The sequence below is a fragment of the Vibrio sp. Vf1514 genome (assembly GCF_052076135.1).
GTDB lineage: Bacteria > Pseudomonadota > Gammaproteobacteria > Enterobacterales > Vibrionaceae > Vibrio > Vibrio furnissii.
In genome coordinates, this window is record NZ_CP197267.1 from 920,949 (window position 1) to 978,619 (window position 57,671).

The window sequence follows — 57,671 nt, forward strand, 5'->3', positions numbered from 1 at the left end:
GACCAAAGAAAAGCTGATGTCTCAGACCGGGTTTGGCCGCAAAGTGATCTTTGATCAGGCGAGCAAGAAAACGGAACAAAAGACGCGCGGAAATTACCCAGCGGCAAAAGCGATTTTGGAAGTGATTCAACATGGCCTTGAGAAGGGCATGAAGGCCGGGCTAGAGCTGGAAGCCAAACGTTTTGGCGAACTGGTGATGACACCGGAATCGAAAGCGCTGCGGTCGATTTTCTTTGCCACCACCGAGATGAAGAAAGAGAACGGCACCGATGCGACCCCGCTGACTGTCAATCGTATTGGCGTGCTGGGCGGCGGATTGATGGGCGCGGGGATTAGCCATGTCAGCGTAGCAAAAGCCAAAGTGCCGGTACGTATTAAAGATGTGTCCAACGACGGCATTCTCAATGCACTGAATTACAACTACAAACTGTTTGATAAGCAGCGCAAGCGTCGCATTCTTAGCAAAGCGCAATTGCAGGCACAAATGAGCCAGCTGTCTGGCGGTATCGATTTCACCAGCTTCAATCACACCGATGTGGTCATCGAAGCGGTATTTGAAGATCTGGCTCTGAAACAGAACATGGTGGCGGACATTGAAGCCAACGCGAAAGCGAGCACCATTTTTGCGACGAACACGTCGTCGCTGCCGATTCATCACATTGCCGCGAAGGCCGCGCGCCCTGAGAATATCGTCGGCCTACATTACTTCAGCCCGGTGGAGAAAATGCCGCTGGTGGAAGTGATTCCGCACGATACCACGTCAGATGAAACCATCTCGACCGTGGTGGCTTTGGCGCGCAAACAAGGGAAAACGCCCATCGTGGTCAAAGACTGCGCGGGTTTTTACGTCAACCGCATTCTGGCGCCCTACATGAATGAATCGGCGCAGATCCTGATGGCGGGTGAACCGATTGAAAACCTAGACCGTGCGCTGCTTGACTTCGGCTTCCCGGTCGGGCCGATTACGCTACTCGATGAAGTGGGCGTTGATATTGGCGCGAAGATCATGCCGATTTTGGTCAACGAACTGGGGCCACGTTTCCAAGGGCCAGATGTGTTTGATACGTTGCTCAACGATGGCCGCAAAGGGCGCAAATCAGGCAAAGGCTTCTACAGTTACAAAGGCAGTAAGAAGAAGGAAGTCGATAAGTCCGTGTATAAATTGCTGAAATTGACGCCGGAATCGAAGTTCAGCGACCAAGACATTGCGCTGCGCTGCATTTTGCCGATGCTCAATGAAGCGGTGCGCTGCTTGGACGAAGGCATTATTCGCAGCCCGCGTGATGGCGATATTGGGGCGATTTTCGGCATCGGTTTCCCGCCGTTTCTCGGTGGCCCGTTCCGTTACATGGACCACATTGGCATGAAAAAGCTGGTCGAGCTGATGAACCAACATGCCGAGAAATATGGCGATCGTTTTGCGCCGTGCGATGGCTTGTTGACCCGTGCAGGCTTGGATGAGCGTTTCTATCCAGCCTAAACCACGCAGTGAGCGCATCGACAAATAACGGGGCATTGGCCCCGTTTTTTTATCGCCGTCTTGCACATTGGTCTTGCGTGTCTTGCCGTGGAGTGTGCTAGCATAATTTGCAATATCAAGAAGTAAGAAGGATTCAACATGGATGCGCTTGAACTGCTGTTACACCGTCGCTCAGTTGCCAAACTTGAGGTGCCTGCGCCGGAAGGAAAGGCTTTGGAAAACATCATTCGTGCGGGGCTGCGTGCGCCTGACCACGCCAACTTAATGCCTTGGCGATTTGTGATCGCTCAAGGAAGCGGTTTGCAGAAGCTGTCGAATATTTTGGTCAATGCGGCCTTAAGCGATCACAGCGATGATGCGGTGGTGACCAAAGTGAAGAATGCGCCGTTTCGCGCGCCCATGGTCATTACTGTGATTGCGAAAGTCACGCCGCATGAGAAGGTGCCCGCGTTTGAGCAGCATTTATCGGCTGGTTGTGCGGTGCAGGCGATGCAGATGGCTGCGATTGCGCAAGGGTATCAAGGCATCTGGCGCTCTGGAAACTGGATGTTCCACCCACAAGTGCATCAGGCATTTGGGCTGGAAGGTGACGATCAAATCGTCGGTTTTCTCTATTTAGGTACGCCAGCGACGACGCCGATGAAAGTACCAGAGCGCGAACTGAGCCAGTTTGTGGAGTTTCTCTAATCGCACTACTGCAATACTACGCGCGTTCTAACAGACGGTCTCACTGACTGCGGTTGAGATCTTAAACAGAGAGGGCCTTGTGGCCCTCTTTTCTATCGGTTTGTTTTCTTCGTGACTCTCTGCTGAGTCACGATGACTTAGTGAATGTGGTAGGCAATCACGAAGTCGATAAACAGGCGCACTTTCTCAGGTAGATGGTCTTTGTGGTTGTAGAGCATGTAAATGTCGCGCGGGTTGGCGCTCCAATCACTCAGGACTCTGACCAAACTGCCATCTGCAATGAATTCACGCAGCATCACATCCGGCATTAGCGTAATGCCCAAACCTTCTGAACAAGCACTTCGAACCACGTTCAGCGCATTGGCTTGAAAACGGCCTTTGTCACCGTTGATAACTGTTTCCCCTTTGGAATTGCTCAATTGCCATTTCAGCAATGGATAGCCCTTTAACAGGGAATGTCTACTCAGTTCTTCAGCGTGCGTTGGGGCAGGGTGTTTGGTGAGGTAGTCAGGGCTTGCGACCAGGATGTCTTTGACTTCACTGATTTTTCTCGCAATCAGGCTGGAATCGCGTTGTGGGCCGACGCGAAAAATGACATCCCATTCGGTTGGGTCCAGTTGATCCGCGTGGTTGCTGGTGGTGAGTTCAATGTTGATTTCTGGGTATTGCTTCATAAACTCATTGAACATCGGCATCATCATGCGCTTCGTCAAATTGTACGGTGACGAGATTTTGATTTTGCCAGATGCACCGCGACATTCGTCGGTAATTTCTTCGGCCATTGAAGCCAGACGTTGCAATAACGGTGAACAGTCACTAAAAAAACGTTCTCCGGCTTCAGTCAGTGATAGCTTGCGAGCGTGGCGATTCAAAAGTCGTAGATTCAGTGAATCTTCAAGCGCTTGAATGCGTCGGGTGATGGTCGCTACAGGAATCATCGTCTTGCGGGAAGTGGCGGTGTAGCTTCCATTTTCGACAACCAGTCGAAAGAGGTTTAGGTCATCTAATTTCATTGTTCCTGACACATTATTTTACGAATTTGAGTAATTTATACGGATATCAGCTGTCAAAGATTGAGTCACGTCAACTTGTTGGCCGATTCGTGATATTCCATACATATAGTATGCAACTGCGGTGCAAAGTGGAATATTTGTATAAATCTTATTTCATGACTACTTTTTAAGTAACGTATGAAACCATCTTATAACAATAAAATAGATTGTGAACAGGAAGAGCATAGTGAGGTAGAAGCTATGTATAAAACTCACATCAGGGCTAAAGAATTCTCGGCTCCAGAATCCCTGCCTGAAAAGCTGATTATGTTGGTGGATGATGATCCGATCTTCAGGCGGATCACCAGCGGCTACTTGTCAGCGCAAGGCTACAAGGTGATGGAGGCGGAAGACGGTCTGGATGGGCTGAGAAAGTTGAGACACGCAGCGCCCGATTTGGTGTTGTGCGATCTGTCGATGCCGGTACTCGATGGCATTGAATTCGTAGAAGAAGTGAGTTTGGAGTACCCCTCCTTACCCATGATTGTGGTGTCTGGCACTGACGAAATGTCGGATGTCGCCAAGGCGCTGCGCTACGGCATCAAAGATTTTCTCGCCAAACCGATTGGAAATCACGAACACTTAGGTTGCGCAATTGAAAGCACGTTGGAGGATGCTTCGCATCACATCACGGATCAGCGTGACTTCTCAAGCCAATGGTTCCGAGTCGACGGGGGGGGAGACATACCCGAAGAGCAGGAGCTGCATTGGCACTTAGAATATCTGCGGGACAATCCCAGCGCGGCGCGAGATTTACTGCACGCATTGTTGCCGGAGAAAGACACGACGCAGGGCGCGTGGAAATGCAGTTACCGTTTGCTGCAATCGACCGATGTCATGCCCTTGGTGTTTGATTATGCGTGGCTCATGAATGGGCAGTTTGCATTCTACATCGTTGATTCTGCCAGTGACGACGACAAAGGTGTCGCGAGCACTCTGTTGGTGCGTGCACTGTTTCACGATTACCTGCGCAACTTGCGTAGCTTCAACGCTGATTTAAAAGATCTGGCGGAGATCGTTGAACGGGCGATTGAGTGTTCCGATTGCGCGGAGCCGGTGGCTGCGGTGTTTGGCCTCGCTAATTTGAGTGACGGGACGTTGTCGATTTTGCCGGCAGGGCTCGATAGCCAATGGTCGAATGGTTACATGACGCAGCACATCGCCGCAGGCGTAAAACTGGGTGAGAACTGCATGAAAAATTTCATCACCAAAGACTTGCTGATTCACAATGCTTGCCAGTTGTCGGTTAGCTGTTTGGGGGCAAGTAGCTTTATCCTCGATATCTATCAAGGTGCTTCCACGTAGCGCCGTATCGCTCACACTTGCCTACAGAGTGTGAGCGGTTTAACTCCCCTCGAATAACCTCAGTCTTTGTCCGTATTTGTGGCAAATTGTTTAAGGTATCATCAGCGCCTCAAAACAATAATGAATCCGCGTCTCTGTATTCAGAGCCGGACTGAAAGTAAGCCTCACCTACACGAGAGAAGCGAATCATGGCAGACAAAGAGTTTAAAGAACCTTACAATGCGCTGTACTTTTTAGGTTTTATTGCAGCCCTGTTGATCCCAACCCTTCCAGCGACCCTGACGTGGATTCGCGTTGTGAACGGTTACGCAGGTTTTTAATCAAGTCACAAACCCAAGTGTCGACACGTGTGCGACGTTGGGTTTGGCTTAAGTGAGGTTCACCATCAATATTCGTCACCTGTTGTTAAATATTGTTGGTGGTCTCAGTGTTGGCTTAGGCATTCTAGGCATCGTCCTTCCTCTTCTTCCCACCACCCCATTTCTGTTATTGGCCAGTGCGTGCTTTATGCGCAGCAGCCCTAAATTTCATCGTTGGCTGCATCAACATCGCGTGTTTGGGCCCATATTAACCAACTGGCAGCAACACAAAGCCGTCTCCAAACGGGTGAAGCAACGTGGTTGCATCGTGATTTTGCTCAGTTTCGCATTTTCCATTAGTGTGGTTCCTCATTTGTGGTTGAAAGCTCTGCTGTTTGTCGGCCTTGTGGTGTTGATCACCTGCTTTCTGCGACTTCCAACTCACGAGCTGGTTGCTAACCAACAAGAAAATCACTAGCATTATGTGGAAGTGTGCCCGCTCTTCGAGTGGGCGTTTGTTTTTTCTGCAGGGTAAAAATTGACCGGCGGAACCCTTAATACCGGATTCGGTCGTAGACCGCATCGGGCCAATCGAAGTTAAATTAGTATGACAACCGAAACTCTTTCACTGATCAAATCAAGCATCAAAAGCATTCAAGACTATCCAAAACCAGGCATCCTGTTCCGTGACGTGACCAGTCTGCTTGAAGATGCCAAAGCCTATCAGGCGACGATTCAACTCTTTTTGGATCGTTACAAAGAGATGGGTTTCACGAAAGTTGTGGGGACTGAAGCTCGTGGTTTCCTATTTGGTGCACCACTGGCGCTGGAAATGGGTGTGGGTTTTGTCCCTGTGCGTAAGCCAGGCAAACTGCCACGTAAAACCATTGCGCAAACCTACGACCTAGAATACGGCACGGATACGCTAGAAATTCACGTTGATGCTATTCAACCGGGCGACAAAGTTCTCGTGGTTGATGATTTGCTGGCAACGGGTGGCACAATTGAAGCCACAACCAAACTGATCCGTCAGTTGGGTGGTGAAGTGGAGCACGCGGCATTTGTGATTAACCTGCCAGAAATTGGTGGTGACAAGCGTCTTGAAGGGTTAGGCTTGAACGTTTACAGCATCTGTGAATTTGAAGGTCACTAAGCACCCATATCGGAAGGTTTCATGAGTTATCTTGCCTTAGCGCGAAAATGGCGACCCACCAAATTTAATGAAGTGGTGGGTCAGGCACATGTATTAACGGCTTTAGAAAATGCTCTGGCGCAAAACCGATTGCACCATGCGTACCTGTTTAGCGGGACGCGCGGTGTCGGTAAAACGACCATTGGTCGCTTGTTTGCCAAAGGGCTGAACTGTGAGACCGGCATCACCGCCACACCGTGTGGTGAATGTGCGACGTGTAAAGAGATCGATCAGGGACGCTTTGTCGACCTGCTGGAGATCGATGCGGCCTCACGAACCAAAGTTGAAGATACGCGTGAACTGCTGGATAACGTTCAGTACAAACCGGCACGCGGCCGCTTCAAGGTTTATCTGATAGATGAAGTGCACATGCTGTCTCGTCACAGCTTCAATGCGCTGCTCAAAACCTTGGAAGAGCCACCGGAGTACGTGAAATTCCTGCTGGCAACGACGGATCCACAGAAACTGCCTGTGACGATTTTGTCGCGCTGTCTGCAATTCCATCTCAAACCGATTAGTGTTGAAAACATTCAGCATCAATTGGCACACATTCTGGCTGCCGAACAGGTCAATAGCGATCACAAAGCACTGGCGATGATTGCGCATGCGGCCGACGGCAGTATGCGAGATGCGCTGAGCTTAACCGACCAAGCGATTGCGCTGGGGAATGGTCAAGTGCAGCCGGATGTGGTGTCTCACATGTTGGGGACACTCGACACCGATCAGGCGCTGCACCTACTGAAAGCGATGAGCAATAAGCAACCGCAAGCGGTGATGGATTGCATCGAAGCTTTGGCGCAAAACGGAGTGGAATGGGATGGATTGCTACAGCAATTGGCCACTCAGTTGCACCGCATTGCTATGTATCAAGCATTGCCCTCGAGCATTGATAAAGCGCAGCCTGATGCCGAAACCATTGAATGGCTGGCCAAGGCGTTGACGCCGCAAGATGTTCAGCTTTACTACCAAATCGCATTGAAAGGGCGTGACGATTTGTCGTTGTCGCCAACGCCGCGCATCGGGATCGAAATGATTACCTTGCGAATGATGGCGTTTCGACCGTCTCAAGCATCGATCACGCATGTGATTTCGACTCAGTCGGCAGCAATGGCACCAAGCCAGCCTCAAGTGAGTCAGCCCGTGGCGACGCCTGCTGCGCAAGCATCGCAACCCATGCCAAGCAAACCACAGCCTTCGGCGCCGGTTCATCCTGCCGCGAGTGCGCCAGAGCCGATGCAGCAGCCCGCGTCAATGCAACAGCTAGGGCCGCAGTCGCAACCAACCAGAGCGTCACACGCTGATACTCCCGTGCAACCGACGCCGCAAGCAACGTCACAACCAACGCCGCAACAAACGGCGGAGCGTGATAATAAGCCATCACCGGTGGTGGGATTGCGTCATCAACTGCGCTCTCAACGTCAAGGCTTGGCTCAGAAAGGTACGGATCCAAAAAAGCCTGAAGCGGCATCTGCTAAACCGGTCTCGGTTCTTGAGCGTGTAGCCCAGCGTGGTCAACATGCCGCGCAGATGTCGCCTTATTCTGCGCCGTCTGTTGACGACACACCGGATGATGAAGCGTATCAGTGGCGACCAACGCAAAACTTGCCGACTCCCACGCAGGAAAAAAGCGAGTTAACCCCAACGCAGATCAAACGCGCGTTAGAACACGAAAAAACGCCGGAAATGACCGCGAAACTGATTCATGAAGCGATTGAATTGGATGAGTGGGCGAACATTGTCCAGCGTTTGCATACGGCGAAGCTGGTGGAACAGCTCGCATTGAACTCAACGTATAAGAAGAGTGGCGCGTCGATTGAGCTGACATTGCGCCCCTCGCACGCGCACCTCAATACGGATAAAGCGCAGAGTGAACTTCTGCAAGCGTTGAATGACCAATTACAAGAGGATTGCCATTTGTCTGTCACGATTGGTGACGACGGTGAAACGCCTCTTGAGCTGCGAGAGCGCCTGTACCAAGGCAAACTCTCACAAGCCATCGACCATTTGGTGGCTGATCCTACGGTACAATTTATTGAGCGACGTTTTAGCGCTGAACTTGATAAAGACAGCGTTAGACCGATTTAACGGCAACTGTGGGCTTGAGATTTACACCAATCAACCCCACAGTATGTAAAACAATCAAGACAAACCAGAGAGACAAAGATGTTTGGTAAAGGCGGTATGGGCAACCTAATGAAGCAAGCCCAACAAATGCAAGAACGCATGCAAAAGCTTCAAGAAGAAATCGCAAACATGGAAATCACCGGTGAATCTGGTGCTGGTCTGGTCAAAGTGACAATCACTGGTAGCCACAGCGTACGCCGTGTTGACATCGACGAGAGTCTGATGGAAGACGACAAAGAGATGCTGGAAGACCTGATTGCTGCTGCGTTTAACGACGCTGCGCGCCGTGTTGAAGAAGCTCAGAAAGAAAAAATGGCGGGCGTGACTGGCGGTATGCAACTACCACCAGGCATGAAAATGCCGTTCTAACGACGAGTTAATTTAATGCGTACCAGTCATATGCTGGAGCATTTGATGGAGGCCTTACGTTGTCTGCCTGGGGTTGGCCCCAAGTCAGCGCAGCGTATGGCCTTTCATTTGTTGCAACGAGACCGCAAAGGTGGCTTGCAACTGGCAGATGCTCTGAGTCAGGCGATGGTGGAAATCGGCCATTGCAGCGAATGTCGCACCTTCACTGAAGAAGAGGTGTGTCACATCTGTCAAAACCCGAAACGTCAGGAAAACGGCCAACTTTGTGTGGTGGAAAGCCCAGCAGATATCGCTGCGGTGGAAGCGACCGGCCAGTACTCCGGACGTTACTTTGTGTTGATGGGGCACCTGTCACCACTGGATGGGATTGGACCGAGTGACATTGGCTTGGATGTGCTGGATTTTCGTCTTCAACGCGGCGGAATTTCCGAAGTGATTTTGGCCACGAACCCAACGGTGGAAGGCGAAGCAACCGCACATTACATTGCAGAGTTGTGCCGCGAACATGACGTGTCAGCCAGCCGAATCGCTCACGGCGTCCCGGTCGGCGGCGAGCTGGAATTGGTGGATGGCACCACGCTGTCCCACTCATTACTCGGCCGACAAAAGTTGTAAAAAAACCGCGCTTTCAAGCGCGGTTTTTTATAAAGCAGAGTGTCATTCAATCACTTAAGCAGAGACTTTTTCTGCCAGCAGTGAACGGTAAATCAACGCGCCCAGCGCACCACCAACAATTGGTGCCAACCAGAATAGCCACAATTGAGAAATCGCCCAGTCACCCACAAACAATGCAACCGCAGTACTACGTGCTGGGTTCACAGATGTGTTGGTTACAGGAATGCTGATGAGGTGGATCAGTGTCAAACACAGGCCGATCGCGATAGGCGCAAAACCTTGTGGTGCGCGGCGGTCAGTGGCGCCCATGATGACCAACAGGAACATAGCTGTCATCACAACTTCACAAACCCAAGCGGCGGTCAAAGAGTAACCGCCAGGTGAGTGTTCACCAAAACCATTCGCAGCAAAACCTGATGCAGCCACATCAAAACCAGCTTGACCTGATGCAATGACATATAGAATCGCTGCCGCAATCACACCACCAATCACTTGGAATACGATGTAAGGGATCACGTCTTTTGTTGAGAAACGGCCGCCAACCCACAGGCCAACAGTCACGGCTGGGTTGAGGTGACAACCTGAGATGTGACCAATGGCGAATGCCATTGTCAAAACGGTTAAACCAAATGCGAGTGCCACACCGAGCAAGCCAATGCCGACATCCGGAAATCCTGCAGCCAATACAGCGCTACCACAACCACCGAGAACCAACCAAAAGGTGCCGAACATTTCGGCAATATACTTATTCATGAGTTTTAACCTTACAAAGTGTATGGGAAGTCCCAAAATTCGGTAGGAAAATACTGCGAATTGAATAAGCCAAAGTCAGGATATTGCAAATACTAAGGTCGTTTAGCAAAAACAAAGATTGTGAAACTGGTTGTTTATGTCAGTTGTTCCAATTCCGTGAGATTAGCCAATGCTTCTTGGTTGGTTTTGCCGCAAACCACTGGGCAGGGTTTGAAATGGTGGCACACAGCGGGGCGCTCTGGTTTGCCGAATAACTGACACAGATTATTCTCGTTGAGCTGAATACAACGTGTTCCGGCCGGTTTGCCATTGGGCATGCCCGGGATCGGGGAAGAGATGCTTGGAGCAATGCAGCAGGCGCCGCAACCTAATCGACAATCCATCATGACCTCGTATTTGTGTATCCGCTCAATAAGGCCGCCGATCCTAACAGAAATATCGGATCATCACAGCGAAATCGCAGAATATTTATCCTTGAACTTTGTGGGGGAGGAAGGTATAAATCGTCCCCCTGAAACAAGACAGGAAAACAGAAGTGATGAGTGCTCCATTTTGGCAAAGTAAAACGCTGGATCAGATGACAGAAGCAGAGTGGGAATCTCTGTGTGACGGCTGTGGCAAATGCTGCCTGCACAAGCTAATGGATGAAGACTCCGATGAGGTGTATTACACCAACGTCGCCTGTAGCTGGCTGAACAGCGAAACCTGCGCTTGTAAAGATTACCCAAATCGCTTCACTTCTGGTGAAGAGTGCCTGAAACTGACTCGCGATAAAATTGATGAGTTCAACTGGTTGCCGGATACTTGTGCCTACCGTTTGCTGGCGGCAGGCGATACGTTGCCACCATGGCACCCGTTGATCACCGGTTCAAAAGAAGCGATGCACGCAGCTCAAGAAAGCGTGCGTAATAAAGTGGTGTATGAAATTGATGTTATCGACTGGGAAGACCACATTATCAACCATCCCGGACGAGATAGCCTATAAGCTGCTCGGATCAAAAAAGCCAACCGTCTGATGCGATACGCATGCCCGGTTGGCTTTTTGCTATGTGAGCCACGGAAAGACCATCAACGGTTAAAGCAGTAACAAAATACTGCCGACGGTTGCCGCAGCGGAAAGATATTGCCCCGCCGAATACGACGAATCATCTTCTTTCTTCACATCATCTGGATGGCCCATGCCCAAGGCGCCATAGGTAAAGGCTTCGACCTTATCCCCTAAGCTTTTATCTTGAATATTGGGGGTTTTTCCCTCTTCAATTTCCTTGAGTGCGGCCAGCAATGCTTTGCCTTCTTCAGAGAGGGTGACCTTATTTTGCTCAACCTTGAGGGGCGCCGATTCTGACTTGGCGTCATTGTTTGCCGTCGCCTGAGATCTCACCGTTTGGGGGGAATACAGCTGTGCTGATCCTACGCCTACTGGGTTCATACATCTCTCCTAAATTGTCTCTCAGTCACTATATCGACAGGGGGGTGAAAAACTTGTGCGATTTTTACACATTTTGCGTGCTAATTCGTCAAGCAAACATTGTGCCTGTTTTTAGATTTTCTGAGAGATAACCTCATTCCTGATGTGTGGTGGTGTCGCAGGTGAGATCGGCGTTGCGATGTTTCAATTGGCGAAACGCTGCCATCTGGTGCTCAGGTTGCACGTAGCGAACCGGTGGCGGCAGGACACGCAGCTGGTAATCTTGGCTTTGGGATTGCCACTCTGCCACTGGGGTGACGACCACGACGTTGAGCGCTGGGTTACGGCGCAAAATGGCGGCGGCCGTTCCGAGCCCATTTTGCGTATGGAACAAACCTGCAATGTGCATCACGCGTGCCTCAGGGTGTTTTGTGAGGTAGTTGACGATGCTTTCAGCCATGGTTTCATCCCAAGTCACTTGCGCGGCAAATTGGTTTTCCGTTTGCTCTGGCGTGCCGTGATGCATGGAGGCCATAAACTGTTGTTTGTATGGAGAGTCGTTGGTGTTGATCTGTTGGGCGACGAACGAACGGTTGGCCGTATCCAACTGAGAAAGATAACTGAGCCCTTGTCGGCCAATACAGCGCACAATCGGTTTGGGCGCGTTGGCGGCAATCACATCCAGTTGCTGTTGCTTTGCCAATTCCACCAAGGGGCGGTAGTCACTCTCGTAATTTGACCATGCGTTTGCTTGCTGAATCAGGTACTGTTCGCCAATCGTGCCTTGCAGATAGTCATTGAGCAACGCTTGCTTGTCGCGAGAAAACTGCTCCATAGAGAGTGCAACCGGGCGCTCTTCTTGGCTGAGTGTTTGCAATAAATCGGTTTGAAAGCGATGAATACCAGTGTGAGTGTGCCATTCCCCAACCAGAATGACATCAGCATGGCGAATCGCATGACGAAATTGCGTAAGTGAGCGCACTTCGCCCGTCGGCGTCGCGAGTTGATAGTCGTAATAGGTCGAGACTGGGGGTGTCGCAGCGCAGCCCATAATGGCAGCGGAAAGCAGTAGGGGTAGGGCAAATCGCATAAAGGCCTCCATTGAAAACCGGCTCATGGTAATGGAGTGCCTTTTGAGTTGCAAATAAAATGAGAATTATTATCGTTTATTCGTTGGCACTCAGCTTGCGATAAACACGCAACATAAAGTCAGCTTCACATTCAAACTGTTCGGATGCGCGAATCTGCGCTTTAAATGCGTCGCTGGCTCGCCATGCGAACGGAGTCATTTGTAACAGATCAAAGGCCACTTCACCGGGTAATGTCATCATATAGTTGATTTTTTGCTCGGTTTCCAGCGCAAAGCCCTCAATGTGTTCAGGCTGCTCTTCGTGCAGGCGAACGTCTTGATAAATGCCTTGTTTAAACTGATAGAGGTGGCGCGCTGCGGGTGTAACCGTGATCACCACGCCATGGTCATGAACGCACCGTTGCAGCTCTTCTGCTTTGCATGGTGCGTAGATCCGTAAAATACCATCTAACGCGTGATCAGCAAACGGCAGACGATGACTCGAGGCCACCGTGAATTCGCAATTGGTGTAGCGTTTGGCCGCGTAGCGCACGGCAACCTTTGAGATGTCTAAACCGTACGTTTGGGCCTGGGCATGTTGCGCTTGCAGTGCGTTCGCCACATAAGTGGTGTAGTAGCCTTCGCCGCAGCCAATGTCGAGTAGCTGATGTTCTGTGCCTTCTAGCGCCTTGGCGCACAGGGTGGCCACTTGATCGCGCATGGGGTCATAGTGCCCGCCTTCGAGAAAACGGCGACGCGCCTGCATCATCTCTTTATTGTCACCGGGCTCTTTGGAGCGCTTGTGATGCGCAGGCATCAGGTTGACGTAGCCTTCTTTGGCGACATCAAACTGATGACGGTTTTCGCAGGTGTAAGCCTGACCGGTTAACGTTAAGGGATGCTGACATAAAGGGCACTGATAAGACATGGTGATCTCGCGTAAAAAATTAAGGCGTCAGTTTAGCGGCAAGCTCACAAAATAAAAAGGACAGCCGAAGCTGTCCTGCGCATTATTTCACTGACAAGGTGGTCGCCAGAACATGCTGTTCGCCGGGTTGTAGCGTTTTACCCGCGGCTAGACATGGGGCATGCAGGGTGGATTCCACACACAGCATGGTTTTGTAACCCTCATCAGTCATGTCACTCAAGGATGCCGCACCTTGCGCCCAAGGGTTCCACAATACCGCAGCGTTATGGCCGTTGTTTTCAACGATGAGCGTACGTTGCAGCACGGGATCTTGCACGTGCACTTGTGCTTCGGGTTGTGTGTAAACGCGATCAATGGTGTCGGTCAGTACCAACGTCTCGCCACCGTGGCAGACTTTGGCGTCTTGCAAGCTGTCGATGTATTCGGAGCCCATCCCGGTGGTGGTGACGTGGGTGATGTCGGCCACGTTGAGGTAGGTGTGTAAGGCGCCAGAGAAGACCCAAGCTTTCTCATCGGTATTGGTGATTTCCAACGAAACGGTCAATTGGTCGGAAACCTCAACATGCAAACGCACAGAGAAGTGATAAGGCCAGATCGCCATCGTTGCATCGTTGTACTCTAAACCGAGTGTCACGATGACGCCGTGCTCGTTTTCACGATGTTCAATCAGTTGCCATTCGCTGGTACGGGCAAAGCCATGCCCTGGATTGGCCAAGCGTCCGAACCAAGGCCAGCACACGGGAATACCGCCGCGTAGTGCTGCTTTGCCGTCAAACACTGCGGCGTCGCTCATCCAGATCAGATCGGGTTGGCCTGCAGGTTGAAACGACACCATATGACCGCCGTGCAGCGCGATACCCGCAGTGGCTTTGTCATGTATCACGCGAACAATTTTGACTTGGTCGTGTTCAACGACGGTCACGCAATCTGACAATACAGTCAGTGCAGGAAGAGAGTGTAAATCCATATCTAACGCTCCTGAGTAATGCGCTCCGGACCAGCATACCGAGTGGCTACCGTCTCCAAGACCTTGTCGGGCATGCCTTTCAAGGCTTCGTCCAGTCAGTGGACGAGTGGCTCAACCTATTCGCCGTGGGTAAGCGGGGAACGCTTGGGTCAATCGACGGTATCGAATCCGCCGATCAAAATTCAGATACTAAAAAGGCGACTCGAGAGCCGCCTTTTTCATTCTGCGCATTATCTAAATGATAAGCTTCGCTGAATGCTTACATTATTTAGAGATGTGAGCAATCAGGTCTAGAACTTTGTTTGAGTAACCGATTTCGTTGTCGTACCAAGATACAACTTTAACGAATTTGTCAGTCAGTGCGATACCTGCTGTAGCATCAAAGATTGAAGTGCGAGTGTCGCCGTTGAAGTCAGTAGATACTACTGCATCTTCAGTGTAGCCTAGTACGCCAGCAAGTTCGCCTTCAGAAGCTGCTTTCATTGCTGCTTTGATGTCATCGTAAGATGCTGCTTTTTCTAGGTTAACAGTTAGGTCAACTACAGATACGTTTGCAGTTGGTACGCGGAAAGCCATACCAGTCAGTTTGCCGTTTAGTTCTGGAAGAACAACGCCTACTGCTTTAGCTGCACCAGTTGAAGATGGGATGATGTTTTGAGAAGCACCACGACCACCGCGCCAGTCTTTCGCAGAAGGACCGTCAACAGTTTTTTGAGTTGCAGTTGTTGCGTGAACTGTAGTCATCAGACCAGACTCGATGCCGAAGTTGTCGTTAAGAACTTTAGCGATAGGAGCCAGACAGTTAGTAGTACAAGAAGCGTTAGAAACGATGTCTTGACCTGCGTAAGTAGTGTGGTTAACACCCATTACGAACATTGGAGTTTTGTCTTTTGAAGGACCAGTCAGAACAACTTTTTTCGCGCCAGCTTCGATGTGTTTACGAGCAGTTTCGTCAGTCAGGAATAGACCAGTTGCTTCTGCTACAACGTCAACACCGATTTCGTTCCATTTCAGGTCCGCTGGGTTGCGTTCTGCAGTTACACGTACAGTTTTGCCGTTAACGATCAGGTTACCGCCTTCAACTTCAACAGTACCGTTGAAACGGCCGTGAGTTGAGTCGTATTTCAGCATGTATGCCATGTAATCTACGTCGATCAGGTCGTTGATACCTACAACTTCGATGTCATTGCGCTCTTGCGCTGCACGGAATACGAAACGACCGATACGGCCAAAACCGTTAATACCTACTTTGATAGTCATTATAGTTGCTCCACAACTTAATTTCTGATTAAAGATAACTGGTAGTAAAATTACAGATTCCAGTAAAAGTCTGCAACAGATAATCGGACTTAACTTGTTTAAAGTCAAAAAAAAGCGTCGCTTTTTTTAACATTCAGTTGCAAACGGTTAGTTTTTAAACTCGAGCCTGCTTATTATCTCTACCAATTGACGTAAAATACCCGAGTTATCTTAGGTAAATTAGAAAGCGAAAGTCCACCGCATCATGGTGAGAAAGTATGTGCTACAAAGCGCAAAACGCGCAAGTTTTTATACAAAAAAAGCGCATCAATACGCTGTAAAAAAGGAAATGAAGTACCGTGGTTCAGAAAGTAGATAAAGTAACGAAGCCTGATGAATACTGGCGTGAGCGACTCAGTGATGAAGCATTTCGTGTGTGTCGCGAGCAAGGTACAGAGGCACCATTCAGTGGCAAACTGTTGCACAACAAAGCGGACGGGATTTACTACTGCACTTGCTGTGAAGCGCCCCTTTTCCGTTCAGAAAACAAGTATGATTCGGGCTGTGGTTGGCCAAGTTTTGATGCCCCTGTGAGCCCAGAGGCGATTCGCTATTTAGATGATCGCAGTCACGGAATGGTGCGTACGGAGATTCGCTGCGCGGCGTGTGATTGCCACTTAGGGCACGTTTTTCCCGATGGTCCTGTGACAACCGGGGAACGTTATTGTGTCAATTCAGTGTCGTTAATTTTCAACAAAAATAACAATAAGCGCTGAAATTTTCATCGCTTATTGTTTAATCTTTACATCATTCGATAACGGTAGGCACTAAACGGCGGGAATACTGCCCTGATTTGATCGCTTTGGTGACGTCATCGGCCAAGGATTGTAAACGAGCGAACTTTTCTTGGCTGAAGCCGTAAAGGCGTTCCAGTTCGGCCGGTGTGGCTAAGGGCACGCCAAACGCTTTGCCGACCATGGCCCATACATAGGCATGTTCTTTGTCGTTGAGGACTTGATACGTACTCGCCAGCGATTTGAAAATCTCGATATTGACCGATTGAGCGTCACTCAGCTCTAACGCACGGTTCAGCAACTGAATGGTTTTTTCACGGTTGCGCGAGGTATAAAAGGTGGCGAGTGCGAATTGCATCTCGGCGGTGTCCAGTTCTGGTGTCCCTTCCATCTGCAAAAATTCACGTCGTGCTTGGTTATCGCCGGTTTGGCTCCACAGGAAATAGAGCGATTGCGGCGTGCGCATCTGATGCAGCTCTTTCACCAATCGTTCTTGTTCTTTGCCTGAGTTGATCAGCGCATCAAAGCGTTTTTGTTTGAGCGCCGTTTGATCAATCGGTTGAATTTGCGAAGCCAATTCAAGGCATTTTCGGTAGGCACTCACCAAGGTGTATTCTTGAATCTTGTTATCGACCGTCGGATTTTTGAGTACCGCATAGCGGTGCCAGATCAGATCGGTGCGTGGAATACGGCATTGGCCGTCGTCCATATTGAGCTGCTCACAGCGCAAATTTGGATTGTCTGCGCACAGCTTCTCCGTATTCTTGCGATTCTCAAAACAGCCACTGAGCAGCAGTGGCAGAGACAAAATTAGTAAAGTTTTTACGCTGTTCATCATGTTAGCTTGTGATCCGATACACTTATTTATTTAGCTGGTCTTGACTCGAAATGCCAGCCAGTTAAGGTGACGCGAACTGTTTTTATAAGCGTTTATTAGGAAACAATCATGGATGCAAATCAATTAATCGATGCTATTACACCGGAAGCGTATGATCGTTTGGTGTTCGCGGTAGAAACGGGTAAGTGGCCTGAGGGTACACTACTTTCTCAGGAGCAGCGAGATTACTGTATGCAAGCTGTGATGTTGTATCAATCCAAGCACAATCTGAACGCTGACCACATGACGGTGGGCGTTGGGGGTGATGTGGTGTTTAAGTCGAAAGCGGAGCTGAAAAAGCGTTTTCAGGCAGGGCAAGACGACATCATGCGAGTGAATCCGAACCAAGAGTAAGTGGTCGGTTTGCCTTGGTCTCACATGGCATAAAAAACCCCGCATCGGCGGGGTTTTGTGTGTCTAAAGAATGCGTTACAGGCTCATTTCGCCACGCAGCACTTGCTGCATGCGCACTTTCACTTCTTCGTAAGACAAATTCTGGCTCAGTAAATAGTGCAATTTTGCTAGCGCCGCTTCCGGCGTCATGTCGTAACCACTGATCACGCCAGCATCCGCCAGCGCGCAGCCTGTGGCGTAGCCACCCATGTTCACTTTACCGGCCAAACATTGCGTCAGGTTCATCACGATCACGCCACGTTCAGAGGCATCATGCAATTGGGCCAACAGTTCTGGGTTTTGCGGTGCATTGCCGACACCGAAGGTCAGCAAAATCATAGCGTTGACGGGCTGCAATAAGGTATTACGAATCACTTCGTGTGAAATGCCCGGGTACATGGTGATCACCCCGATTGGCTGCGGCGTGATGTTTTGAACGCGGAATTCGCCTTCCGGTTGTACACCAAGCTTGACGTTGCCACTCACTTGAATGTTGATGCCCGCTTCCAGCAGAGGAGGTAGGTTGGGGGAGGTGAACGCGTTAAAGCCGTCCGCATGTGATTTGGTACTGCGGTTGCCGCGCATCAACTGATTGTTGAAGAACAAAGTCACTTCGTTGATCGGGTAATTGGCCGCAATGTGCAGGGCGTTTAACAGGTTCGCCTGACCGTCTGAACGCAGTTCAGCCAGTGGAATTTGTGAACCGGTCACAATCACAGGTTTGCCGAGATTTTCCAGCATGAAAGACAACGCCGAGGCGGTGTAGGCCATGGTGTCAGTGCCATGCAGGATCACAAAGCCATCGTATTTGTCGTAATTATCGCGAATGTCATCGGCAATCTTCTGCCAATCTTCAGGCGTCATGTCTGAAGAGTCGATCAGCGGCTCGTATTCGTGAATGGTGAACTGTGGCATTTCTGCACGGTGGAATTCCGGCATACTGGCCAACTGCTTTTCCATAAAGCCTTCGACAGGTACATAACCATGATCGGATTTTTTCATACCGATGGTGCCGCCGGTGTAGGCGATATAGATATGCTTTCTTGTCATGGGATAAATCACTTATTGTAGGGGAACAGAACGCGGATTATAGCGAAAACCACTGCAATAAAAAGAGGCGCTTCTAACAAAGCGCCGCTTAGGAACCTGCTGGTAAGAGCAGTGGGGATAAGGCTTGCCGCTGTTATTCCACCTGACAGGTGAGACAAAACGCGTAATACCCTTTCGGATCGTTGAAGCTGCTCAACAGGTTGGCATCAGAAACCAGCTGTTTTGTCGCCGGTTTAAGCGCGTCTGGCATCAAGCTGGAGACATCAAGCCCAAGTCCCACGCGCACCTGACCAAACAGATCTTGCAAGAATTGCTGCGCCGGGCTCAAGGGTTCCTCTACCCAATACAGGTTGTATGTGTCCAGTTTCGCGAGACTGGCTGCCAGTGCGACGGCATCATCGAAGTCGCCGAGCTTATCGACCAACCCCAATTTTTGCGCATCTTGCGCGGTCCACACGCGGCCTTGCGCCACTTTATCGACCTCTTGTTCTGACATGTGGCGGTGTTCAGCCACCAGAGAAATGAAGCGGTGGTAGCCGTGTTCAATGCCCATTTGCAGCGCATCTTTGATGCCATCGCTCAGGCCGGTGGTGACCCCCACGCCGGAGAACGGTGACGTGCCCACGCCGTCGGTGTAGATCCCCAGTTTATTCAACCCTTTTTCAAACGTGGTAATGACGCTGAAGATGCCAATGGAGCCAGTCAGCGTGGTGGGCTGCGCAACGATTTGATCGCCGCTCATCGAGATCCAGTACCCGCCAGAGGCGGCTAAGCTCGACATAGAAATCACCACCGGTTTACCGGCCGCTTTGATCGCCTCGATTTCATTACGAATCACTTCAGAGGCAAACGCGCTGCCCCCTGGGCTGTCGACACGCAGCACGACGGCTTTCACTTTGTCATCGTTTCGCGCCTGACGCAGCAAGGATGCCAGTGTATCGCCGCCTACGGTACCCCGTGGTTGAACACCGTCCATGATGGCGCCGCTGGCGACCACCACCGCGATGTCGTCTGCGGCCATGTCAAAGGTTGGGGACACGGTCGCGCGGTAATCGTAATAGCTCATGGCGTTGTAGCTGTCGTCGCCGTCACTGCCGAACACGTCGGTCAGCTCGGCACGCACTTGTTGTCGTGTGGCGAGTTCATCGACTAAACCGGCTTTGAGTGACAAATCCGCCAGGTTGCCCGATGACTGTTTCAGCAGTGCCAAAAATTCATCCATACTCGGTGTGAGCGTTTTCGCATCGATCTGACGGTTGGTCGCCACGTCATCCACATACGCTCCCCACAGTTGGGTCAACCAGCGAGACGCGGATTCGCGCGCGGCATCGGACATGTCGTCACGGATGAACGGCTCAATGGCTGATTTGTAAGTGCCGACACGGAACACGTGCGTGTTGACGTCAAGTTTTTCCAACAGCGTTTTGTAATACAGATTGTAAGCACTGTAGCCGCGCAGCATCACCGCACCATCGGGCGAAAGAAAAATTTTGTCGGCGTAGCTGGCAAGGTAATACTGACTTTGATTGTAGAAATCACCCACCGCATAGACCGGTTTCCCGGATGCTTTGAACTCGTTGATCGCTTTGGCGATGTAACGCAGTTTGGTCAAATTGGTTTCAGGCAGATCGCGCAGCGCCAACACCAACCCCGTCACTTGCTGATCATTTTTGGCATAACGCAGCGTATCGACGATATCAAACAAGACGTTTTCTTTAGGTAAATCCTGCCCCAGGACCGAGCCAGCAAACGAGTCCATGGGGTTCACGTAGGTTCGTTGTTCGACAATCGGACCGGATAAATTCAGCACCAATGCCGAGGCTTTATCGACGGTGGGTGTAGGCGACTCAGCATGAATATAGATGAAGTAAATGATGGCGATGCTGAGCAGGAATATCAGGTTGGTGAGGGCAAGACGAATAAAAGTAATGACCTTCCAAATACCTTTAAAAATCAGCCCAATAAATCGGAATAGTTGTTTCATTGTGTCTCCAATGCAACAAGTGAGTGACTTGTTGAGGATAGCTCGGATAAGTTCCCGAGAGATATGAATGAGTTACATCCTACGTTATTCATTATACCCAAACAACTGCAAGATTGATCGGTGTTACAAAAATGTAAACGCTTGTTTGATTTTTCGTTGGGCTGAGAATATTCTGGTCAGACCAATAAGGATAACGATAAAAGTGATGTCGCCATGTACCCACATCTGCTAAAGCCTTTAGACTTAGGATTCACTCAACTGCGCAACCGCGTCTTGATGGGATCGATGCATACCGGTCTTGAAGAACACAAGGAAGGACTCCACAAACTCGCTGCCTTTTACGAAGAGCGCGCCAAAGGTGGCGTTGGGCTTATCGTGACCGGCGGTTTCTCGCCCAACTTACGTGGGCGCCTGCACCCATTCAGTGCCGAATTTAGTAAAACCAAACATGCCAAAGCGCACAAGGTGGTGACGGAAGCGGTTCATCGTCACGGCGGTAAAATTGCGCTGCAATTGCTGCATGCAGGGCGCTACGCCATGCATCCATTTTCTCAAAGTGCGTCGTCCATCAAAGCGCCGATCGCCAAGTTTGCACCGAGTGAAATGAGCCCACGTCAGATTCGCAAAACCATCGACGCGTTTGCCAACAGCGCGGAACTGGCCCAACTGGCGGGCTACGATGGCGTCGAAGTGATGGGCTCGGAAGGGTATTTGCTCAACCAATTTATCTGTAAGCGTACCAACATGCGCTACGACGACTGGGGCGGTAGCTACGAAAACCGCATTCGATTCCCCCTCGAAGTGGTGCGCGCGATTCGCGAAGCCGTTGGCAAAGAATTCATCATTATCTTCCGCTTGTCGATGCTCGATTTGGTCGAAGAAGGCAGCACGTTTGAAGAAGTACTGATGCTGGCGAAAGCGCTGGAAGCGGCTGGTGTTACCATCATCAACACGGGCATTGGCTGGCATGAAGCGCGCATTCCGACCATCGCGACGCAAGTGCCGCGCGCCGCATTCACGTGGGTGACGGAGAAAATCAAACCGCACCTGAACGTGCCCGTCGTGACGTGTAACCGCATCAATACGCCGGAAGAAGCAGAGAAAATTGTCGCCAGCGGGCAGGCGGATCTGGTGTCGATGGCGCGTCCGTTCTTGGCAGACCCAGAATTTGTTGCGAAAGCGGAGCAGGGCAAATCGGCGCTGATCAACACGTGTATTGGCTGTAACCAAGCGTGTCTCGACAACATTTTCCGTGGCAAACGGGCAAGCTGCATGGTCAACCCGCGTGCCTGTTATGAAACTGAAATTGTGGTGCAACCGGCGAGCGTGAAGAAGAAAGTTGCGGTGATTGGCGCCGGTCCTGCCGGTCTTGCCAGTGCAACGACGCTTGCAGAGCGGGGGCATGAGGTTGATTTGTTTGAGCGCAATGACCGCATTGGCGGCCAATTCCGCTTGGCGATGCAGATCCCGGGCAAGGAAGAATTTCGTGAAACCATTCGCTATTTCGCCAACCGTTTGGATGAAACGGGCGTGTGTTTGCACCTCGACACCGAAGTGACGTATGACATGTTGGCGGGGTACGACGAGGTCGTGATGGCGTCTGGCGTGGCGCCGCGCAAAGTGAAGATTGAGGGGGTGGATAACCCAGAGAAAGTGGTCGATTACCAAACGCTGATTCGCGAAAAAACACCGGTCGGCGAAAAAGTCGCTATCGTTGGTGCTGGTGGCATTGGCGTGGATGTGGCGACCATGATCACCGAACCTCAAGGGCACCATCTAGACGATTGGTTGCATGAATGGGGCATTGATACCGACATTGCGCACCCCGGCGGTTTGTATCCTCATCCGGATTCGGTCAGCGACAAAGAAGTGTGGCTGCTGCAACGCCGCAAAGGTCGCGTGGGTCGTGGCCCGGGCAAAACCACCGGTTGGATTCACAAACGGACGTTGGAAAAACGCGGCGTGCATTTAGTTGGTGGCGTGCGTTATGACAAGATTGACCCGCACGGGTTGCACATTGCCATTGATGAGCAGCAACGCTTATTGGAAGTCGATACCGTGGTGATCTGTGCCGGTCAAGAGTCGGTTCGTCCATTTGAAGACCAATGGGCGCAACTGGGCGATAAACTGCATGTGATTGGGGGGGCCGATCATGCCGGTGAGTTGGATGCGGTGCGTGCGATTCGCCAAGGGGTGACGTTAGCCATCAAACTGTAAACGGACGAGCGTAGAGCACGACTGAGCATGACAAAAAGGCGCCTTGAGCGCCTTTTTTATACCTCAACCTTGCAGTTACAGGATGACGGTCTTGTTGCCGTAGACAATCACATGATCGTTGAGCACTTTGCCCAGCGCTTTGCTCAGCACGCTCTTTTCTACATCGCGGCCTGCTTGCGCCATGTCTTGTGCACTGAACGTGTGATCGACGGGAATCACGTCTTGTTTGATGATCGGCCCTTCATCGAGATCGTTGGTCACGAAGTGGGCTGTCGCGCCGATGATCTTCACGCCGCGTTCATACGCTTGTTGGTATGGTTTCGCCCCAATAAATGCCGGCAGAAAGCTGTGGTGAATGTTGATGATTTTGTGGTGGTATTTTTCCACAAAGCCCGGCGTTAACACGCGCATGTACTTCGCCAGCACCACGTAATCCGGTTGGTACTGGTCAATCACTTCCAGCATGTTTTGCTCATGCTCTTGGCGGTTGAGCCCTTCGTGAGACACGCAGTGATACGGAATATCAAACTTCTCCGTCAGTCCTTGCAGGGTGTCGTAGTTCCCCGCGACAGCAGCGATGTCCACATCCAGACTGCCGTCAAAGTTCTTCATCAGAATGTCGCCTAGGCAATGTGCTTCTTTGGTCACCAGAATCACGATGCGTTTGCGGCTGGAGTCGATGAGTTTACGCTTCGCACCTTGCGGCAGCGCTTGGTCTAAATCGGCCAGCAGCGTTGCATCGTTGAAGTAACCTTCCAGCTCGGTGCGCATGAAAAAATGGCCGCTGGTGTTATCCACATACTCGCTGTTGTGAATGATGTTGAGTTGGTGCTTGTAACAAATATTGGTGATTTTAGCGATCAAACCTGGGGCATCTGTACAATGCGTGAGGAGCGTTTTCTTTTCCATTAATACAACTTCCGTGCATTTCTTTTATTCTGAAATCCCTCGTCAACCGGACACGCTACTTCTCGTGGACTTGTGGTTGGTGCGCTGAGCACTGCAACCCCAAGTTGTCGGCGTTTATTTGTCCAGTGCGCTGGGATGCATAACAAGATGGGCGACTCAGAACGGTCGGGCAGCCCAAAATATAGCGTCTATAATTAATCTATTCTCACATCGGTTTCAACAACTATCAGGGGTGCTGCGGGTTGACGGTGGTTTAACCCCCAGCTTTTTGTGTGCTTTCAAGGTGGTGTTTATGGATAAAGAACTGCTTGCGCGTAAGTTGTATGTTGAACGCGTTTCTGAACTGATGGGCGACCAACCCATCAATCAAGCGTTGCTCGATACGTTATGGGACAATAAAGCCTCACCCGCGGAAGCGGCACGCGTGATGTCCCAGATGGGCACCGGCTACGATGCCCCGCCTTGGATGGCGCGTTATCTGAACCGGCGTTAATTTGTCTTTGTGAACCTGTCTTCGTGAACCTAGCTCTTCATGAACTTAGCTTCGTGAATCTGGCTTCATTAACCTGGTGACGTTATCTTGGCTTCGTGCACTAGATTGGTTTTTCTTCGATGTATTCCTGCATATCGGCGCGTGCGTAATCCGATTCGCGCCTTGTGCAGAAACCTGCCATAATCGCGTCATTCTATTCTTCGTCAGCTCTTTCGATGATTGCAAAAACGTTCTCTCAGCAAGGCGCGCTCGGGAAAGCCATACCGGGCTTTCAAGCTCGTCAGGCACAAATTGACATGGCCGAAGCCGTCGCCAACGCCATCAAGCAAAGCTCTCAACTGGTGGTGGAAGCCGGAACCGGAACGGGTAAAACCTTTGCCTATCTGGTGCCTGCGCTGTTGAGCGGTAAAAAAGTGATCATCAGCACCGGTTCCAAGAACCTACAAGAGCAGCTATTTCATCGCGATTTACCCTTGATGGTTGGTGCGCTGGGGTTTCATGGCAATGTGGCCCTACTCAAAGGGCGAGCCAACTACTTGTGCTTGGATCGCCTCAGCCGCCAAATGGTGGAAAGCCATACCAACGAAGCAGACCCGACGCTGTTGACGCAATTGGTCAAAGTGCGCAGTTGGGCGTCGGAAACCAAAACCGGCGATTTGGGTGAATGCGATGACTTGCCCGAAGACAGCTTGGTCATTCCGACCATCACCTCAACCAACGACAACTGCTTGGGCAAAGAGTGTCCGAGTTATCAGGACTGTTTTGTCTCGAAAGCGCGCCGCAAAGCGATGGATGCTGACGTCGTGGTGGTCAACCATCACCTGTTTTTGGCCGATTTAGCCATCAAAGAAACCGGTTTTGGCGAGTTAATTCCCGAAGCGGATGTGTTCATTTTCGATGAAGCGCACCAGTTGCCGGATATCGCCAGCCAATATTTTGGTCAGTCGGTGTCCAGCCGCCAGATTCAAGAACTGGCGAAAGACATCGAGATTGGTTACCGCACCGAAGCCAAAGACATGCGCCAATTGCAGAAAGTCGGCGACAAACTGGTGCAGTCAGCCATGGATCTGCGCATTGTGCTGGGGGAGCCGGGGTATCGCGGAAACTGGCGCGAAGCGCTGCAATCGCCATCGATTTCACGCGAGATTGAACGCGTGCTGGATAGCCTCAATTTTGCCATTGAGGTGCTCAAGCTGGCGCTGGGGCGCAGCCAACTGCTCGATACTGCATTTGAACGAGCCAATCTTATTAAAGGGCGCATCGAGCGCGTGTGCGATGTGTCGATCACGGGTTATTCCTACTGGTATGACACCACGCCGCGCCATTTCAGCTTGCACATCACGCCGCTTACCGTGGCGGATAAATTCCATGAACAGATGGAAATGAAGCAGGGGGCGTGGATCTTCACCTCGGCCACACTGGCGGTAAATGACGACTTTGGCCACTTTACCCATCGCTTGGGGCTCAAACCCGTCGCGCAGTTTTCTCTGCCAAGCCCGTTCGATTATGAGCAGCAGGCCAAATTGTGCGTGCCGCGGTATCTTCCAGAGCCCAATAGCCCGGGGTTGGCGGACAAACTGGTGCGTATGCTGGCACCGGTGATTGAACAAAACCAAGGGCGCTGTTTCTTTCTCTGCACCTCGCACAGCATGATGCGTGAGCTTGGCGAACGCTTTCGCGAGCAATTGACGCTGCCAGTGCTGATGCAAGGGGAAACCAGCAAACAGAAAACCTTGGCTGAGTTTATGGAACTGGGCAACGCGCTGTTGGTGGCCACGGGCGCCTTCTGGGAAGGCATCGATGTTAGAGGCGACACGTTAAGCTGTGTTATCATCGACAAACTTCCGTTTACTGCCCCCGATGATCCGCTACTCAAAGCACGCATCGAAGACTGTAAGTTGCGAGGTGGCGATCCGTTTGCTCAGGTGCAACTGCCTGAAGCGGTGATCACCTTGAAACAGGGTGTGGGACGACTTATTCGAGATCAGAAAGACAAAGGGGCGTTGATCATCTGCGACAACCGCTTGGTGACACGCGACTATGGCGGCATTTTCCTCGCCAGTCTACCGCCGATTCCGCGCACGCGGGATCTGACGGTGGTGAAAGACTTTCTGCAACATTTATCAGAAACTGCAATAAATTAGAGATATTCATGAGCGCAAAAATTCTTGCCTTAGATACCGCAACAGAAGTCTGTTCGGTTGCTTTAATGGTGGGCGACACACTATACAGCCGCAGTGAAGTGGCGCCACGCGACCACACCAAGAAAATTCTGCCGATGGTGGATGAGGTGTTGAAAGAAGCGGGTGTTACGCTGCAAGAATTGGATGCATTGGCCTTTGGTCGCGGACCGGGCAGCTTCACCGGTGTGCGCATTGGCATCGGAATTGCACAAGGTTTAGCGTTTGGTGCCGATTTACCCATGATAGGTGTCTCGACATTGGCGGCAATGGCGCAAGGCGCCTACCGTGAACACGGCATGACGCGCGTCGCAACCGCGATTGATGCACGTATGAGCGAAGTGTACTGGGGCCGATTCGAGCGTCAGGCGGATGGCACTTGGTTGACCATTGATGACGAGTGCGTGATTGCGCCAGAAGCGCTATGTGAAAAAATCGATGCCGACAGCACCCCGTGGGGCACGGCAGGGACTGGCTGGGATGCATACAGCGATGCGCTGGCAGCGCTGCCTTTGACGCGTCAAGACAGCGGCGTGTTGTATCCGCAAGCGCAGGATATGGTTGTCCTCGCGGCGCAAGCGTTGGCCAATGGCGAGACTTTGGCGGCGGAAAATGCCAGCCCGGTGTATTTGCGTGACACCGTGGCATGGAAAAAACTGCCGGGCCGCGAATAATCCCGGCGATCTTAGGCAAAGGCAGGCGTTAAGGCTTGCCTTCAATGAGCAGGAACAGCATGGTTTCAATTAACGGACTGCCTCCTTCGCGGATCCCCAATACCCATCGGGCTTCCAAAGCGAAAAAGAAAAATGAGGTAAGCAAGGGATCGAGTGAGGTGGCGCAAACCACCAAAGTCGCGACCGCTGTTTCCAATTTGATTCGTCACGTCGATCCGGCGGACATCAATCGAGCGCAATTGCAGTACGATCTGCCGGAAGGTCGGTCACGCAAAGCACTCGAAGAGTACATGGACGTGATGAACCGAGCGCGAAAAGAGGAACTTGCTCAGATGCTTGGGGTCGATATTTATATCTGATCGAATGGGACGTAACGATGAACACTTCTCCAATCCAACTGGTTTTTGTCGCGCTCACAGCCTTGCTGTTGTCGGCCTGTGCGTCCCTGCCTGAGGAATTAACAGCCACCAGTGACGCTGTGGTGACCGACTATGCCACCTGGACTCAACTCGACCCAGCGCAACACCATGAAGTACGTTTGGGCGGGGTGATCGCCAAGGTGACTAATCTGGCCCATCAAACCCGTGTGGAAGTGGTGAATTTACCCGTCGATAACGCAGGTCGTCCCAGCTTAACCAGTGAGCCTCAAGGCCGCTTTGTCGCTTATGTGAAGGGCTTTCTCGATCCGGTCACTTACGGTGAGGGACGTCTGATCACGCTGGTGGGCACCACCGGCGAGCCTGAACGGGGCAAAGTGGGCGATTTCGAACAGTTATTTCCGGTGATGAATGCGCACGGCCATTATTTGTGGCGCGTGACGGAACGCGTCGTCATTGATGACACCGGCCCTTATCTTTTCCCATGCCGCAATTTCTATTGTCGCCATTTTGATGATTACCCTCGCAATGGCCGAGTGATCCAAGAAGTCAACTAATGCTTCAAGCTCGTAGTTATCGTATCGCGGAAGGCCGTCTCGCCGCCTTGGAGATGGGCAGCGCCGAAACCGCCGAGACGTCATTAATTTTTGTCCATGGTTGGCTTGATAATGCCGCGAGTTTTCAAACGGTGATGCGCGAGCTTCATCGCCTGAATCCCGATTGGCATCTGTGCGCAATCGATTTACCAGGTCATGGTCACTCCGACCACAAATCTGGCCACAGTTTTTACCCATTTCATGACTATATTGACGATATTTACCAGCTTTTGGTTAACTTTTCGTCAAACAGACGGGTGTTAGTCGGCCACTCTCTTGGTGCTTTGATCGCAAGTTGCTATAGTGCCGCCTTTCCTGACCAAGTCGCAGGATTAGTTCAGATCGAAGGCTTCGGCCCACTCGCGGAATCTCCAGCCCTCAGCGTTCAACGATTACGTCACGGCGTGATGAGTCGTCAACGCATTCGACGCAAACCCGAACGGGGTTACGCCAGCTTGGAACAAGCGCTTGAGCGCCGTGTCGCGGCCAATCAAATTGCGGCCGAACTGCTTGCTCCCATCGTCGAGCGCGGCATCGCGTTGGTGGGGGAGCAATGGCGCTGGCGACACGACAGCAAACTCAAGAGTGACTCGTTATATCGCATGTCGTGGGAACACGCCCAAGCCGTGTTGGCAGAAATACGTTGCCCGCAGCGGATTATCTTGGGGGATCAAGGTTTTCAACATTTGCAGCACGATCGCCGCATTTCACCGAACGATCGTCTAGAGATGTTTACCATTCCGGGTGGTCATCACTGCCACCTCGAACAACCTTCATGCGTCGCAGAACTAATTTTTGGCTTAGTTAACAAAATTTAAACAAGTGTTTGAGTCTTTCGTGCTCAAGCACGTCGGCTGTGCTGTAATAGCGTTCATACTCATAACGATAAAAAATACGCCAGCCAATTACGAGGAGTATTACCGTGGATAAACCTTGGCTCTCACGTTATCCAAGCGATGTACCGGAAACTATTAATCCTGACCAATACCTGTCATTGGTTGAAATGTTCGAACAGTCTGTACACAAATTTGCCGACCAACCGGCCTTCATCAATATGGGCTCGGTGATGACGTTTCGTAAACTGGAGGAGCGGAGCCGAGCGTTTGCGGCTTACCTGCAGAATGAACTGAAACTGAAAAAAGGCGATCGCGTCGCACTGATGATGCCAAACCTGCTGCAATACCCTGTGGCGCTGTTTGGTATCCTGCGTGCGGGCATGATCGCGGTCAACGTGAACCCGCTCTACACGCCTCGCGAATTGGAACATCAGCTTAATGATGCCGACGTGCGTGCCATCGTGATTGTGTCCAACTTCGCCAACACCTTGGAACAGATTGTGGCCAATACCCAAGTGAAGCACGTGGTGCTCACCAGTTTGGGCCAAATGTTGCCACGTGCGAAAGGCACGCTGGTGGATTTCGTGGTGAAATACGTCAAAGGCATGGTGCCGAAATATGACCTGCCGGGCGCGATTTCCATGCGTAAAGCGCTACACAAAGGCCGCCGCTTGCAATACGTGAAACCGTTTATGTCGGGTGAAGACATCGCCTTCCTGCAATACACCGGCGGAACGACAGGTGTCGCGAAAGGGGCCATCCTCACGCACCGCAACATGGTTTCGAACGTACTACAAGCCAAAGGGGCGTACGGCGCAGTCTTGCGTGAAGGCCGCGAATTGGTGGTAACTGCATTACCGCTGTATCACGTCTTTGCACTGACCGTGAACTGCTTGCTGTTTATCGAAATGGGCGGCAGCAACCTGTTGATTACCAACCCGCGCGATATTCCAGGCTTTATCAAAGAGCTGCAAAAACATCAGTTTACCGCTATCACGGGAGTGAATACGCTGTTTAACGCGCTGGTGAACAACGAAGATTTCCATGAACTGGACTTCTCCAAAATGACATTGTCGGTGGGCGGTGGTATGGCGGTGCAACGTGCAGTCGCGGAGAAATGGAAAAAGATCACTGGTATCCATTTGCTCGAAGGCTACGGTTTGACCGAATGTTCGCCGCTGGTGACGGGTAACCCATACGATTTGGCCGACTACTCTGGCGCGATTGGTTTGCCAGTGCCATCGACCGAAGTGCGTATCGTCGATGATGAAGGCCATGTGCTGAATTTCGACCAAACGGGCGAATTGCAAGTGCGCGGTCCGCAGGTGATGCAGGGCTACTGGCAACGTCCGGAAGCGACGAAAGAAGTCATCAACGAAGAGGGTTGGTTGTCGACCGGTGACATCGTGCGCTTTGACGAAGACGGTATGATCTACATCGTCGACCGTAAGAAAGACATGATTCTGGTGTCGGGCTTTAACGTGTACCCGAATGAGATTGAAGACGTGGTGGCGCTGCACGGCAAAGTACTGGAAGTGGCCGCGATTGGTCAGTCGCATGAAGTGTCGGGCGAAGTGGTGAAAATCTACATCGTGAAACGCGACCCGAGCCTGACGAAAGAAGAAGTGATCACGCATTGTCGTAAACATCTGACCGGTTACAAAGTACCGAAACTGATTGAGTTCCGCGAAGACCTGCCAAAAACCAACGTCGGTAAAATTCTGCGTCGCGTGCTGCGCGAAGAGAATGATGCGGCTTTGGCTGAGCAGAAGAAAAGCGCGTAACGCACTTCCCTAAAAAATGATGCTACAATGCCGACCTTAACCGTCGGCATTTTTTATTCCCCCGGGTTGTTAATGCCCATCAGGGAGATACAAAGCGAGCCTTTTGTGAATTATCAGATAATTGATCAACTCAACGATTTAGAACGTGTGTGTAGCCTAGCGCGAGACGCAGACGTAGTTATGCTGGACACCGAATTTGTCCGCACCCGAACGTTTTACCCGCAGCTTGGCTTGATCCAGTTGTTTGATGGTGAAAACCTGTCCCTGATCGACCCGCTCGCCATGGACGAGATGACGCCGTTTGTCGAGCTGCTGCAAGACACCTCGGTGTTGAAAGTGTTGCACGCGTGTGGGGAAGACATTGAAGTGTTCAAAACCAGCTTTGGTTGCGTGCCATTTCCAATGGTCGACACCCAGATCATGGCGGCATTTCTGGGCTACGGCCTGTCGACTGGCTTTGCGGCATTGGCGCACGATCTGCTCAATGTCGAGCTGGACAAGAGCGAGTCGCGCACCGATTGGTTAGCGCGTCCGCTGTCGCAAAAGCAGCTTGAATACGCTGCCGCTGACGTGTTCTATCTGATGCCTATGTATGAGCAACTGCTGGAAAAAGTCACGCAAGCGGGCTGGTGGGAGGCGGCGCAGCAGGAATCGGAACTGCAAGTCGAGAAACGTACGCGCACCACCGATCCGGAGATGGTTTATCTCGACATCAAAGGTGCGTGGCAACTGAAACCGAAAGAGCTTGCGATCCTCAAACCGCTGGCGACGTGGCGTTATCAAGAAGCCATGAACCGCGATTTGGCCCTCAACTTTGTGATTCGTGAAAACGATCTGCTGACCATTGCCCGTTTGGCGCTGCGCAGCCCGAAACGCATGGAAGAAGAAGGCATCGATCCACATGCGATTCGCCGCCACAGCACCAAGATGATCAACATCGTCAAAGCCGCGCTGCAAACTCCGGCTGAACACTACCCCGAAAAAATTGTGCCACTGATGGATTACCCAGGGTACAAACAGCTGTTCAAAAAGCTCAAAGACGAAGTGAAGAATGTCTCGCAATCGTCAGGTTTGGCGACCGAGTTTTTGGCTTCGAAAAAACAGCTGAACCAACTGCTGAGCTGGGTGTGGAATAAAGACAAAGATCCGGAAAAACTACCCGATGTGATGCAAAACTGGCGTTTGCCTCTGCTCGGTGAAAAGCTAGAAAAATTAGTGTAATTGCGAAACCGGCCTTGGGCCGGTTTTGTCTTTTTTCCCGCCGAAACATCACAGTACATGTGAGTTTACATTCGTGTTGAATCGGACTCGGGTTGAATATTTTTGGCCGCAAACAAGGCATGCCATACTCGTGACTGGTATGGACAACGTCACATAAGGAATCCCATGACAGCGACGCAATATCTCAACGATTTGAACCATCGTTATCTTCATCTTCATCGCGTGAAAGAAGACTTTTTCTGGGACACGTACATGGGCATCAGTGATGACCATGACGGTTCGACTCAGGCGCAGACAGCGTGGACACAATTTCTCAGTGCCGGTGAACAGATTCAGGCCATTCGTGACCAAATCGACGCTGCGCAGGCCATTCCGGACGCGCAGGAAAAACGCAGCACGCTGGCCGGGTTGGAAGGTTGGCTGGCGATGTTTGAGTCGCATGCGCTGGAATCGGAAGCCGCGCAGCAACTGAAAGCCAAGCTGATTCAGTTTGAAGCGGATCTGTTTGAGAAAAAACAGAAGCACCCGCTGTATTACACCAATGAGCAAGGTGAACCGGTCGAAGCCTCTCTGGTGACGCTGGCGGCGACCATCCGCACCAGTGATGTGGAAGCGGTGCGTCAAAGCGCGCATCAAGCGCTGCTTGAACTCGAGCAATGGCTGCTGCAAAACGGCTTTATTGAATTGGTGAAGATGCGCAACGAATTTGCCCGGACGCTGGGCTACCGCACTTTCTTTGACTATTCGGTGGCGAAGAAAGAGAAAATGACCAGCGATGTGCTGTTTGCCATTTTGGATGATTTTGAAGTGCGCACTCGCGACAGTCATCAGCGCAGCTTGAGCGCATTGGCCGCAGAAAAAGGCGAAAGCGCGCTGACTGGATACAATTTCATCTTCTCATTTGCGGGCGATGTGATGCGCGATTTGGACCCGTATGTGCCATTTTCCCGCTCGCTACGCCGTTGGGTTGAGTCGTTTGGCCGCTTGAATATCGACTATTCTGGTGCAGAACTCACCTTGGATCTGCTTGATCGCAAAGGCAAATATCCGAATGGTTTCTGCCACGGCCCGATCCCGTCGTTTTACGACCAAGGTCAATGGGTGGCGGCGAAAGTGAATTTCACCAGCAACGCCAAACCGGACCAAGTCGGCAGTGGCTACGATGGTATTAATACACTCTTCCACGAAGGCGGCCACGCGGCGCACTTTGCCAACGTGAAACTGAATGCACCGTGTTTTTCACAGGAGTTTGCCCCGACGTCAATGGCGTATGCGGAAACGCAGTCGATGTTCTGCGACAGCTTGCTCACCGATGCCGACTGGCTGAAAACCTACGCCTTCAATGCTCAAGGTGAAGTGGTGCCGGATGAGGTCATCAAAGCCATGGTTTACAGCCGTCAGCCATTTAAGGCGTACGAAGAGCGTAGCATTTTGTTGGTGCCGTACTTTGAACGCGCGCTGTATCAATTGCCGGATGAGGCGCTGACGCCAGCGCGCATTACGGCGCTGATGCGTGAGACGGAGCAACGTATTATTGGTTTGGCGTGCAGTCCGCGTCCGCTGCTGGCGATTCCCCACTTGTTGTCGGACGAATCGGCATGTGCGTATCACGGTTACTTGTTGGCACACATGGCGGTTTACCAGACCCGCGCGTATTTCTTGGATCAATTCGGTTACTTAACCGACAACCCGCATATCGGTCCGCTATTGGCGCAGCACTATTGGCATGATGGCAACCAAGTGTCGCACAACGAGACGATCATTCGTCTTACAGGGGAAGGCTTTAACGCCAAGTATCTGGCCGACATGTGTAATCAATCTGCCGAGCAAGCGTGGCAAAGTCAGCTCAAGAAAATTGAAGGGTTGTCTGCGCGTCAGCAAGCACCTGTCGCGTCACTCAATGCGACGATTCGCGTCGTGGATGGCGCGCAAGAGCTGGCGAGCAACGTGGTGTCCGACGAACAGATGTGCGCGCAGTTTGAGTCATATATTGCTGAGCACTACGGCTGTTAACGAAATGACGCCGTCTCACAATGAAAAAGAGCCGACTCAGTCGGCTCTTTTTTTACTTTTCGTCATCCGGTAGCTTGACGTTCAGCTCCAGCACAGAGATGTCGTCATCTTTGTGTTCAAAGGAGAGCTCAACCATGCTCGGATCAATCGCGACATATTTGGCGATCACTTTCAGAATGTCTTCTTTCAACTGAGGCAGATACGTCGGCGCTGGATCGTTCTGGCTGCGACGTTCAGCGACAATGATTTGCAAACGCTCTTTGGCAAGACTGGCTGAAGTTTTCTTTTGTGGTCGGAAAAATTCAAGTAATGACATTGTGCTTTAGCCCCCAAAAAGTCGTTTAAAGATGCCTTTTTTCACTTCGGTCAGGAAACGAAACTCAACAGTTTGCCCCAGCAAACGCTCGACCGTGTCGTCGTAAGCTTGGCCTGCATCGGATTGGTCGTCAAAGATCACCGGTACGCCTTTGTTCGACGCATTCAGCACCGCTTGGCTTTCTGGAATCACACCCAACAGTGGCACGTGTAGAATTTCTTCGACGTCTTCCACGCTCAGCATGTCACCTTGTGTCACACGCGCTGGGCTGTAACGTGTCAGCAGTAGGTGCTGTTTGACGGGCTCTAACCCTTGTTCTGCACGCAGTGATTTCGAATCCAGAATGCCCAGAATGCGGTCAGAGTCACGCACAGACGAGACTTCAGGGTTGGTGGTCACAATCGCTTCATCGGCGTAGTACAGCGCCATCAGTGCACCTTGCTCGATGCCTGCGGGTGAATCGCAGATGATGAATTCAAAGTCCATTGCTTTGAGTTCATTGAGCACACGCTGCACGCCATCTTTGGTCAGCGCGTCTTTGTCGCGGGTCTGAGAGGCGGGAAGAATGAACAGGTTTTCGTTGCGTTTATCTTTGATCAGCGCTTGGTTTAAGGTGGCTTCACCGTTGATAACGTTAACGAAGTCATACACCACGCGGCGTTCACAGCCCATGATGAGATCCAAGTTACGCAGACCGATATCGAAATCGATCACCGCAGTTTTCTTGCCCTTGAGTGCTAAGCCTGACGCAATGGCTGCGCTGGAGGTCGTTTTACCGACGCCGCCTTTTCCTGACGTAACGACAATGATGCGTGTCATTTAATAATTTCCTTTCGAATTTTAAATGGTGAGTAGTTCAAAATGGAGTGACTCTTCAGTCATGCTGAGCATCACTTTCTTCTGCCAGAACTCACTTTCAATCTGTTCACTCAGCCAGTAGTTACCCGCGATGGACACCAGCTCAGCTTGTAAATCATGACAGATAATTCTTGCTTCTTTTTGACCACTGGCGCCGGCAATCGCTCGGCCGCGCAGTGTGCCATGAATATGAATCGAGCCATCGGCAATCACTTCAGCACCGGGGCTCACGTGATTGAGGATCACTAAATCGCCATCTTTGGCGTACACCTGCTGTCCGGAGCGAATGGGCGTACGGACGATGGTTGTTGGCGCCATTTTTGCCGGCGCTTTCGCTGGGTTGTTGCTGGCGGTCATCACGGCAAAACCGGCTTCCGACGCCAACGACTGACAGCGTTTATCTTTGCAGCCCGTGACACCGACCGGGATCAAACCCGCGTCGCTAATGCCATGTTTGAGGGCGAGAAAGTCGATGTCGCCATCCACTTTCGAAATATTGATCACCACCGGTGCGTTGGCGAAGAACGCCGGGGCTTGCGCCACTTTCTGTTTCAGAAATTCGACCGTGTTGGCGATTTGGTTGTCAGAAAGGTGCAAAACTGACAAAGTAAAGCTACTACCTTTTAGGTCAGGTGTATTAGACATCGTAACGTTGACCTCAATAAACTCTTGGCTACATAGGAAAGAGCGTTGCCCGAGACTAGGGAAGTCATGTTATATTCAGCGCCTAGACGCAGCAAGTCATCTTGCGGTCAAATGAGTGATTTAGACTCAATTTTATCAAAAGTTGATCATTTATAGACAAATTCAGCCGCGACGCGGGTTCAAGACAACAAAAGGCTTCTCATGCTTTGTTCTATCTACAAAAGTTCTAAGAAAGACGGTACCTATCTCTACATCCCGAAACGCGACGATTTTTCACAGGTCCCTGACACTCTGATGCAGATGTTCGGTAAACCTGTGTTCGTGATGCTGGTGAACCTCGAAAAACGTCAGCTCGCGCAGGTGAATGTGGATAAAGTGAAAGCGTCGCTGCAAGAGCAAGGCTTCTTCTTGCAACTGCCACCACCACCAGAGAATTTGTTAGAAAAATACAAAGAAGAAAAGGCTCAGCGCAAATCCTGAGCAAGGATGACTCGGGGAGGGCATCTTGAAAAAATTATTGTCAGTGATTCTGGGATTCACACTTTCCGCACCGGTATTGGCGAACGATTTAAGCTTCGAACAATACGTCGAAGGCCTCAAACAGCAAGCGCGTCAGGAAGGCATTTCTGAGCAAATATTGAGTGACGCGTTTCACGATGTGCAATTTAAACCTCGTGCGGTGGTGGCTGACCGCAATCAGCCAGAGAAAAAGCTGACCTTGGATGAATACATTCCACGTGCCGTGCCTGCGTGGAAAGTGAACCAAGCGCAAGCACTGTACGAAAAGCATTACGATGAACTGCAACGCATTGGCAAGGCGTACGGCGTGCAGCCGCGCTTTATTGTCGCGCTGTGGGGGGTAGAAAGTAACTTTGGTGCGCACATGGGGCGTTACAAGGTGATTGATGCCTTATCAACCATGGCGTATGAAGGTCGCCGTGAAGAGTTCTTCCGCAAAGAAACCATGGCTGCTTTGCAGATCCTGCAACAAGGCCACATCAATGCCGAGGACATGAAAGGCTCATGGGCTGGCGCGATGGGGCAATGTCAATTCATGCCGAGTTCGTTTTTAGCGTTCGCCGCTGATGGTGATGGCGATGGCAAGAAAGACATCTGGGGCAGCAAAGAAGACGTTTTTGCGTCAACCGCGAACTACCTCAGCCAATCCGGCTGGGATGATAAGTACACGTGGGGACGCCAAGTGAAAATTCCCAAAGGGTTTGATCACACACTGGAAGGCCGTCAGGCTGAAAAAGGCAAGTTCTTGCAAGAGTGGAGCAAACTGGGCATCACACGTTATGACGGTAAGCCTCTGCCGAAACTCGATGAAGACGTGAAAGCGTGGCTGATCATGCCGGATGATGAAAGTGGTCGTATTTATCTGGTGTACAACAACTACAATGTCCTGATGAAGTGGAACCGCTCGTATTACTTTGCGCTCGCGGTGAGCCATTTAGCGGACCGCATCAAGTTTTAACCTCAAAGGGCTCGCGAGAGCCCTTATTGCTAATTACCGATTACTTATCGCTGATTAGTTATGACTGATTACTTATGACTGAATGCGTTTTGCTTTCAGCCCGTTCCCAACATCGCGCTGTTCGGTGTTGCAAGCCACAACAGGAGTTGCCGTGTTAGCCGACCGAGCCAGTCAGATGGTGATGTTCGCCGCGTTAATCAAACATCAGAGCTTTACGGCAGCGGCGCGCAATTTGGGCGTGTCGGTGTCGCACGTCAGTAAGCAACTGGCGCAACTGGAAGCGTCGGTGGGGATTAAACTGGTGCAGCGTACGACGCGCAGTTTTACCGTCACCGAAGCGGGGGAGTCTTTCTACCGCCATTGTGAGCAGTTGGTAGCGCTGGTGAGCGATGCGGACAACGAACTGGTGAACCAGCGCGAAGAAGTTTCGGGGCTGCTGCGGCTGGGCTTGTCTCAATCATTTGGCTCGCTGCATGTGCTGCCTGCGCTGGAAGAGCTGCGTCAGCAGTATCCGAATTTGCAGGTTGAAGTGCACCTGTTCGACTACAAGATTGACATGTTGAGCGAAGGGCTCGATTTGTGGATCACCAGCAATGAACACCTGCCGGAAGGTTATATTGCTCAGCGACTTGCGGAGTGCAAATTTGTCGTGGCAGCGTCGCCAGATTACCTACTGCATCATTCGACGCCGCAATTACCCAACGATCTGTTGGATCACAATTGCTTGATCTATCGCAGTTGGGATCGAGACTACACACGCTGGGCATTTCGTAACCGTGAGCAGCAGTTGAGCATCAAAGTTTCCGGCAACTATTCAGTCGATTTGGCTGAAGCGGTGCGTGATGCAGCGGTGTCTGGGTGGGGGATTGCGTATTTGGCGACTTACCTCATCCGCGATGAATTTCGTACGGGTAAACTGATTCAACTGTTGCCGGACTGGCAAGCGAGTCAAAACATGCCATTTTATGCGGTGTATCCAAGTCGGCAGCATCTCCCGAAGAAAACCTCAGCGGTGATTGAATTCCTCAAGCAGAAAATTGGCGAACCGTGTTATTGGGATACGAAACTGGAACCGTATGTTCGCTTGCCGATGTTGTGAGCGATTATTTCTCGGTCTCAAAACATTTTTTCCATATGGAAAAACAAGGTAAAAGCAAACGTTTAATAAACGTAAAATCAATGAGTTAATCTTCACGCTCATTTCTCCTCTTTTCTGAACACACGCAATTAACAAACTCGAGTTGCGCACACGTTTTCCTGCTATACAATCCGACGCCTTTCCGGTTTCCCTTTTATTTGGATGGCGTTATGTCTTCTCTCATTGGTGTTGTGGCAATCTTGGTGATTGCTTGGCTACTTTCTACAGATAGAAAAAATATTAATCTGCGTACGGTTGCGGGGGCATTTGCGCTGCAAGTGATTTTTGCGCTGTTGGTGCTGTATGTGCCAGCGGGCAAAGAAGTACTGCATACCGTGACGGAAAGTGTGTCGAATCTGATCAACTACGGCCAGGAAGGCATTGCGTTTATTTTTGGTGGCCTTGCGACCGGCAGCGTCGGTTTTGTGTTCGCTGTGAACGTGCTGGGCATCATCGTGTTCTTCTCCGCCCTGATCTCGGGCTTGTACCACATTGGCTTGATGCCGAAAGTGATCAACCTGATTGGCGGTGGCATTCAAAAGCTGCTGGGCACTGGCCGTGCGGAGTCGCTGTCTGCAACTGCCAACATCTTTGTGGGCATGGTCGAAGCGCCGCTGGTGGTTAAACCGTACCTGAAGCAGATGAGTGATTCACAATTCTTCGCAGTGATGACCTGTGGTTTGGCATCGGTTGCGGGCGGTACGCTGGTGGGCTATGCCTCACTGGGTGTGGATTTGAGCTACCTGATCGCGGCGGCGTTTATGTCTGCGCCTGCGGGCTTATTGATGGCCAAGTTGCTGGTACCAGAGCAAGGCACTGTTGATGTGCACGTGGATACCAACGAGCTGGATCTGCCAAAAGCGACCAACGTGGTGGAAGCGGTGGCTGATGGCGCGATGTCGGGGGTTCGTATCGCGGTCGCTGTGGGCGGAACGCTGCTGGCGTTTGTCAGTGTGATTGCGCTGCTCAACGGCATGCTGGGTTGGGTCGGTGGCCTGTTTGGTATCGAACTGAGCTTCCAACTGATTCTGGGTTACCTGTTCGCCCCACTGGCGTGGCTGATTGGTATTCCATGGAACGAAGCCATCACGGCAGGTTCTCTGATCGGCAATAAGATCGTGGTCAACGAGTTTGTGGCCTTCATCCAACTGATGGACGTGCAATCGCAATTGAGCGCTCACTCACAAGCGATCGTCACTTTTGCCTTGTGTGGTTTTGCCAACATTTCCAGCATGGCGATTCTGATTGGTGGTCTGGGCAGCTTGGTGCCTGAGCGCCGCAGCTTTATCTCAAAATACGGTTTTCGTGCCATTGCCGCTGGCGTTCTGGCCAACCTGATGAGTGCGTCGATTGCCGGTGTGATTTTGTCGCTGTAATCGCAAGCGTTATTCGACGCCCGATAAAAAAGAACCCCAGCCTTGGCTGGGGTTCTGTGCATTTACCGCTGAAGAAACGACATCACTTTTGGGTGTGGTATTGCTCACAGGCCAACATGGTGTTTTCGATCAGGCTGGCAACGGTCATTGGGCCAACTCCGCCCGGAACCGGGGTGATGAAGCTGGCGCGCGTGCGCGCTACATCGTATTCCACGTCACCAATCAGTTTACCGGTATCAAGACGGTTAATGCCGACATCGATCACCACGGCGCCTTCTTTAATCCACGCGCCAGGAATGAAGTTCGGTTTACCTACTGCAACCACCAGCACATCGGCTTGACGAACGTGGTGTTCGAGATCTTTGGTGAAACGGTGACAGGTGGTGGTGGTGCAACCGGCCAGTAACAGTTCCAGTGTCATCGGGCGACCGACAATGTTGGAAGCACCCACGATGACCGCGTGTTTGCCGCGCAGTGGAATGTTGTAACGATCCAGCAGTGTGATGATGCCTTTCGGTGTGCAAGAGCGCAGTTTGGGAATGCGCTGCGCCAAACGACCCACGTTGTATGGGTGGAAACCGTCGACGTCTTTTTCGGGAATGATGCGCTCTAACACGTGTGTTGAATCGATGCCCGCAGGCAGCGGCAACTGAACCAGAATACCGTCGATTTCAGGATCATTGTTCAACTGTTCGACCAGCGTTAACAGTTCTTCTTCGGTTGCAGTGGCGGGTAAGTCAAACGACTTCGACACAAATCCGACTTCCTCACAAGCGCGGCGTTTGCTGCCTACATACACTTGAGACGCGGGGTCTTCACCCACTAAAACCACAGCCAGACCAGGCGCACGCAGTCCTGCTTGAGTGCGCGCCTTAACACGGGCCGCAACTTCGGAACGTACTGTCTGTGAAATGAGTGTTCCATCAATATTTTGAGCAGTCATGACTTTCCTTACACATTCGTAGTGAAAATTTTTGCGCGCATTGTCGCAGATATTTTGAAGAACATCTATAAGCAAACGTTTGCTTTGTTCTGTTTTTCAGCACATATTGATTGAGTGACAAAATTTTGCTCATTTGAAACATAATGTTAGACAAAGCCGTTGATTTCACCTTTCTAACTCGTATAATCCTGTCCCTGTAGCGCGCCCTTAGCTCAGCTGGATAGAGCACGTCCCTTCTAAGGATGTGGTCGTAGGTTCGAATCCTACAGGGCGTGCCATTTATTCTATAAGGCCTGACAGCTTATGAAGTTGTCAGGCCTTTGTCGTTTTGAGGATTTATAGTCGGCTAGCCGCCTCTTTTCAAACACACACTGATCCGCACCATTAGTTTCTCATGCAGGTATCATCGACTAACTTTTTCTACAACCATGCCACTTTGCTCTGCAAAGTGAATCAATCGAGTGATATTGCTGAGGCTCCACTGGTTGGTAATGGCTATCACCTCGTCGTTAGGCAACGTAATTAGCGCGTCTTCATCGCTGTGGAAACGGCGAATTCTACCTTGAGGTATATCATCCGCTAGGATGGCAATGCGTCGTCTTACTGGCTCGTTAAATGCGTTGAGTACATCATTTAAGCTTTGTGGCTGATGCTTCTCAATCCAGTCAGTGACTAACGCGAGCGCGAGGTGACGCTTTTTATAGGTATGGCCGTTATAGCGATACTCTGAGTAATCTTTATCGCCTTTTTGAACGCTTGTGCGCTGCTCGGCACGCTTCTCGCGGAACTTCACCTGGTACTCTTCTACCTCGGGTACAGGGATGATCTGCTCAGCATTGATCAGTACATCTTCTTTGTAGCGATAGGGCGTGAGGCGCACACAACTGATATCGATGCCTTTGTCACGCAACCACAAGACAGAAGTGGTGAGTTCTTTACCGAAGTCTGCTGAGGCTAAAACGATTCGAACATCGTTACCAAAGTCATCCAAGCTGTTTTCATCGAGATCGACAAACTCCAGAATGGCTTCGCGGGCCTCAATCTCTTGGCCTTCTTTCTTTAGGTACTGGGCATAGTAGTCACAAGCTTTGTCGAACGTCATGGTAGAGATCATTGCGGCATAGCGCAGCGCTTGCAGTTCCATGTGCGCACCGATTTCATCCCGTTTTAGCTCGATGACGACTAAGTTGGCATTTTTGTCGATAGCTAATAGGTCGATACGGCGACGGCTGTCTTCCCAGTCTGAAAACTCTTCTGATATCACCAAACAATCAGGCGCGATGGCATCAATACAGCCTTTCAGCGCTTCTTGTAAATCGTGCCGCTCTTGCAGCCCTTCGGCTGCAAAAGTAGTCGGTGTCAGTGCGGTGAGGTTTTTATTGGCGATATTGTATAGGCTCATGGTTATACTGCTTGTTCAACAATTGCATCGGTAAGTTGAAATTGAGTGATTTGGTTTTCTTGAACCTTTTGCTTTAATTGCTCGCATATATCGAAAAAACAACCCACGATATCAATAATTGCTGTTTGAGTTGCAACTGGAGGAAGGCAAATCAATAAGTTCTTAATTTGCTCTCTTGATACATTTTTCATTGAGCTACTGGTGCCGCCAGCTACTTGTGAATAGTAATTTCGAGCAAATTGGGAGTTGTTGAATAAATTAATGTAATGGCTGCTAACTTTATCTGAAAACCGAAAGCGAATTATTTTATCACTCATCATTAGGTGCGTAGGCGAATCGTTAGGCACAATAACTGCTTTTGCTACTAAATCAGCGGTGTTTGCTCGTGAAATAAGGAAATCGCCATCTTGAACCTCAAGGTGTTCTCGTGGTGCAAGAGAGTTTGGTAGTTCTTTGTTTTCCATAGGATTATACTGGTTCCAAGTTACTGCGCTAACTTTAAGAACCCCCCAGTTATCTTCAGATCTGGGTGTGTCCAAACATTTCGGACTCCATCCCGCTTCCGAGCTTAGTTCCAAGTCCCCTAATCGACACCACTCCCACCCATTCGGCAGTTCAAACGGCTTTTCATCTTCAGAAATCGGTGGTAGCGATTTTTCCTTTTTAATTTTCTTCTCTTTGACTAGCTGCGCTTTTTCTTCCGCAATTCTTTTCAGTAACTCAGCAGCAGGTTCATCACTTGGATCTTGTGGAACCAGCTTACCCATCACCGCCAGTTGTAGAATGGTTTGCTTGAGCTGGTCGATGCTTTCTTCAGTAGTGAATAAGGTATCGAAATGCTCACTGATTCGCGCCCAGTTTTGCATTAACTCGTTAGCATCGGCAGAGTTGGTGAGTGTGTCCAACAGAGTTGTTACCAGCACTTGATGCGCTTCGATACTGGCTTCGGTTTGTTGCTCTAACTGATCACAGAGCGTCATTAGCTCATCGACTTTGGCGACGATGCGGTGTTGCTCGGTTAGCGGAGGTAGAGGAATAACAAACTTAGCTAAGTCTGATGCTGACAAGTTCGGTTGAGCAGTACCATTGTCATATTTTCTGATATTTGATAGAGATAATGGCGACTCGAAAAACTTCAGAAGATACTCTGGAATAACGCTCTTTTCTGGTTTTACTATAACTAAAGAAGATGCAATAGCACCTATTCCAAAGTTCTCAACAATAGCGCATTTCCCTAGTGAACCTCTCAAGCAGAACAGAATGTCACCATCATTAAATTTACCAGCTCTAAGTAAGTCGAATCGCTCTTGAGTAATGTAAGTCATCTCAGCTTCGTTAATACGACTATTTACGAGATGCCCTGCATTTACAAATGGTATGCCTGATTCAACAAGTACTGATTTATTTGGATAGTTTTTGCTACGATCACCATTCTCCAAGATTGACATATACCCGATTCGAACAAGTTCCCACGATTTGGGTAATCCTTCGATTATTTCGCTTTCACTAATAGCAGGTAATTGCTTTGGATTTTTGATCTTTTTCTCTTTCACCAACAGTGCTTTTTCAGCCGCAATGCGTTCAAGCAACACTGAAGCAGGCTCGTCATTAGGATCTTGAGGAACAAGCTTTCCTCGCACAGCTAACTCTAAAATTAGCTCACGCAGCTTCTTAACACCGTATAGCTCCAGTTTCTTGCTGCTACCACGACCAGAGGTCGATCTGGTCTTTACTGTTGAAGTCCAAATATCAATATGTTCGGTAATTAACTTATTCATAGGAGATTGGTCCACAGCCATTATTGCTCTCCATCTTGCTTTTTACCTTGAATGGTAGAGCTAAGCGCATCACCGAGAATGCCTTTCAGTTGGTCACGCAGTGCTTTTATATCTTGTTGCTGCTGCTGATAGCTCGCCAGTAACTCTTCAGGATCATGGCTAACGACTTCATCTTGATACGGGTTTTTAATATCAAGGTTAAAGTTGCGCTCGATAATATCTTCAATCGACACTTTCCAAGCTTGCTTGGTCTCGATGCGGTTAGCAAACCCGTCAGCCTCGTTCCCCCACCAATCGATCTCTTGCTGGAACTCCTCAAACTTCATCGGTTTGGTTTTGCTGTAGTTCTTCACGCCTTCTGGGTAAGGGTGCTCATAGAACCACACTTCTTTGGTCGGCTGGCCTTTGGTAAAGAACAGAATGTTGGTCTTAATACCCGTGTATGGGTTGAACACGCCATTAGGTAAGCGAACAATCGTGTGCAGGTTACACTCTTCCGTTAGCATCTTTTTGATTTTGGTTTTTACACCTTCACCAAACAAGGTGCCATCAGGTAATACCACACCAGCGCGACCCTCTTTATCCAATACTTCGACAATAAGTTGCAAAAAAAGGTCAGCCGTTTCACGAGTCTGCATTTCGGCTGGGAAGTTCTTTTCAATCCCGTCTTCTTCTGTGCCGCCAAACGGTGGGTTAGTTGCAATCACATTGATATTGCTGTCCCAGTTTGAAAGGGGCTTGTTAAGCGTGTTGCCGTGCTTGATCTGCACAGGGACTTCGATGCCGTGGAGCATCATATTGGTGATACACAGCAAATGTGGCAGTTGTTTCTTCTCTACACCATGGATTTGCTTTTGCAGAGTTTGGTGGTCGGCTGCGCTGGTCACGTAGTTCTCTTTGACGTGATCGAACGCGCAAGCCAAGAAACCGCCCGTACCGCAGGCGGGATCCATAATTTGTTCGCCTAGCTTTGGATCCAGTCTGTTGACGATAAAACGAGTCACCGCGCGAGGGGTGTAGAACTCACCCGCATTACCTGCGCTTTGTAGGTCACGGAGGATTTGCTCGTAGATGTCACCGAACAGGTGGCGTTCTTTAGAGTCAGTAAAGTCGATCTCGTTGAGCTTGTTAATCACTTGGCGCAGCAGTGTGCCATTTTTCATGTAGTTGAAAGCATCACTAAAGGCTTCTTTCACCACAAAACCACGAGGATTGGTGTCTTTCGGTGCAGTTAGGTTTTTTAAACCAGGGAATAGGTCATCATTGACGAATTCCAGCAGTTCATCACCTGTAATGCCTTGGTTATCTGCCGCCCAGTTTCGCCATAAGTATTTTGCTGTGATGGGTTCGCGGTAATCATCCTGCTCAAACTCTAACTCTTCTTCTTGAGCATCAAACACTTTTAGGAATAAAAGCCACGACATTTGGCCTAAACGCTGCGCGTCACCATCCACACCTGCATCTTTACGCATGATGTCTTGAATAGACTTGATCACTGAACTGATTGACATAAAGTTCTACTACTAACTGACTGAAAAAATTGGGGCAGATTATAGCATTGCTACGTCAGTGTGAGTACTGAAAAGGGGAGAGGCGGTGCCCAATAACGATGGAGGTTAGTGGGCATTTATATCTATGAGAACTATATAAATTAATGGCTTACGGATTGTTGATTCATGTTCACTTTGCTCCTTAAGGCAAGGTACAACACCCAAGTGATGAACGCATCAGCAGTAATGCCCAAGCCGAACATTATGGCGATTCGTTCAAGCGTAGGGACAAAGACACCGATTTGATAAAGCACAAAGGCACAACCGTAAAACAAGGTGTTTACGATAAGTGATTGATACAGCATTAAATCCGTGCGTCCAATACCATAAAAGTAACTGTCGATGACATTGTTTAAGCTGAAAATGACATAGAACGCAACCATTAGCCAAACTAGACTGGTGATTGATTCTGGGTTCTCTATCCCCATGACATTGGCGATAAAGCTGTTCCAAAGCGGTGCGGTGATCATCCAAACAGCAACGATTCCTAACGTGATCCAAAGGTAGCTATTGACTCGCTCAGATGTTAATCCATCATTGGTCGCGGCATCTTGCTTGACCAGTTGTCCTAATGTCAAAACGGGAAGGAGTAACCAACCCCAAATGAATTGATTCGCAACCCAGAACGTTCCCGCTTGTTGTACTTGGTTGATAAGCTGAAGAATCATGACAATAAAGGCAGTATTACGAACGAGCGACTCAAGCCCTGACTTCCATCCAATCTTTGCCCATTCTTTAAGCCACTGCGATTGCTCTCTTCTAGAAAACTTGAAGCTCAGCGTGATCCCTGATTTAGATAAATAAATTAGGGCAAACAGCGCGAGAAGACTGTTGACCACGATATTACTCAGCGCAATACCATTCACGCCTAACTGGAGGGAGTAGGCGAATTGACTAACAAAGACGCTGTCACAAAGGATTGTCATGAGCGTTTGTACTACTAGAAGTCCATACAACGCCTTGCGTTCATTTTTTAGCACGAGAACCAAAGACAAAAAAGCATAGACGCTGGAAAGTAGAATAGCGGCAGATTCCAATCGAATGTATTGGATCGTTTGGGTCAATAATTCAGCCTGTTGCTGCATCGCATCAACAAAGTTCGGGGCTAGCCACAAAACCATTAAGGTCGCCACAAAGTAGCAAACTAAGGTAACCAAAAGAGATAGGCTGGCTCGGTCGCGAAAAGCTTCATTCCGATGAATCACTCTGCCTAGAATAAATGCTAAAGGGATGAGTAATGCTTCGCTGAGGACTTCATATCCTACATTGAGCCATGCAACTTGTGCTGCAATACTAAAAGTCCAGGGGCTAGGGATGCTGCCCAAGAAATGGATTCGTGTCGTTGAGTAGATTAATGGTATTAAGCTTGTCAGGATCAGCACTAGCCACAGTTGGTAGTTGATTGTTTTTATTTGATGATGTTTCAATTTTTAAGCCTTGTAATCTTCACTAGGGATCTCGTGGAGAAAGCGACTCTCCATAGAAAAATAGCCATTACTTTCGATCAGTTGTTTTGTTCTAAGCTTTTCGAACAGTGTGATGAGGTACTGATAAAGTTCAACATATTGCTCTGTAATAATATGAGTTGCTGAGCACTCAAATGCTTGCCATGGGAAATCAATCAATGTGGTGGCGGCATGTTTGGGAAGGTAGTTGTGTTTAAACTCACTTAGTAATAAATGTTCTAGCTGAACGCAATAATGCTGAATGATAGCGCAGTGAAAGTGGTACTTGTAACTGTCATTGTTAGCGATAAGATTCGGTAAGGAGCAGAATAAAAAGTAAACCTGAGCAGCCAACTCTGTGGCTTGCTTTTGCTCGCTAGTGTGTGCTTTGGTAACGGCGTCTAACTGTTCTGCCAAGCCAAACTCACCCTTTAAAATAGTGAAGTGAACGTTGTAGATTTGTGATTCACGATAATAAAGAGAAATGTCGGACAGCGATTGGCCTACAACGATTTCTATCAGCAAACGGTCTTGTGTTCTAAGCGTGATTTTCGACCCCAAAATATCGGTATGCGTCAATTGTTCACCGAACAATCTGAGGAGTTTTTCATGCCACCCATAAACAGAAATCGATGACTGAATAAATAAATCGATATCAGAGCGCTTTGTTAACTGATTAGCCCCCAAGCTTCCGTAAAGTAGCGCTGTAGATGCGCTTGTATCTGTGCTCAATACTTTATTCAGCTTACTGACCCAAGTGTGTTGAGATAATGGAAAGGCCGCCCAGAAGGCATCAAAGTTATCAGAAAAGTCAAAACAGTAAGACTGCCAAATCTGTCTTTGCCAGTGAGTTTCTAGTGCTGTCGGCATGACTTTATCTTTCAAAAATATAATAGCTTCATCAACAGCTTGCAGTTTTTTGTAGGACGATGGGTAAGGGGTTTCTGAGTATTTCTCGTCGTCAATTGAATTGATGCTCTGCTCAATATCTCTAGTGCAACAGATTGATATACCTGTTTTCCTATCTAATTGATTGGTGAGAAGGTTCGCTGTTTGACCGTATCCAGTAAATTCAACAATCGCGTTTTCCTGTTGCTTAACCGCTGCAAGGAAGTATTCGCAAGCAAGTTGCTCACCTTGCTCGGTTCCATCGCCAAAGCGAATTCGATACTCATCTAAAGATAAATAAGGGAACTCAGGCAAACGTCTTTGTATTTGTTGGCTTAAGGTTGTTTTGCCTGAATTTAGGTTACCAAAAATATAGATATGCATTGTGACTTGGTGTCGTTAACCAAGCTAAAGAATCCCTAGCTTGGTTTAAATGGTGATTAAGCTGATTGATATATTTCAGCTTCCAACTCAGTAATCGCTTCTAAATACTGCGCTTTGCCGCCAAAGCACTTTTTGACGATCTCAGCAGGGCGTCCCATCTCGTCAAAAGGCTTAACTTTGAGTACATGAATATTCTCAAGCTCTTGAACGCCTTCGTCTGCGTACTTGTCTAGTAAGTTGTTCAACACCTGCTGAGCTGTATCACCATACTTAGTGAAGTAGTTGCGCTTTTTGACGTTGTCAGCGCGTTCTTTTCTGGTGAGTGCTGGTTGGTCATACACGACATGACAAATCATGTCGAATGGGTCGAGATCTTTGCCAACTTCTAGCTCCAATGCTTCCCAGATGATGCCTTCCTCTGCCAGTTCATCAATGATTGCTTGCTTTTTATCGGCATCTTGCCAGCGCTTAACAAAGTCATCCATCGAGGTGAACTGTTTTGCCATCGTCTTACGGGTGTAGTCTTTGAACGATTCGGTTACGAGTTTACCGTCGGAATCGTAGTATTGAACACGTTCGGCAATGGCTTTCACCGTTACACCGTTGACATGGAACTTTCTCACTCGGTTTTCATCCTGCCAATCATCATCGGAATTGCCACCGTCAGAAGGAGATGAACCTGAGTCGTATGGAGCTTCTGGTTCATGGATGCTTTCAGGGTCGATATCTTCCCCTTCAAATGGATCGTCTTGTTCAAACTCATCCTCACCATCGATGATCTCATCGAGTCCTTCATCGGTATCGAAGTCTTCTGGTTTTGTCTCTTTAACTCGCTCAGGGACACCATCAAAGCGCTCATCCGCGAACAGTTCAGTTGCCTTTTTGAAGTCGAGAATGGTAAACCAGAGCTTTCCGTAACGATCATCAATACGAGTACCACGACCGATGATCTGCTTAAACTTGGTCATCGACTGAATACCCTGGTCAAGAACAACCAGTTTACAAGTTTTTGCATCGACACCGGTTGTCATGAGTTCTGAGGTGGTCGCGATAACAGGGTAAGCCTTTTTGGGGTTGATGAAGTTATCAAGCTGAGCTTTGCCGATTTCATCATCACCTGTAATTTTCATTACGTATTTTTCATTTTTTGCAACTTGCTCAGGGTTGCAGTTTATTAGCGCCCGGCGCATACGCTCTGCATGGTCAATGTCATTACAGAACACAATGGTCTTCGCCATCGGGTCGGTGCGCTTGAGGTAACTGGTGATGGTCTGTGCAACAAGCTCTGTACGTTCATCAATGACCATGGTTCTGTCGAAGTCTTTCTGGTTATAGATCCTGTCTTCGATGACTTCACCATGTTTATCGACTTGTCCTTTGGTTGGTCGCCAACCTTGTAAATCTACATCGATATCGACACGCACAACTTTATAAGGGGCTAAGAAACCGTCTTCAATACCTTGCTTTAGAGAGTAGGTATAAATGGCGTCGCCAAAGTACTCGGTGTTAGACACGATATCGGTTTCTTTTGGTGTCGCGGTTAGCCCGATTTGAGTCGCTGAACCGAAATACTCAAGAATCTCGCGCCATGCGCTGTCCTCAGCGGCACTGCCACGATGGCACTCGTCAACGATAATAAGATCAAAGAAATCAGGATCGACCTGTTTGTATGCTTTTTGGTGTTCTTCTGGGCCAGTCAGAGCTTGATACAGAGCTAGGTGGATTTCGTAAGCGGGATCGACTGTTCGACCAGTGACTTTGGTCATAGCGGGGCCAAACGGCTGGAAATCGTTCCTCTTAGTTTGATCGACCAGAACGTTTCTGTCTGCCAAAAACAGGATGCGTTTTTTAGCTCGGGACTTCCACAGTCGCCAAATAATCTGGAATGCAGTGTAAGTTTTGCCCGTACCCGTTGCCATAACCAGCAACACACGGTTTTGTCCTGCGGCTACCGCTTCCACGGTTTTGTTTATCGCTTGTAGCTGATAGTAGCGCGGAGACTTACCGCTACCGTCATCATGGTAATCTTGAGTAATGACTGGAAGGTGCTCGGTTTTGTAACCTTTCCAAACGCAGTACTTGTCCCATAGTTGCTGAGGTGTTGGAAAGTCTTCAAGCTGAATTTCAGTTTCGAGTTGAGCTGGGTTGGTTTTGTCGTGGAAGATAAAACCGTCACCATTTGAGGCAAAGATAAAAGGGACTTCAAGTAAGCTGGCGTAATCTAGGCCTTGTTGCATACCTTTGCCGATTTCATGTTTATTCGCTTTTGCTTCGACAACCGCTAGAGGCATGCTCGGTTTATGGTAAAGAACAATGTCTGCCGATTTGACCTTTTTCCTCGCTGCTGCCTGACCACGAACAATGACTTTACCATCACGTAGTTTTACTTCTTGACGAATCTGCGACATATCATCCCATCCCGCACCTTTGATAGCAGGAAGAATGAATTTTGTGATGATGTCGGTTTCAGATAGCTTTGATTTATTGATTGTCGATTCCATGCGATTAGCCAGCTCTGTACAAATGCATTTCATGACTATACCAAAGGATGCATAAAAGCAGAAAAGATACTGACTTATCAGTGATGTGGGTGGTGTTTCTCCAGAACAGCAGCAAGAACTCTACAAGTAGAAATCGACACTGCGAGAGCAAGGTAGTTGTTCGTAAAAAAGCTCAAGGGCTTAAGCTTCTTTTAATCCAAAGTCAGGGCGATCTTTGGATTAAAGATCTGTCACTTCACAATCGAGAATTCAAGCTATTTGGTAGAGCTTTTCAACATTCTCAGTACGGAGAATGATACGGGTGTAATGCAGACAAATGAGCTTGATGGCATACAAACACTCGTTTCTAAACGAGGATTGTTTATGTTTCAGTATGGTAGGGGTGGCTAAGCATGAAAGAGAAACCCCACCGAAGTGGGGTTGATTTGGTTTACTGCAAATGAACTAGGCCTCGTCGGCAGGGAGTAAGAACAGCCCTCTCGGGTTGAACTCGAGATAAGCGTGTTTGGTCAGCTCCTGGCGAAATTGGGCTGAGTTGAGTTGCAGTAGCAGCTCCTGATCGTGCCATTTGACCGTGACTTCATACATTGAACCCATGTACGCGTATTTGAGCACTTCACATGCCTGGCTGTTTTCGCCTTGCGTATTCAAGGTAATGGCTTCCGGGCGAACACCAATCTGATATTCTCCCTTCGCTTTGTCTTGCGTCGCCTCTGGGTCGGCCTCGATCGCGTAGCCATGAATGTGAATACGCTCGCCGTCGAAATGACCTTGAAACAGGTTGGCTTCACCCATAAAGTTCGCCATAAACATCGATTTCGGCGACTTGTAGAGCTCTTGCGGCGAGCCAATCTGCATGATCTCACCGCTTTTCATCACGATCACCGTATCCGATACCGCAAAGGCTTCAGCCTGATCGTGCGTGACATACAGCGAGGTAATGTCGAAACGTTGTTGCAACTCGCGAATGGTTTCACGCATGCTGCGGCGCAAGTTAGCGTCCAGGTTACTCAAGGGTTCGTCGAATAACAGCACTTTGGGTTTGAGTACCAGAGCGCGGGCGAGGGCAACGCGTTGCTGCTGGCCACCGGAGATCTGATCGACAAAGCGTTCCCCCATGCCTTCCAAGTCGACGATTTTCAACGCTTCATCGACCCGTTGGCGAATTTCTTCAGCCGGGAGTTTGAGCATTTTTAGCCCATATGCCACGTTCTCATACAAGGACATATGTGGGAAGAGGGCGTACGACTGAAACACCATACAGATGTCGCGCTGCTGAATGGAACGTTCCGTCACATCTTCACCGTCGATAAAGATTTGGCCGCTGGTGGGCTTTTCCAGTCCTGCCACCAAACGCAGTACAGTTGTTTTACCGCAACCCGACGGACCGAGCAGGGTCACCAGGCTGCCTTTCTTAATTTCCAAATCCAGATTACCGATCACGGTATTGTTACCGAATCGCTTGCAGATGTTTTTCAGTACAACGAAGTTTTGTTTTTCCATGGTGACATCTCCTAGGAATCTTGGTTGGTGGCTTTGGAGCGGGAAATACGAGCTTCACCGACCAATAAATCAAACAACAGAATGATGGCTAACATCACCACAATCAGGACAGAGCCATACGCAATGGCGATCCCGTATTCGCCATCTTCGACGCGGTTCAGAATGTACGACGTGGCAACACGGGTTTCCGGGGTAACCAGAAAGATAATCGCGCTCACCGTCGTCATCGCACGCACAAAGCTGTAAACCAGTGTCGACAGAATCGCCGGGCGCAGCAGTGGCAGGATGATGTGACGAATGGTTTGCAGGGAACTGGCGCGCAGGCTCAATGACGCTTCATCGAGTGATTTATCAAGCTGACCAAGTCCGGCGATACCGGAGCGAATGCCCACCGGCACGTTACGCATCACCATCGAGATCACTACAATTGCCGCGGTGCCTGTCAGATAAATAGGCGCATCGTTAAACGCTAGAATATACGACACCCCCGCCACGGTGCCCGGAACGGCAAAGCAGAGCATGGTTGAGAATTCGATGACCTTTTTGCCGTAGAACTGCTGACGAACTACCACATACGCAATCAGTAAGCCGAACAGGGCGGTGATTGGCGCAGCGACACCTGCGTAAATCATGGTCGTGATCAGTGACGGCCAGGCACCATCAGACATGCCGTTGCCAAATAGGTTGATGTAGTTTTGCAGTGTGAGCGTGTAATCCACCCCCCAGTTCACGGTGAAACTACCAAAGAAGATGCTGCCATACAGAAGGACGTTAAACACCATCCAGACGCACAGCGTCAAGGTGACGCCCAGTTTGAGTGACGCTGGCATATCCTGCACGTCGCCACGATAGGCTTTGCCGGAAATCGTGACGTAGGAACGTTGCCCAATCCACAGATACTGGACGACAAAGATGGCCAGTGAGAACAGCAGCAGGACAGAACCCAGCGTACTGGCAGAGGCATAATCGAGCTGTGCTCCGGCGATGTAGAAGTAGATTTGGGTCGCCAGAACGTCAAAGCTTCCGCCCAGCACCAACGGGTTACTGAAATCGGCCAGCGACTGCACGAAAATAATCAGAAACGAGTTAGCGAGCGCCGGTTTCAAGAGCGGAATAATGATGCCAAAGAATGTCTGATAGCGGTTGGCTTTCAGCGTGTAAGACGCTTCTTCCAGTGACGGATGGAGGGATTTGAGGGCGCCATCCAGAATCATGAACGACATTGGCGCAAAGGCGAGAACCTGAGCCAGCCAAATGCCGGTAAAACCGTATAACCAGTTGGTTTTTTGCAGCCCGAACCAGTCCACCATCAATTCCGTGATGTAACCCGAGCGACCCAGCATTAAGGTCACGCCGAGTCCGACGATGAACGGCGGGGTCACGATGGGCAGAATGGAAAACACGCGGGCAATAAACGCCGACCGTTTGGCGATGCGCGTGGTGTAAATGGCGAAGATCAAACCAAAGAACGTGGCACCCACTCCCACCGCAATACCCAGAACGATGGAGTTGCGGATCACTGACAGAGTATGGGATTGCGAGAGAATCTCCATAAATTGCCACGCGGTCCATTGGCCCATCTCATCTTTGAACATCGGCAGGAAAATCGCGATGCTCGGAAAAATAATGAAAATGGCAATCAGCAAAATAATGCTGATGAGCGACCCAATCACAAAATGGTCGCCGCCCAAATATTCAAGGCGGGCGAAAGCCGTGGTCATGACAGCGCCAAGCGCAATAAACAGCAAGATGGTGGCATAACCCAAACCCTGATGCGTCAGCCAGGAGCTGATCAGTATCACCAGCATGCACAGCGCGGAATAGCCGATATCCAGATAATGGCGGACTTTGTGCTGGCGTCCTGCGGGTTGCAGTGGGCGAACAATCAGAAGTAGAGGCAGGCTGAACCAGAGCCAGGAGATGTTGACAGAGCCCCAGCCCATCGCGTCGTAAAACTCGTCTGCGGTCGATTCAAATAGACCATAGTCCAAAGCAAAGGATGGCAGAAGGATAAAGCTAAACACCATCACGCCAAGCCAGTAAAAAACGGCATCGATGCGCCGTGGCTGGCTGGTCGTGAGGTTCAAAGCCCGAATTCGCTCGTTCATGTTGGAACCTTTTTTTGAGCTGCACTCATCCTGCCCGCCAGAACCAGCAGACTGAGTGTCAGGTGAGGAAAACCGTCAGAGGACGGTCAGAAAGAACCGATGGATTAGTTGCCCATCTTGACGTCGTTCACCCATTTGGTGATCAAACGTTTACGCTCATCGGAAGAACCGTAGGTTTCCATGTCGTAATTAATCAGTTTGAGGTCTTTCGGATTGAGGGCATTCGGCGATTGCTCTGCCAAGGTGTTGGTCAGAATTTGGAACGATTCGCCTTGTTGCCATGCCAGTTCTTGACCTTCTTTCGATAGCACCCAGTCAACGAACAGTTTGGCATTGTCTTGGTTACGGGCACCTTTGATAATGCTCACACCGCCAATTTCGTAGCCAGTGCCTTCACAAGGAGAAATCAGCTCCAGTGGCGCACCTTTGGCTTGTTCAAGTGAATAGTCATGAAGGAAACCAATGCCGATGGCGATTTCGCCGCGCGCAGAGTTACGTGACGGAGTTACGCCTGATTTGGTGTACTGAGAGACGTTTTTGTCGAGTTGTTTGAAGTATTCAAAGGCTGTTGGCTCATCCCAAAGCTGGATAAAGGTGGCCAGCGCTGTGTAGGCTGTGCCTGAACTTTGTGGATCAGCAATCTGAATTTCGCCCTGATACTCCGGTTTGGTCAGATCGCTCCAGCAGCGAGGAACCGGAATGCCTTTTTGAGCCAGACGCTCGGTGTTAACACCAAAGCCCAGAATGCCCATGTAGACGGCGGACGAGTAGTTCCCTTTGCGTTTGGCTGGATCGCGGAAGTTGGTCATGATGTTATCAAGCTGAGGAGACTGATAGGCTTGCAGCAAGTCCATTTCACCCGCTTGAGATTGAGGGTCGAGTGTGCCGCCGTACCAGACATCGGCACGAGGGTTATTTTTCTCAGCATCGATTTTAGCCAGTGTGCTGCCTGAGCCGTTGCGAACAAAGGATGTTTTCACATCATATTTGTCGGCAAACGCTTTGGTTTCCGCTTCACACATGGCGTTGGTGGCGCTGCAGTAGACAACCAGACGACCGGCCGCCTGAGCAGCAGGCGCAGCCATTACCGACCCGAGGATACTTAGTGCGAGCAGCGTACGTTTTGCGTTAACAATCATTGGGTTTTCCCTCTTGTTTATGCCTGCCAGAATCCCCAGTCAGGCAAAAATGCCAATCAGGTCACCAAGCGAAGCATTGTCACGTTGTTGGATGGTAGAGTTTTCATCATATTGGTAGCTCATCGTCCGAATTCGGTTGTTGAGCTTTTATAAACGGCAGCAGTTGCAAACTGATCACGGCTGCTGCCGCGGTAATCAAACAGAAAAAGCCTTCCCAGCCCCAATGTTCGATAGCCAGAGACATCGGGTAACTCGCCAGTGCGGCGCCCAGATAACTGAACAAGCCGATAAATCCGGTGGCGGTGCCTGCCAGGTCTTTTCTGGCGCATTCGGCAGCGGCCATGCCGATCATCATTTGTGGGCCGAAGACGAAAAAGCCGATACAGAAAAAACATCCGGCCAGAAAGCCAATGTGGTCGACGGGGGTCAGCCACAGCGCCGCGACCGAAGCAAAAATGCCTAATGCAAAAATCAGATTCATTGGCGCGCGGTTACCATGGAAATATCGGTCCGAACCCCAGCCGCCAAACAGTGAGCCCAGAAACCCGCCTACTTCAAACATCGAAACGGCACTGTTGGCGCTCAGCACATCAAAGGAATGGCGCTCAACCAGATACAGCGCGCCCCAATCGTTAATCGCGATGCGCACGACATACACCAGCAGATAAGACCCACACAGTAGCCAGATGTAGCGATTGGTCAGTACATAGCGATAGACCGCAGCATTAAAGGGCAGGCCTTGCCCTTCCTTTTCATGTTCGAGTTCCAGTGCGTCGTTGCGCCATTGTCCGACCGAGGGCAATCCCATTTCAGTCGGCTTTTCCTGAATGCGATAGCAGAGCCAGATGCCAACCAGTACCGCCACACAGCCGGGCACGATAAACCCGTAACGCCAGCCAAAATTCAGACTGATAAAGCCAATCGCAACCGGGATCAGCGCGCCACTCAAGTTGTGGCAGGTATTCCAGATGGACCACCAGAAGCCCCGCTCACTGCGCGAGTACCAACTGGTCAGGATCTTGGCGCAGGCTGGCCAGCCCCAACCCTGAAAGAAAGCGTTGACTGTCCACAGCAACGTAAACGCCAACAAGGATGAACTGAAGCCAAAGGCGATATTGACGATGCCGGTAGCCAGCAAACCCAGCCCCATAAAGTAGCGTGAGCGCGAATGGTCTATCATCAGCCCGGACACAAACTTGGAGACGCCGTAAGTGAGGTAAAACAGGGTGCCTAACAGACCAAGATCGGAATAGTCGAGGCCTAAATCTGTCAGCATGCCCGGCAGCGCGAAGTTGAAGCTTTTACGGGTCAGGTAAAAGACGGCGTATCCGACATACATGGAAACCATCAATTGAATGCGCCAGTAGCGGTAAGCCTGATTGGTGTCCATGTTTGTGCTGTTGTTGAGTGTCGGCACAATCTTCATGCTTGTTTGTCCTTGTTGAATCTGATCCTAGAGAGAAGGAGCAGGAAAAACATGAGAAGGAGTTGTATTCATCTAGGAAATATTCCTAGTTTTTAGTCCGTAGGTGATGATTTTGTGGGCAGGTTAACAATTATGCGCGTACCGCCCGTAGGCGAAGATGGCGTGGTGACGTTGAGACTGCCACCCAGCGCGGACACCCGCTCAGCCAATCCTTTCAGACCCTGACCACGAATGCGCCAGTCCGCTGGCAGGCCAACGCCGTCGTCTTTCACTTCCAATACCATATCGCTGCCGGGGAACAGGCTGATGTTAACAGTGCGTGCTTTGGCGTGTTTGGAGACGTTGTTGAGCAGCTCCTGCACGATGCGAAACAGCGTCACGCTGGTTGTATCGTCGAGTTTTTGCGGATCCACACCAATATTGAGGCTAACCTGAATGCATTGTTCGTTGAAACGCATCTCTTGGATCAACTGACGAATGGCATGTTCCAGCCCAAGCTCATCAAGGATATGGGGTCGCAACTGCTTTAACAGTTGGCGGGTGGAATGGTGGATTCGCATCGCCAGAGACTGAATACTTGAGGCGGCGTTCCGAGCCTGTTCATCTTCGGCCAGCCGCTGTGCCAGCATGGATTGGATCTGTATCGCGGTGATGTTCTGACCGATTTCATCGTGCAGTTCTCTGGCCACCGATTTGCGAATTTGTTCCTCGACGGAAACCAGTTGGCGAGCCAGATTCTGCTTTTCTTCCAGTTCCCGTGCCAGCCGAAGGTTGACCTTCTGCACCAGCAGGGCCAACTGATGCTGACGACTGATTGCGATCCCCAGTCCCAGACCGACCAACGCCTGGCTGGACATGAAAATCAGCAGCTCCTGATCGGAGTCAAATGAGCCGCTGATCTGACGTGCA

General features: G+C 50.1%; 53 protein-coding genes and 1 tRNA gene (2 of these 54 cut by a window edge). 27 read left to right on the forward strand and 27 right to left on the reverse strand.

Translation table 11 applies throughout. The features are described 5' to 3' along the window. Together fadJ and ACS18Q_RS04310 are read left to right on the forward strand one after the other, a co-directional pair. Positions 1–1,480 carry the 3' portion of a fatty acid oxidation complex subunit alpha FadJ gene (gene fadJ, locus ACS18Q_RS04305; RefSeq protein ID WP_441257427.1) on the forward strand. Its footprint begins 647 nt before the window's first position, so the window shows 1,480 of its 2,127 coding nt (coding positions 648–2,127); the start codon falls outside the window, past its left edge; the stop codon is at positions 1,478–1,480. 138 nt (positions 1,481–1,618) lie between these two features. Further along, on the forward strand, positions 1,619–2,167 hold the full coding sequence (locus tag ACS18Q_RS04310) for an NAD(P)H nitroreductase (RefSeq protein ID WP_441257428.1): 549 nt from the start codon (positions 1,619–1,621) through the stop codon (positions 2,165–2,167). Between the two features lie 137 nt (positions 2,168–2,304). Here ACS18Q_RS04310 and ACS18Q_RS04315 read toward each other — a convergent pair whose 3' ends face one another. Next, positions 2,305–3,180 (reverse strand): LysR family transcriptional regulator, encoded by an 876-nt coding sequence (locus ACS18Q_RS04315; RefSeq protein WP_038151361.1) that lies wholly within the window; start codon positions 3,178–3,180, stop codon positions 2,305–2,307. Positions 3,181–3,420: 240 nt separating this feature from the next. Here ACS18Q_RS04315 and ACS18Q_RS04320 point away from each other — a divergent pair, with 240 nt between their 5' ends. The 7 genes from ACS18Q_RS04320 (at position 3,421) to recR (ending at position 9,123) form a co-directional block, all read left to right on the forward strand. Beyond that, positions 3,421–4,524, forward strand: a complete 1,104-nt coding sequence (locus ACS18Q_RS04320) for a response regulator (protein WP_004726613.1) — start codon at positions 3,421–3,423, stop codon at positions 4,522–4,524. Between the two features lie 188 nt (positions 4,525–4,712). Continuing rightward, positions 4,713–4,844, forward strand: coding sequence for a hypothetical protein (locus ACS18Q_RS04325; RefSeq protein WP_004726612.1), 132 nt, complete (start codon positions 4,713–4,715; stop codon positions 4,842–4,844). Positions 4,845–4,896: 52 nt separating this feature from the next. Then, positions 4,897–5,301: a YbaN family protein gene (locus ACS18Q_RS04330; RefSeq protein ID WP_014205502.1), complete on the forward strand. Its 405-nt coding sequence runs from the start codon at positions 4,897–4,899 to the stop codon at positions 5,299–5,301. A 129-nt stretch (positions 5,302–5,430) separates the two neighbouring features. Continuing rightward, positions 5,431–5,976: an adenine phosphoribosyltransferase gene (apt, locus tag ACS18Q_RS04335; RefSeq protein ID WP_004726610.1), complete on the forward strand. Its 546-nt coding sequence runs from the start codon at positions 5,431–5,433 to the stop codon at positions 5,974–5,976. Between the two features lie 21 nt (positions 5,977–5,997). Then, positions 5,998–8,100: a DNA polymerase III subunit gamma/tau gene (gene dnaX, locus ACS18Q_RS04340; RefSeq protein ID WP_441257429.1), complete on the forward strand. Its 2,103-nt coding sequence runs from the start codon at positions 5,998–6,000 to the stop codon at positions 8,098–8,100. 78 nt (positions 8,101–8,178) lie between these two features. Continuing rightward, on the forward strand, positions 8,179–8,508 hold the full coding sequence (locus ACS18Q_RS04345; protein ID WP_004726608.1) for a YbaB/EbfC family nucleoid-associated protein: 330 nt from the start codon (positions 8,179–8,181) through the stop codon (positions 8,506–8,508). A gap of 15 nt (positions 8,509–8,523) precedes the next feature. Beyond that, positions 8,524–9,123, forward strand: a complete 600-nt coding sequence (gene recR, locus ACS18Q_RS04350) for a recombination mediator RecR (RefSeq protein WP_004726607.1) — start codon at positions 8,524–8,526, stop codon at positions 9,121–9,123. Between the two features lie 54 nt (positions 9,124–9,177). On the opposite strand, the gene aqpZ is transcribed toward recR, so the two are convergent. Both aqpZ and ACS18Q_RS04360 read right to left on the reverse strand, forming a co-directional pair. Next, positions 9,178–9,876, reverse strand: a complete 699-nt coding sequence (gene aqpZ / locus ACS18Q_RS04355) for an aquaporin Z (RefSeq protein ID WP_014205499.1) — start codon at positions 9,874–9,876, stop codon at positions 9,178–9,180. Between the two features lie 134 nt (positions 9,877–10,010). After that, entirely contained in the window at positions 10,011–10,259 is a 249-nt protein-coding gene (locus tag ACS18Q_RS04360) for a YkgJ family cysteine cluster protein (RefSeq protein WP_038151358.1), read from the reverse strand. 155 nt (positions 10,260–10,414) lie between these two features. On the opposite strand from ACS18Q_RS04360, the gene ACS18Q_RS04365 reads away from it, so the two are divergent. Beyond that, positions 10,415–10,861 carry a YcgN family cysteine cluster protein gene (locus ACS18Q_RS04365; RefSeq protein ID WP_441257430.1) on the forward strand — a complete coding sequence of 149 codons (447 nt, stop codon included), beginning with the start codon at positions 10,415–10,417 and terminating at the stop codon, positions 10,859–10,861. 90 nt (positions 10,862–10,951) lie between these two features. Here ACS18Q_RS04365 and ACS18Q_RS04370 read toward each other — a convergent pair whose 3' ends face one another. From ACS18Q_RS04370 to gap, 5 genes are all read right to left on the reverse strand, one after another. Continuing rightward, a complete protein-coding gene (locus ACS18Q_RS04370) occupies positions 10,952–11,305 on the reverse strand; it encodes a hypothetical protein (RefSeq protein WP_004726603.1) in 354 nt (117 codons plus the stop codon). A 133-nt stretch (positions 11,306–11,438) separates the two neighbouring features. Further along, positions 11,439–12,374, reverse strand: coding sequence for a ChaN family lipoprotein (locus ACS18Q_RS04375; protein ID WP_441257431.1), 936 nt, complete (start codon positions 12,372–12,374; stop codon positions 11,439–11,441). Between the two features lie 76 nt (positions 12,375–12,450). Beyond that, on the reverse strand, positions 12,451–13,281 hold the full coding sequence (gene rlmA, locus ACS18Q_RS04380; protein ID WP_441257432.1) for a 23S rRNA (guanine(745)-N(1))-methyltransferase: 831 nt from the start codon (positions 13,279–13,281) through the stop codon (positions 12,451–12,453). An 82-nt stretch (positions 13,282–13,363) separates the two neighbouring features. After that, a complete protein-coding gene (locus ACS18Q_RS04385) occupies positions 13,364–14,248 on the reverse strand; it encodes a D-hexose-6-phosphate mutarotase (RefSeq protein WP_441257433.1) in 885 nt (294 codons plus the stop codon). 264 nt (positions 14,249–14,512) lie between these two features. After that, positions 14,513–15,508, reverse strand: a complete 996-nt coding sequence (gene gap / locus ACS18Q_RS04390; protein WP_441257434.1) for a type I glyceraldehyde-3-phosphate dehydrogenase — start codon at positions 15,506–15,508, stop codon at positions 14,513–14,515. A 338-nt stretch (positions 15,509–15,846) separates the two neighbouring features. Here gap and msrB point away from each other — a divergent pair, with 338 nt between their 5' ends. Further along, entirely contained in the window at positions 15,847–16,263 is a 417-nt protein-coding gene (gene msrB, locus ACS18Q_RS04395) for a peptide-methionine (R)-S-oxide reductase MsrB (protein WP_004726598.1), read from the forward strand. Between the two features lie 31 nt (positions 16,264–16,294). On the opposite strand, the gene ACS18Q_RS04400 is transcribed toward msrB, so the two are convergent. Further along, the gene (locus ACS18Q_RS04400) at positions 16,295–17,116 is read right to left on the reverse strand and encodes a DUF2989 domain-containing protein (protein ID WP_038151480.1); all 822 of its coding nucleotides are present in this window, start codon (positions 17,114–17,116) and stop codon (positions 16,295–16,297) included. A gap of 111 nt (positions 17,117–17,227) precedes the next feature. On the opposite strand from ACS18Q_RS04400, the gene ACS18Q_RS04405 reads away from it, so the two are divergent. After that, a complete protein-coding gene (locus tag ACS18Q_RS04405) occupies positions 17,228–17,512 on the forward strand; it encodes a YeaC family protein (RefSeq protein WP_004726596.1) in 285 nt (94 codons plus the stop codon). A gap of 75 nt (positions 17,513–17,587) precedes the next feature. On the opposite strand, the gene ansA is transcribed toward ACS18Q_RS04405, so the two are convergent. Both ansA and sppA read right to left on the reverse strand, forming a co-directional pair. Next, positions 17,588–18,601, reverse strand: a complete 1,014-nt coding sequence (gene ansA / locus ACS18Q_RS04410; protein WP_004726595.1) for an asparaginase — start codon at positions 18,599–18,601, stop codon at positions 17,588–17,590. A 133-nt stretch (positions 18,602–18,734) separates the two neighbouring features. Beyond that, the gene (gene sppA / locus ACS18Q_RS04415) at positions 18,735–20,585 is read right to left on the reverse strand and encodes a signal peptide peptidase SppA (protein WP_441257435.1); all 1,851 of its coding nucleotides are present in this window, start codon (positions 20,583–20,585) and stop codon (positions 18,735–18,737) included. Between the two features lie 213 nt (positions 20,586–20,798). Here sppA and ACS18Q_RS04420 point away from each other — a divergent pair, with 213 nt between their 5' ends. Continuing rightward, positions 20,799–22,802, forward strand: coding sequence for an FAD-dependent oxidoreductase (locus ACS18Q_RS04420; RefSeq protein WP_441257436.1), 2,004 nt, complete (start codon positions 20,799–20,801; stop codon positions 22,800–22,802). Between the two features lie 75 nt (positions 22,803–22,877). Here ACS18Q_RS04420 and purU read toward each other — a convergent pair whose 3' ends face one another. Beyond that, a complete protein-coding gene (gene purU, locus ACS18Q_RS04425; protein WP_441257437.1) occupies positions 22,878–23,711 on the reverse strand; it encodes a formyltetrahydrofolate deformylase in 834 nt (277 codons plus the stop codon). A 292-nt stretch (positions 23,712–24,003) separates the two neighbouring features. Between purU and ACS18Q_RS04430 the strand changes: the two genes are divergently transcribed. The 9 genes from ACS18Q_RS04430 (at position 24,004) to ACS18Q_RS04470 (ending at position 33,885) form a co-directional block, all read left to right on the forward strand. Next, positions 24,004–24,204, forward strand: coding sequence for a hypothetical protein (locus ACS18Q_RS04430; protein ID WP_004726590.1), 201 nt, complete (start codon positions 24,004–24,006; stop codon positions 24,202–24,204). Between the two features lie 215 nt (positions 24,205–24,419). Beyond that, complete coding sequence (locus ACS18Q_RS04435; protein WP_014205446.1) at positions 24,420–26,348, forward strand: ATP-dependent DNA helicase; 1,929 nt, start codon at positions 24,420–24,422, stop codon at positions 26,346–26,348. An 8-nt stretch (positions 26,349–26,356) separates the two neighbouring features. After that, positions 26,357–27,058: a tRNA (adenosine(37)-N6)-threonylcarbamoyltransferase complex dimerization subunit type 1 TsaB gene (gene tsaB / locus ACS18Q_RS04440; protein ID WP_441257438.1), complete on the forward strand. Its 702-nt coding sequence runs from the start codon at positions 26,357–26,359 to the stop codon at positions 27,056–27,058. 59 nt (positions 27,059–27,117) lie between these two features. After that, a complete protein-coding gene (locus ACS18Q_RS04445; RefSeq protein WP_441257439.1) occupies positions 27,118–27,417 on the forward strand; it encodes a chromosome partitioning protein ParA in 300 nt (99 codons plus the stop codon). Between the two features lie 17 nt (positions 27,418–27,434). Continuing rightward, positions 27,435–27,992, forward strand: coding sequence for a Slp family lipoprotein (locus ACS18Q_RS04450; RefSeq protein WP_441257440.1), 558 nt, complete (start codon positions 27,435–27,437; stop codon positions 27,990–27,992). After that, entirely contained in the window at positions 27,992–28,849 is an 858-nt protein-coding gene (locus ACS18Q_RS04455; protein WP_441257441.1) for an alpha/beta fold hydrolase, read from the forward strand. Before ACS18Q_RS04450 ends, ACS18Q_RS04455 begins: the two co-directional genes overlap by 1 nt. A gap of 104 nt (positions 28,850–28,953) precedes the next feature. Then, positions 28,954–30,651, forward strand: a complete 1,698-nt coding sequence (fadD, locus tag ACS18Q_RS04460; protein WP_441257442.1) for a long-chain-fatty-acid--CoA ligase FadD — start codon at positions 28,954–28,956, stop codon at positions 30,649–30,651. A gap of 105 nt (positions 30,652–30,756) precedes the next feature. Next, on the forward strand, positions 30,757–31,872 hold the full coding sequence (rnd, locus tag ACS18Q_RS04465; protein ID WP_014205442.1) for a ribonuclease D: 1,116 nt from the start codon (positions 30,757–30,759) through the stop codon (positions 31,870–31,872). Positions 31,873–32,037: 165 nt separating this feature from the next. Continuing rightward, on the forward strand, positions 32,038–33,885 hold the full coding sequence (locus tag ACS18Q_RS04470; RefSeq protein WP_441257443.1) for a M3 family metallopeptidase: 1,848 nt from the start codon (positions 32,038–32,040) through the stop codon (positions 33,883–33,885). Positions 33,886–33,937: 52 nt separating this feature from the next. Here ACS18Q_RS04470 and minE read toward each other — a convergent pair whose 3' ends face one another. Genes minE through minC form a run of 3 tightly spaced genes read right to left on the reverse strand, consistent with a single transcriptional unit; the run spans position 33,938 to position 35,704 of the window. Continuing rightward, a complete protein-coding gene (minE, locus tag ACS18Q_RS04475; protein ID WP_004726580.1) occupies positions 33,938–34,201 on the reverse strand; it encodes a cell division topological specificity factor MinE in 264 nt (87 codons plus the stop codon). A gap of 6 nt (positions 34,202–34,207) precedes the next feature. Next, on the reverse strand, positions 34,208–35,020 hold the full coding sequence (gene minD, locus ACS18Q_RS04480) for a septum site-determining protein MinD (RefSeq protein WP_004726579.1): 813 nt from the start codon (positions 35,018–35,020) through the stop codon (positions 34,208–34,210). A 21-nt stretch (positions 35,021–35,041) separates the two neighbouring features. Then, positions 35,042–35,704, reverse strand: a complete 663-nt coding sequence (minC, locus tag ACS18Q_RS04485) for a septum site-determining protein MinC (RefSeq protein ID WP_038151349.1) — start codon at positions 35,702–35,704, stop codon at positions 35,042–35,044. Positions 35,705–35,905: 201 nt separating this feature from the next. Between minC and ACS18Q_RS04490 the strand changes: the two genes are divergently transcribed. The 4 genes from ACS18Q_RS04490 to ACS18Q_RS04505 all read left to right on the forward strand — a co-directional run bounded on the left by ACS18Q_RS04490 (position 35,906) and on the right by ACS18Q_RS04505 (position 39,695). Next, positions 35,906–36,184: a YcgL domain-containing protein gene (locus ACS18Q_RS04490; protein ID WP_004726577.1), complete on the forward strand. Its 279-nt coding sequence runs from the start codon at positions 35,906–35,908 to the stop codon at positions 36,182–36,184. 25 nt (positions 36,185–36,209) lie between these two features. After that, complete coding sequence (locus tag ACS18Q_RS04495; protein WP_441257444.1) at positions 36,210–37,181, forward strand: lytic murein transglycosylase; 972 nt, start codon at positions 36,210–36,212, stop codon at positions 37,179–37,181. A 151-nt stretch (positions 37,182–37,332) separates the two neighbouring features. After that, positions 37,333–38,280, forward strand: coding sequence for a LysR family transcriptional regulator (locus tag ACS18Q_RS04500; protein WP_014205439.1), 948 nt, complete (start codon positions 37,333–37,335; stop codon positions 38,278–38,280). Positions 38,281–38,489: 209 nt separating this feature from the next. Then, the gene (locus ACS18Q_RS04505; RefSeq protein ID WP_014205438.1) at positions 38,490–39,695 is read left to right on the forward strand and encodes a NupC/NupG family nucleoside CNT transporter; all 1,206 of its coding nucleotides are present in this window, start codon (positions 38,490–38,492) and stop codon (positions 39,693–39,695) included. Between the two features lie 82 nt (positions 39,696–39,777). Here ACS18Q_RS04505 and folD read toward each other — a convergent pair whose 3' ends face one another. Further along, positions 39,778–40,638, reverse strand: coding sequence for a bifunctional methylenetetrahydrofolate dehydrogenase/methenyltetrahydrofolate cyclohydrolase FolD (gene folD / locus ACS18Q_RS04510; RefSeq protein ID WP_055466290.1), 861 nt, complete (start codon positions 40,636–40,638; stop codon positions 39,778–39,780). Positions 40,639–40,839: 201 nt separating this feature from the next. On the opposite strand from folD, the gene ACS18Q_RS04515 reads away from it, so the two are divergent. Then, positions 40,840–40,916 (forward strand) — tRNA-Arg (locus ACS18Q_RS04515). A gap of 125 nt (positions 40,917–41,041) precedes the next feature. Here ACS18Q_RS04515 and ACS18Q_RS04520 read toward each other — a convergent pair. The 11 genes from ACS18Q_RS04520 to uhpB form a co-directional block, all read right to left on the reverse strand. Beyond that, positions 41,042–42,040 carry a hypothetical protein gene (locus ACS18Q_RS04520; protein ID WP_441257445.1) on the reverse strand — a complete coding sequence of 333 codons (999 nt, stop codon included), beginning with the start codon at positions 42,038–42,040 and terminating at the stop codon, positions 41,042–41,044. Positions 42,041–42,042: 2 nt separating this feature from the next. Continuing rightward, positions 42,043–43,839, reverse strand: coding sequence for a restriction endonuclease subunit S (locus ACS18Q_RS04525; RefSeq protein ID WP_441257446.1), 1,797 nt, complete (start codon positions 43,837–43,839; stop codon positions 42,043–42,045). Then, positions 43,839–45,329 carry an N-6 DNA methylase gene (locus ACS18Q_RS04530; protein WP_441257447.1) on the reverse strand — a complete coding sequence of 497 codons (1,491 nt, stop codon included), beginning with the start codon at positions 45,327–45,329 and terminating at the stop codon, positions 43,839–43,841. Before ACS18Q_RS04530 ends, ACS18Q_RS04525 begins: the two co-directional genes overlap by 1 nt. Positions 45,330–45,469: 140 nt before the next feature. Further along, complete coding sequence (locus ACS18Q_RS04535; protein WP_441257448.1) at positions 45,470–46,795, reverse strand: MATE family Na+-driven efflux transporter; 1,326 nt, start codon at positions 46,793–46,795, stop codon at positions 45,470–45,472. 3 nt (positions 46,796–46,798) lie between these two features. Then, the gene (locus ACS18Q_RS04540) at positions 46,799–48,085 is read right to left on the reverse strand and encodes a hypothetical protein (RefSeq protein ID WP_441257449.1); all 1,287 of its coding nucleotides are present in this window, start codon (positions 48,083–48,085) and stop codon (positions 46,799–46,801) included. Positions 48,086–48,141: 56 nt separating this feature from the next. Next, positions 48,142–50,586, reverse strand: coding sequence for an EcoAI/FtnUII family type I restriction enzme subunit R (hsdR, locus tag ACS18Q_RS04545; RefSeq protein ID WP_441257450.1), 2,445 nt, complete (start codon positions 50,584–50,586; stop codon positions 48,142–48,144). A gap of 444 nt (positions 50,587–51,030) precedes the next feature. Next, positions 51,031–52,089, reverse strand: a complete 1,059-nt coding sequence (gene fbpC, locus ACS18Q_RS04550; protein ID WP_441257451.1) for a ferric ABC transporter ATP-binding protein — start codon at positions 52,087–52,089, stop codon at positions 51,031–51,033. Positions 52,090–52,100: 11 nt separating this feature from the next. Further along, positions 52,101–54,197: an ABC transporter permease gene (locus ACS18Q_RS04555; RefSeq protein ID WP_441257452.1), complete on the reverse strand. Its 2,097-nt coding sequence runs from the start codon at positions 54,195–54,197 to the stop codon at positions 52,101–52,103. 104 nt (positions 54,198–54,301) lie between these two features. Next, complete coding sequence (locus ACS18Q_RS04560; protein ID WP_441257453.1) at positions 54,302–55,336, reverse strand: ABC transporter substrate-binding protein; 1,035 nt, start codon at positions 55,334–55,336, stop codon at positions 54,302–54,304. 106 nt (positions 55,337–55,442) lie between these two features. Beyond that, positions 55,443–56,762, reverse strand: a complete 1,320-nt coding sequence (gene uhpC / locus ACS18Q_RS04565; protein WP_014205433.1) for an MFS transporter family glucose-6-phosphate receptor UhpC — start codon at positions 56,760–56,762, stop codon at positions 55,443–55,445. Between the two features lie 92 nt (positions 56,763–56,854). Beyond that, on the reverse strand, positions 56,855–57,671 hold the 3' portion of the coding sequence (gene uhpB / locus ACS18Q_RS04570) for a signal transduction histidine-protein kinase/phosphatase UhpB (RefSeq protein WP_441257454.1). It continues 749 nt past the right edge of the window; 817 of the gene's 1,566 nt are visible here — the last part of the coding sequence; its start codon lies beyond the right edge, outside the window — the gene reads right to left on this strand; it ends in the stop codon at positions 56,855–56,857.

Bases quoted from the DNA above. Each gene is read 5' to 3' on its own strand.
- ACS18Q_RS04310 (WP_441257428.1), top strand. From the start codon at position 1,619: ATGGATGCGCTTGAACTGCTGTTACACCGTCGCTCAGTTGCCAAACTT.
- ACS18Q_RS04315 (WP_038151361.1), bottom strand. From the start codon at position 3,180: ATGAAATTAGATGACCTAAACCTCTTTCGACTGGTTGTCGAAAATGGA.
- ACS18Q_RS04320 (WP_004726613.1), top strand. From the start codon at position 3,421: ATGTATAAAACTCACATCAGGGCTAAAGAATTCTCGGCTCCAGAATCC.
- ACS18Q_RS04325 (WP_004726612.1), top strand. From the start codon at position 4,713: ATGGCAGACAAAGAGTTTAAAGAACCTTACAATGCGCTGTACTTTTTA.
- apt (WP_004726610.1), top strand. From the start codon at position 5,431: ATGACAACCGAAACTCTTTCACTGATCAAATCAAGCATCAAAAGCATT.
- dnaX (WP_441257429.1), top strand. From the start codon at position 5,998: ATGAGTTATCTTGCCTTAGCGCGAAAATGGCGACCCACCAAATTTAAT.
- ACS18Q_RS04345 (WP_004726608.1), top strand. From the start codon at position 8,179: ATGTTTGGTAAAGGCGGTATGGGCAACCTAATGAAGCAAGCCCAACAA.
- recR (WP_004726607.1), top strand. From the start codon at position 8,524: ATGCGTACCAGTCATATGCTGGAGCATTTGATGGAGGCCTTACGTTGT.
- aqpZ (WP_014205499.1), bottom strand. From the start codon at position 9,876: ATGAATAAGTATATTGCCGAAATGTTCGGCACCTTTTGGTTGGTTCTC.
- ACS18Q_RS04360 (WP_038151358.1), bottom strand. From the start codon at position 10,259: ATGGATTGTCGATTAGGTTGCGGCGCCTGCTGCATTGCTCCAAGCATC.
- ACS18Q_RS04365 (WP_441257430.1), top strand. From the start codon at position 10,415: ATGAGTGCTCCATTTTGGCAAAGTAAAACGCTGGATCAGATGACAGAA.
- ACS18Q_RS04370 (WP_004726603.1), bottom strand. From the start codon at position 11,305: ATGAACCCAGTAGGCGTAGGATCAGCACAGCTGTATTCCCCCCAAACG.
- ACS18Q_RS04375 (WP_441257431.1), bottom strand. From the start codon at position 12,374: ATGCGATTTGCCCTACCCCTACTGCTTTCCGCTGCCATTATGGGCTGC.
- rlmA (WP_441257432.1), bottom strand. From the start codon at position 13,281: ATGTCTTATCAGTGCCCTTTATGTCAGCATCCCTTAACGTTAACCGGT.
- ACS18Q_RS04385 (WP_441257433.1), bottom strand. From the start codon at position 14,248: ATGGATTTACACTCTCTTCCTGCACTGACTGTATTGTCAGATTGCGTG.
- gap (WP_441257434.1), bottom strand. From the start codon at position 15,508: ATGACTATCAAAGTAGGTATTAACGGTTTTGGCCGTATCGGTCGTTTC.
- ACS18Q_RS04400 (WP_038151480.1), bottom strand. From the start codon at position 17,116: ATGAACAGCGTAAAAACTTTACTAATTTTGTCTCTGCCACTGCTGCTC.
- ACS18Q_RS04405 (WP_004726596.1), top strand. From the start codon at position 17,228: ATGGATGCAAATCAATTAATCGATGCTATTACACCGGAAGCGTATGAT.
- ansA (WP_004726595.1), bottom strand. From the start codon at position 18,601: ATGACAAGAAAGCATATCTATATCGCCTACACCGGCGGCACCATCGGT.
- sppA (WP_441257435.1), bottom strand. From the start codon at position 20,585: ATGAAACAACTATTCCGATTTATTGGGCTGATTTTTAAAGGTATTTGG.
- ACS18Q_RS04420 (WP_441257436.1), top strand. From the start codon at position 20,799: ATGTACCCACATCTGCTAAAGCCTTTAGACTTAGGATTCACTCAACTG.
- purU (WP_441257437.1), bottom strand. From the start codon at position 23,711: ATGGAAAAGAAAACGCTCCTCACGCATTGTACAGATGCCCCAGGTTTG.
- ACS18Q_RS04430 (WP_004726590.1), top strand. From the start codon at position 24,004: ATGGATAAAGAACTGCTTGCGCGTAAGTTGTATGTTGAACGCGTTTCT.
- ACS18Q_RS04435 (WP_014205446.1), top strand. From the start codon at position 24,420: ATGATTGCAAAAACGTTCTCTCAGCAAGGCGCGCTCGGGAAAGCCATA.
- tsaB (WP_441257438.1), top strand. From the start codon at position 26,357: ATGAGCGCAAAAATTCTTGCCTTAGATACCGCAACAGAAGTCTGTTCG.
- ACS18Q_RS04445 (WP_441257439.1), top strand. From the start codon at position 27,118: ATGGTTTCAATTAACGGACTGCCTCCTTCGCGGATCCCCAATACCCAT.
- ACS18Q_RS04450 (WP_441257440.1), top strand. From the start codon at position 27,435: ATGAACACTTCTCCAATCCAACTGGTTTTTGTCGCGCTCACAGCCTTG.
- ACS18Q_RS04455 (WP_441257441.1), top strand. From the start codon at position 27,992: ATGCTTCAAGCTCGTAGTTATCGTATCGCGGAAGGCCGTCTCGCCGCC.
- ACS18Q_RS04470 (WP_441257443.1), top strand. From the start codon at position 32,038: ATGACAGCGACGCAATATCTCAACGATTTGAACCATCGTTATCTTCAT.
- minE (WP_004726580.1), bottom strand. From the start codon at position 34,201: ATGTCATTACTTGAATTTTTCCGACCACAAAAGAAAACTTCAGCCAGT.
- minD (WP_004726579.1), bottom strand. From the start codon at position 35,020: ATGACACGCATCATTGTCGTTACGTCAGGAAAAGGCGGCGTCGGTAAA.
- minC (WP_038151349.1), bottom strand. From the start codon at position 35,704: ATGTCTAATACACCTGACCTAAAAGGTAGTAGCTTTACTTTGTCAGTT.
- ACS18Q_RS04490 (WP_004726577.1), top strand. From the start codon at position 35,906: ATGCTTTGTTCTATCTACAAAAGTTCTAAGAAAGACGGTACCTATCTC.
- ACS18Q_RS04505 (WP_014205438.1), top strand. From the start codon at position 38,490: ATGTCTTCTCTCATTGGTGTTGTGGCAATCTTGGTGATTGCTTGGCTA.
- folD (WP_055466290.1), bottom strand. From the start codon at position 40,638: ATGACTGCTCAAAATATTGATGGAACACTCATTTCACAGACAGTACGT.
- ACS18Q_RS04520 (WP_441257445.1), bottom strand. From the start codon at position 42,040: ATGAGCCTATACAATATCGCCAATAAAAACCTCACCGCACTGACACCG.
- ACS18Q_RS04525 (WP_441257446.1), bottom strand. From the start codon at position 43,839: ATGGCTGTGGACCAATCTCCTATGAATAAGTTAATTACCGAACATATT.
- ACS18Q_RS04530 (WP_441257447.1), bottom strand. From the start codon at position 45,329: ATGTCAATCAGTTCAGTGATCAAGTCTATTCAAGACATCATGCGTAAA.
- ACS18Q_RS04540 (WP_441257449.1), bottom strand. From the start codon at position 48,085: ATGCATATCTATATTTTTGGTAACCTAAATTCAGGCAAAACAACCTTA.
- hsdR (WP_441257450.1), bottom strand. From the start codon at position 50,586: ATGGAATCGACAATCAATAAATCAAAGCTATCTGAAACCGACATCATC.
- fbpC (WP_441257451.1), bottom strand. From the start codon at position 52,089: ATGGAAAAACAAAACTTCGTTGTACTGAAAAACATCTGCAAGCGATTC.
- ACS18Q_RS04555 (WP_441257452.1), bottom strand. From the start codon at position 54,197: ATGAACGAGCGAATTCGGGCTTTGAACCTCACGACCAGCCAGCCACGG.
- ACS18Q_RS04560 (WP_441257453.1), bottom strand. From the start codon at position 55,336: ATGATTGTTAACGCAAAACGTACGCTGCTCGCACTAAGTATCCTCGGG.
- uhpC (WP_014205433.1), bottom strand. From the start codon at position 56,762: ATGAAGATTGTGCCGACACTCAACAACAGCACAAACATGGACACCAAT.